Consider the following 55,910-nt stretch of genomic DNA (forward strand, 5'->3'; position numbering starts at 1 on the left):
TTCGGGCCCGAACGCATTGAGGGTCACCACGACGAGCACGCAATCTCCGGTGGCCGGGTCGAACTTGCTGTAGGCCATCAACGCGTCGTTGTCCACACCGTGGAAGTGGATAGTGCGCAACTGCTGCAGCGCGGGATGCAGCCGGCGAATCGCGTTGAGCTGCTTGATGAGCGGCTCGAGTGATTTGCCTTCGGCGAGCGCGCCCGCGTAGTCGCGGGGCCGCAGTTCGTATTTCTCCGAATTCAGATACTCCTCGCTGCCTTCCCGCACCGCGCGGTGCTCGAACAGCTCGTAACCGGAGTACATGCCCCACGCCGGGCTCATGGTCGCCGCCAGTACCGCGCGGATCGCGAACATGCCGGGGCCGTTGTGCTGCAGGATGGCGTGCAGGATGTCGGGGGTGTTGACGAACAGGTTCGGCCGGCGGAAGTCGGCGAGCGCGGCGATGTCGTTGCCGAATTCGGTGAGTTCCCATTTCGCGGTGCGCCAGGTGAAGTAGCTGTAGGACTGCGTGAAGCCCAGCTTGGCCAGCCCGTACTGGCGGGCCGGCGGGGTGAAAGCCTCCGAGAGGAACAGCACGTCAGGGTCGGCGTCCTTGACCTGACCGATCAGCCATGCCCAGAAGTCGGGCGGCTTGGTGTGCGGGTTGTCGACTCGAAAGAACTTGACGCCGTGGTCGATCCAGTGCCGGACGACGCGCAGCACTTCGTCGTAGAGGCCGACGGGATCGTTGTCGAAGTTGAGCGGATAGATGTCCTGGTACTTCTTCGGGGGGTTCTCCGCGTAGGCGATGGTGCCGTCCGGCAATTCGGTGAACCACTGCCGATGATCGCGGGCCCACGGGTGGTCCGGCGCGCATTGCAGCGCCAGATCCAACGCCACCTCCATGCCGAGATCGCGTGCGGCGGCGACGAAATCGTCGAAGTCGTCGATCGTGCCCAACTGGGGGTGAATGGCATCGTGGCCACCCTCGTCGCTGCCGATCGCCCATGGCGATCCCACGTCGCCGCGAGCGGCGGTCGGGGAGTTGTTGCGGCCCTTGCGATGTACCTTGCCGATCGGATGGATCGGCGGCAGGTAGACGACGTCGAAACCCATCTCGGCGATGCGGGGCAGCTCCGCGGCCGCCGTGGCGAAGGTGCCGTGCACCGGTTTGCCGGCGGCGTCCCACCCGCCGGTCGAGCGCGGAAACATCTCGTACCACGAGCCGAAGCGCGCCAGCGGCCGATCCACCCAGATCCCGAACTGCTCGCCCCGGGTGACGATGTCGCGCAACGGATAGTTGGTCAAAAGTTCATCGATCTCGGGCGACAGCGCGAGCGCCGTGCGCGTCACCGGGTCCCCGCGGGTCCGCAACGCCTTGGCGGCCGCCAGTAGGGGATCGCGCACCGCGCGCGGCACCCCGGTCGCGGCGCGCTCGAACAGCGCGGCACCGATCAATAGATCGTTGGACAGTTCGAGCTCGCCCTGGCCGGCATCCAGCTTGGCGACGAGTCCGTGCCGCCAGGTGTGGATCGGGTCTCCCCACCCGTCGACGCGGAACGTCCAGAGGCCCACTCGGTCGGGGGTGAATTGGCCGTGGAAAACGTACGGCTCCTGGCCCATCGTCATCCGAAGCTGCAGCGGCTTGACCCGTTCGGTCGCCTTGGCCCCTAAGTCTCGGCGCGCCGACACCGGCCGTTCCGGGGCCTGGACCGCCTTGATCCGGCGGGTCTCCGCTACCTGCGGATAGCGCGGCCCAAGGTATCGCACCACGAGGGTCGCCGCGACGGCCTCGTGGCCCTCACGCCACACCGTCGCACTGACCGGGACCATCTCACCGACCACGGCTTTGGCGGGGTAGGCGCCGCATGAAACGACGGGCTGGACGTTATCGATCTCGACACGACCGGGCACCACCACTCCGTTCCGATTGTGTGCGGCCAGACCGCGGAGTGCTGCGTCGCGGAATGCCTATCGTCGAAAAACTCTCTCCAGTGGGGATGGTTCTCTGCTCGGGAAGCATCTTTGCTGCCCAATAACTACCCGATACCCACCCTAGTGTCCGGCCACACACATGGGTCAAAAGCGGTGGCTGAGCTCGCCGTGCATGCGGGCGATTCCTCAGTAAGGTAGAGACGCGTGAAAGCCCTCCGCCGCTTTACCGTCCGTGCTCACCTACCCGAGCGCCTCGCCGCGCTGGACCAGCTGTCGAACAACCTGCGGTGGTCGTGGGACAAGCCGACGCAGGATCTCTTCGCCACCATCGAGCCGACGTTGTGGGAGCGTTGCGGCCGAGACCCGGTTGCGCTGCTGGGCGCCGTGAAGCCGGCCCGGCTTGACGAGTTGGCGCTCGACGAAGGGTTCCTGTCCCGGCTCGATGAACTCGCCGCCGAGCTGAACGACTACCTCAGCCGTCCACTGTGGTATCAGCAACACCAACAGTCCGGGGCCGCGATGCCGGCTGCCGTCGCCTACTTTTCGATGGAGTTCGGCATCGCCGAGGTGCTGCCCAATTACTCCGGCGGCCTGGGCATCCTCGCCGGTGACCACCTGAAGTCGGCCTCGGATCTCGGCGTGCCGCTGATCGCGGTGGGCCTCTACTACCGCTCCGGCTACTTCCGGCAGTCGCTGACGGCGGACGGCTGGCAGAACGAGACCTATCCGTCACTGGACCCGCAGGGCCTCCCGTTGCGGCTGCTGACCGACGCCACCGGTGATCCCGTGCTGGTAGAGCTGAGCCTGCCCGACTCGGCGCAGCTGCGGGCCCGGGTGTGGGTCGCGCAGGTGGGCCGCGTTCCGCTGCTGCTGCTGGATTCCGACGTGCCCGAGAACGAGCACGAACTGCGCAGCGTCACCGATCGCCTATACGGCGGCGATCAGGAGCATCGGATGCGGCAGGAGATCCTGGCGGGTATCGGCGGGGTACGGGCGATCCGCGCGTTCACCGCCATCGAAGGGCTGCCCGCGCCCGAGGTCTTTCACATGAACGAGGGCCACGCGGGATTCCTCGGAGCCGAGCGCATCCGCGAGCTGATCACCGATTCGGGATTGGATTTCGACACCGCGTTGGCCGTCGTGCGATCCAGCACCGTGTTCACCACGCACACGCCGGTGCCCGCCGGCATCGACCGCTTCCCCATCGAGATGGTGCGGCTCTACTTCGACGACCATCTCGACGACGAACCCGATAAGAAGCGCGGCCCGAGCGCGCCCATGTTGCTGCCCGGCGTGCCTACGGCGCGGATCATCGCGCTCGGTGCCGAAGACGACCCGGAGAAGTTCAACATGGCCCACATGGGTCTGCGACTTGCCCAGCGCGCCAACGGTGTCTCGTTGCTGCACGGTCGGGTGAGCCGCGCCATGTTCAACGAGCTTTGGCCCGGATTCGACCCCGGCGAGGTACCCATCGGGTCGATCACCAACGGCGTGCACGCGCGCACCTGGGCGGCGCCGCAGTGGTTGCAGCTGGGCCGCGAGCTGGCGGGGTCGAACTCGTTCAGTGATCCCGGTGTCTGGTTGCGCCTGCAGGAGGTCGACGCCGGTCATCTGTGGTGGATCCGGTCGCAACTACGGGCGCTGTTGGTCCAGGATGTGCGGGCGCGGCTGCGCCGCTCGTGGCTGGAACGTGGTGCCTCGGATGCTGAATTGAGCTGGATCGCAACCGCATTCGATCCCGATGTGCTCACCATCGGGTTCGCCCGGCGGGTGCCGACATACAAACGGCTGACCCTGATGCTGCGCGATCCGGACCGACTCGAACAGTTGTTGCTCGACGAACAACGACCGATTCAGCTGATCGTCGCCGGCAAGTCGCACCCGGCCGACGACGGGGGCAAGGCGTTGATCCAGCAGGTGGTGCGCTTCGCCGACCGGCCCGAGGTGCGCCACCGCATCGCGTTCTTGCCCGACTACGACATGTCGATGGCCCGGCTGTTGTACTGGGGCTGCGACGTCTGGTTGAACAATCCGCTGCGGCCCCTGGAAGCCTGCGGCACCTCGGGCATGAAGAGCGCGCTCAACGGCGGGTTGAACCTGTCCATCCGCGACGGTTGGTGGGACGAATGGTACGACGGCGAAAACGGTTGGGAGATACCGTCTGCCGACGGCCTGACCGACGAGGCCCGACGCGACGACCTGGAGTCCAGCGCGCTCTACAACCTGCTGGAGCAAGCGGTGGCACCGAAGTTCTACGAGCGCGACGAGCATGGGGTGCCGCCGCGGTGGATCGAAATGGTGCGCCACACCCTGCAGACGCTGGGCCCGAAAGTGCTGGCGTCGCGGATGGTGCGCGACTACGTCGAGAACTACTACACGCCGGCCGCGCAGTCATTGCGAAGGACGATCGCGCCGGTCGAGGGCGACGAGAGCGCCGGCGAGTTCGGCGCCGCCCGTGAGCTGGCCGCCTATCGCAGGCGCGCCGAAGAAGCCTGGCCGAAGATCGACATCACCGACGTCGACAGCACCGGCCTGCCGGATACTCCGGTGCTGGGCTCGAAACTGACCCTGACCGCGACCGTGCAACTGGCCGGGCTGGCACCCGACGAGGTCACCGTCCAGGCGTTGGTGGGCAGGGTGGACGCGGGCGACGCATTGCAGGACCCGCTGACAGTCGAGATGTCGTATACCGGCACGGCGGAAGGGGGCAACCAGGTCTTCTCGACCACGATGACGCTGCCGCTTGCCGGCGCGGTCGGATACACGGTGCGGGTGCTGCCCAACCATCCGATGCTGGCCGCCGGCAACGAGCTCGGCCTGGTCACCCTGGCCCGCTAGCCGGTTCGGCCGTGCGCAGCCGCTCGAGCGCCGCGCGGACCTGCGCGGCGTCGGTGGTCTGCCAAAACGGCGGCAGCGAGGCGCGCAGGTATCCGCCGTAGCGGGCGGTGGCCATCCGCGAATCGAGCACCGCGACGACGCCGCGGTCGGTGACACGGCGCAACAGCCGTCCCGACCCCTGCGCGAGCAGCAGCGCCGCGTGGCTGGCGGCGACGGCCATGAAGCCATTGCCGCCGCGCGCGGCGACCGCGCGCTGGCGAGCGCCCAGCAGTGGGTCGTCGGGGCGGGGGAACGGGATGCGGTCGATCATCACCAGCGACAGCGACGGGCCCGGCACGTCGACGCCCTGCCACAGCGACAGCGTGCCGAACAGCGAGGTCTCGGCGTCGGCGCTGAACTGCTCGACGAGCGCGGACGTGCTGTCGTCGCCCTGGCATAGGACCGGGGTCGGCAGCCGTTCGCGCATTGCCTCGGCGGCGGCCCGGGCGGCCCGCATCGATGAGAACAATCCCAGCGTGCGCCCGCCGGCGGCGGTGATGAGGTCGGCGATCTCGGTCAGCTGCTCGGCCGAGCCGGTGCCGTCGCGGCCCGGCGGTGGCAGGTGGGCCGCGACGTAGAGGATGCCCGACTTGGCGTGGTGGAATGGCGATCCGACGTCAAGGCCACGCCAGGGTGGGTACTCGCCGGAGTCCGGTCCGGCCAGCCCCCACGCGGTCGCCATCGCGTCGAAGGATCCGCCAACCGTCAGGGTGGCCGACGTCAACACGGTCGTCGCCCGCGCGAACACCCGATCGCGCAGCAACGCGGCGACCGACAGCGGCGCCACCCGCAGCACCGGCCGCGGGGAACCGCGATTGTCCTCATGATCCAGCCAGACCACGTCCGTGCGATCGGGGATCGCCGGCGCGAAGGAGGCCAGGACGCGCGACGCCGTATCGGATATTTCGCTCAGCGCCGCAACCGCTTCGGCGCGCGCCGCGGCGGCCTTGGCGTCGCTGGTGGTGTCGATCGCCGACCGTGCCGAACTGGCGCCGTCGCGCAGCGCGGCCAGATAGGTCGCCATCTCGTCGTCCAGACGGTCGATGCGGCCCGGTGTTGCATCGTGGATCGCGGCCCCGAAGTTGGCCGATGCCGCCTCCAGCCGCTGGGTTATCTCGGGCTCCACCAGCCGGGCAATCCGCCGGGATGCAACGCCGAGCGTGGCCGGCGTCAGCTCCGCGGTGGCCACCGACGTCACCCGGTCGACCAGCTCGTGCGCCTCGTCGACCACCAACAGCGCGTGCTCGGGCAGCACCGCCGATTCGGCAACGGCATCAATGGCCAGCAGGGCGTGGTTGGTGACGACGACGTCGGCGCGGCCGGCCGTCGCGCGCGCCCGTTCCGAAAAGCACTCGGTGCCGAACGGGCAGCGGGCCACGCCGAGGCATTCCCGCGCGGAAACGCTGACCTGCGACCAGGATCGTTCCGGCACACCGGGTTTGAGGTCGTCGCGGTCGCCGGTGTCGGTCGTCGAGGCCCACGCGGTGAGCCGCTGCACGTCGCGGCCCAGCGCGGTGACCGCCATCGCGTCGAAGAGCTCGTCCTGCGGCCGCTCGGCATCGGCATCGGCATCGGTGTCGGCCGCGCTGCCGTTATGAATCTTGTTGAGACACAGGTAGTTCCGTCGTCCCTTGAGCAACGCGAATCGCGGTCGGCGGGGCAGCGAGTCGGCGAGCGAGTCGGCCAGCCGCGGCAGGTCGCGATCGACGAGCTGACGCTGCAGGGCAATGGTCGCCGTCGAAACCACGACCGGCGCATCCTCGCTGATGGCGCGGACGATCGCGGGAACCAGATACGCCAGCGACTTGCCGGTGCCGGTGCCCGCCTGGACGACGAGGTGCTCGCCGGTTTCGAAGGCATGCGCCACGGCGCCGGCCATTTCCTGCTGGCCTCTGCGTTCGCTGCCGCCGAGGGCGGCCACCGCGGTGGCCAGTAACTCGGGCACGGACGCTTCGGGCATGGCTCAGAAGCCGACCCGCACGGTCGGGATCGCCGGTTCGCCGTGGGCCAGTTTCAGTCCCTCCCACGGCAGGCTGTGCAGTCCGGACGCCACCAGGTTTCGGGCGGCGGCCAGCGCCCCGGGCCCCGTTTCGGTCACGGCCTCCCCGCCGCGCACCAGCGGGACCGTCAGCACCCGGAACGGCTCGGTGGCTTCCGGCGGACTGCCGGCCGGATACAGCACCTCCTCTGTGATCGTGCCGGTGGGGCGGCAGCGCCGCAGCGCGTCTTTGTGGCCTCCGTCGGATTCCTTGTGGGCGCTGCGCTTGTGGACCGGCATGCCATCCACTTCGACCAACTTGTAGACCATGCTCGCGGTGGGCGCGCCCGAGCCGGTGACCAGTGACGTGCCGACGCCGTAGCTGTCCACCGGCTCGGCACGCAACGCGGCGATGGAGAACTCGTCGAGGTCGCCGGACACCACGATGCTGGTCCGGGTCGCGCCCAGCTGGTCGAGCTGCTCGCGCACTTGGCGCGCCAGCACGCCTAGCTCACCGGAGTCCAGGCGCACCCCGCCCAGCTCGGCGCCGGCGGCGGCCACGGCGTTGGCGACGCCGGTCGTCACGTCATAGGTGTCCACCAGCAGCGTGGTTTGCGCGCCCAGCGCGTCGACCTGGGCACGAAATGCGGCGACTTCGTCGGGCCCGTCGCGCCGGGTGTGCACCATGGTGAAGGCGTGCGCGGCGGTGCCCTCGGTGGGGATCCCGTATCGCCGTTCGGCTTCCAGGTTGGACGTCGCGGTGAACCCGGCGATGTAGGCGGCGCGCGCCGCTGCCACCGCGGCGCGTTCGTGGGTTCGCCGTGATCCCATCTCGATCAGCGGTCGGTCCTGCGCGGCGCTGACCATTCGCGCCGCCGCGGATGCGATCGCGGTGTCGTGGTTGAAGATCGACAGCGCCAGGGTTTCGAGCACCACGCATTCGGCGAAGCTGCCGCTCACGGATAACACCGGCGAACCGGGGAAGTACAGCTCGCCTTCGGCGTAGCCGTCGATATCGCCACCGAAGCGGAAATCGCGGAGGTAGCGCAGCGTGTCGGCGTCCAGGAATTGCGCCAGCAGCTGACACGCGTCGTCGTCAAACCTGAACTGCGGCAACACTTCCAGCAGCCGGCCGGTGCCGGCGACCACACCGTAGCGGCGACCCTCGGGCAGGCGGCGGGCGAACAGTTCGAACGTGGTCTGGCGATGCGCGGTGCCGTCGCGCAGCGCCGCGGCCAGCATGGTCAACTCGTATTTGTCGGTTAGCAGCCCAGCGAGGGCCGGGTCGTTCATTCCGTAAAGGTAACGGCTGGCTGCGGGGGAGCCGTCTCTCGGTATCCTGGAGGCCATGGTTGTTGCGTCAGCACCCACCAAGCCTGGCACTACCGGACAACGCGAGTCCGCTCCGGTCCACGTCACGGCCAGTCCCTGGGTCACCATCGTGTGGGACGACCCGGTCAACCTGATGACCTACGTGACGTATGTTTTCCAGAAGTTGTTCGGCTACAGCGAGCCGCACGCCACCAAACTGATGCTGCAGGTGCACAACGAAGGCAAGGCGGTGGTGTCCGCGGGTAGCCGGGAGTCCATGGAAGTCGACGTGTCCAAACTGCACGCCGCCGGGTTGTGGGCGACGATGCAGCAGGACCGCTGAGATTCGAGGGCACCCGGGATTCCGCGTGCGCAAATGGAAGCGCGTCGAGACCGCAAACGGTCCCCGTTTTCGGTCCGCCTTGGCTCCGCATGAGGCGGACCTGCTCAAGAACCTCGTCACCGCGATGATCGGTTTGCTCGACGAGCGCGAATCTTCCTCGCCAGCAGACGAACTCGAGGAGATCACCGGTATCAAGACCGGAAACTCCGAACCGCCGCGGGAGTCGACGCTGCGGCGGCTGCTGCCCGATTTCTACAAATCCGACGAGGACGACCCCGCGCCCGATACGTCCGAAGGTCTCAACGCCGCGCTGCGCAGCCTGCACGAGCCGGAGATAATCAACGCCAAACGTGTTGCCGCACAGGAGTTGTTGGACACGCTGCCGGCCGAAGGCGGCCGGTTCGAACTGACCGAGGACGGCGCCAACGCGTGGATCGCGGCAGTCAACGACATTCGGCTGACGCTGGGCGTCCTGCTCGAAATCGGGCCCCAGGGCCCGGACCGCCTGCCATCGGATCATCCGTTGGCCGCGCATTACGACGTGTATCAGTGGCTGACCGTCTTGCAGGAATACCTGGTCCTGGTGCTGATGGGGCGGCCGGCCGGATGAACTCCGTCACCGACGTCGGGGGAATCCGCGTCGGTCATTACCAGCGACTGGACCCCGACGCGTCCATGGGCGCCGGTTGGGCATGCGGGGTGAGCGTCCTGTTGACCCCACCCGGGACGGTCGGCGGCGTTGATTGCCGCGGTGGCGCGCCCGGCACCCGCGAGACCGATCTGCTGGATCCGGTCAACACCGTGCGGTTCGTCGACGCGGTGTTGCTCGCCGGTGGCAGCGCCTACGGCCTGGCCGCCGCCGACGGCGTCATGCGCTGGCTGGAGGAGCACGAGCGCGGTGTGGCGATGGAGGGCGGCGTGGTGCCTATCGTGCCGTCGGCGGTGATCTTCGACCTGCCGGTCGGGGGCTGGGATCGCCGGCCGGACGCGGACTTCGGCTATCAAGCGGCGCTTGCCGCGAGCGATGAAGGGGTGCTCGTCGGGACGGTCGGCGCCGGGGTCGGGGCCCGCGCCGGTGTGCTCAAGGGCGGCATCGGGACCGCCTCGACGACGCTGCCGTCCGGCGTGACGGTCGGCGCGCTGGTCGCGGTGAACTCCGCTGGCGACGTCGTCGACCGGGCCACGGGCCTGCCGTGGATGGCGGCCGTGACCGAGGAGTTCGCGCTGCGGCCGCCGCCGGCCGAGCAGATCGACGCGTTCGCCCGGCTGCCGTCGCCGTTGAGCCCGCTGAATACCACGATCGCGGTGGTGGCCACCGACGCTGCGCTGACCCCGGCGGCCTGCCGGCGTGTCGCGATCGCCGCCCACGACGGTCTGGCCCGCACCATCCGGCCGGCACACACACCGCTGGACGGCGACACCGTGTTCGCACTGGCCACCGGGGCCATCGAGGTGGCGCCGGCGGTCGGCTCGAAACCACCGCCCGCCGCATTTTCTCCGGAGACCGCGCTGACCACCGAGGTGGGCGCGGCCGCGGCCGACTGCCTGGCGCGGGCCGTGCTGGTCGGGGTCCTGGCCGCGGAGTCGGTGGCCGGAATACCCACCTACCGCGACATGTTGCCCGGAGCGTTCGGCCCGCAGGGGGAAGGGAAAGATTGACGTGCTGGTGATCCGTGCCGACCTGGTGGACGCCATGGTCGCCCACGCGCGTCGCGACCACCCCGACGAGGCGTGCGGGGTGCTGGCCGGCCCGGACGGCGCCGACCGTCCGGAGCGGCATATCGCGATGGTCAACGCCGAACGCTCGCCGACGTTTTATCGCTTCGACGCGCAAGAACAGCTGAAGGTGTGGCGGGCGATGGACGATGCCGACGAGGTCCCGGTCGTCATCTATCACTCGCACACCGCGACCGAGGCCTACCCGAGCCGCACCGATGTGAAGCTTGCCGCCGAGCCGGACGCGCACTACGTGCTGGTGTCCACCCGCGATCCCGACCGCCACGAGCTGCGCAGCTATCGCATCGTCGACGGCGTCGTCACCGAAGAACCTGTCGATATCGTCGAGCAGTACTGAACACAGTTCGAGAAAGGCCCGCATGAGCGTCACCGTGTCCATCCCGACCATCCTCCGGCCGCACACCGGCGGCGAGAAGCGCGTCTCGGCGAGCGGTGACACGCTGGGCGCGATCATCAGCGACCTGGAGGCCAACTACTCCGGCATCTCCGAGCGGCTGATCGATTCCGACAATCCAGGCAAGCTGCACCGCTTCGTGAACATCTACGTCAACGACGAGGACGTGCGCTTCTCCGGCGGCCTGGACACCACGGTCGCCGACGGCGACTCGGTGACCATCCTGCCCGCGGTGGCGGGCGGGTAAGCGGGGCGCATGACGCGTTACGACTCGCTGCTGGCCGCCCTGGGCAACACGCCGCTGGTCGGCCTGTCGCGGCTCTCACCGCGCTGGAACGACGGGCCGGACGGGCCGCATGTGCGGCTGTGGGCCAAGCTCGAGGACCGGAATCCGACCGGCTCGATCAAAGACCGCCCGGCGCTGCGGATGATCGAACAGGCCGAAGAGGACGGGCTACTTGCGCCCGGCGCGACGATCCTCGAGCCCACCAGCGGCAACACCGGTATCTCGCTGGCGATGGCGGCCCGGCTCAAGGGCTACCAGCTGATCTGCGTGATGCCGGAGAACACGTCCGTCGAACGGCGTCAGCTGCTCGAGCTCTACGGCGCGCGGATCATCTTCTCGCCGGCCGAGGGCGGGTCGAACACCGCGGTGGCGACCGCCAAGGAGCTGGCAGCGGCCAACCCGTCGTGGGTGATGCTCTATCAGTACGGCAACCCCGCCAACACCGATTCGCATTACCGCGGCACCGGGCCCGAGTTGCTGGCCGATCTACCTGAGATCACTCACTTCGTCGCCGGCCTGGGCACCACCGGCACGCTGATGGGCACCGGGCGGTTCCTGCGCGAGCGCGTGCCCGACGTCAAGATCGTGGCCGCCGAACCCCGCTACGGCGAGGGCGTGTATGCGCTGCGCAACATCGACGAGGGATTTGTGCCCGAACTCTATGACCCCGACGTACTGACCACCCGCTACTCGGTCGGCACGGCCGACGCGATCCGTCGCACCCGCGAGCTGGTGGACTTCGAAGGAATCTTTGCGGGCATCTCGACCGGAGCGGTGCTGCATGCGGCGCTGGGCATCGCGCGAAAGGCGCTCAACGAGGGAGCGCGCGCCGACATCGCCTTCGTGGTGGCCGACGCCGGCTGGAAGTATCTGTCCACCGGCGCCTATGCCGGTAGCCTGGACGATGCCGAAAACGCTCTGGAAGGGCAGCTATGGGCATGACCGGCCCCGCCGGGAACCGAACACCGGCGAGGGGTTCCAAGAAGCGGCCCGACTGGATGGTGGGCGGTGCCACGATCGTCACGTTCGTGGCTTTGCTGTACGTCATCGAGCTGATCGATCAGCTGATGCACCACTCGCTGGACCGCAACGGCATCAGGCCCCTGGAAGCCGACGGGCTGTGGGGCATCATCTGGGCGCCGTTCCTGCACGCGAGCTGGACGCACCTGTTGGCCAACACCGTGCCGGCGTTGGTGCTCGGCTTCCTGATGACGCTCGCCGGCCTGTCCCGGTTCGTGTGGGCCACCGCGATTGTGTGGATCGTCGGCGGCTTCGGCACCTGGCTGATCGGCAACTGGGGCGGCTGTCGTTTCGAGTCCGACCACATCGGGGCCTCCGGCCTGATCTTCGGCTGGCTAACGTTCTTGCTGGTCTTCGGCATATTCGTGCGCAGATTCTGGGACATCGTCACCGGTTTGGTGGTGCTCTTCGCGTACGGCGGCATCTTGGTCAGCGCCGTGCCGGTGCTCGACAAATGCGGCGGTGTGTCGTGGCAGGGTCATCTGTGTGGTGCGCTGGCCGGAATCCTGGCGGCCTACGTCCTGTCGGGTCCGGAGCGTAAGGCCCGCGCCTCGAGGAAAGCCGGTTCGCGGCGCCCCAAGACATGAGTTCGCCATTAGCGCCCGTCGGGGTCTTCGACTCCGGCGTCGGGGGTCTGACCGTCGCGCGGGCCATCATCGACCAGCTGCCCGACGAGGACATGATCTACGTCGGCGACACCGGCAACGGTCCCTACGGCCCGCTCACCATCCCTGAGGTAAGAGCGCACGCGCTGGCCATCGGCGACGATCTCGTCGACCGCGGCGTCAAGGCCCTGGTGATCGCGTGCAACACGGCGTCCGCGGCGTGCCTGCGGGACGCCCGCGAGCGCTACGACGTGCCGGTCGTCGAGGTGATCCTGCCCGCGGTGCGCCGCGCGGTGACCGCCACCCGCAACGGCCGCATCGGCGTCATCGGCACTCAGGCGACCATCGCCTCGCACGCCTACCAGGATGCGTTCGCCGCCGCCCGCGATACCGAGATCACCGCGGTGGCCTGCCCGCGGTTCGTCGACTTCGTCGAGCGCGGCGTCACCAGCGGGCGCCAGGTGCTCGGGCTGGCCGAGGGCTACCTGGAGCCCTTGCAGCGCGCGCAGGTCGACACCCTGGTGCTGGGATGCACGCACTATCCGCTGCTGTCCGGGCTGATCCAGCTGGCGATGGGCGAGAACGTCACGCTGGTTTCGAGTGCCGAGGAAACCGCCAAGGAAGTGCTGCGGGTGCTCACCGAGCGCGACCTGCTGCGGCCGCATGACGCGGCGCCGGCCACCCGGGTGTTCGAGTCGACCGGCGACCCCGATGCTTTCACCAAACTGGCCGCGCGGTTCCTGGGTCCCGCTGTGACCGGTGTCCAACCCGTACGCCGCTCCCGTATCGACTAGCGCGGCTTAGCTGCGCAAGCGCGCGGGGAGATTCTGATCACACTAATGCGGCAATGTTTTCTCCACGCTGCGATCGGGCATGGCACAGTAGTGTCCGTGCGAATAACCGTGCTCGGCTGCTCGGGCAGCGTGGTCGGTCCGGATTCGCCTGCATCGGGTTATCTGCTTCGGGCTCCGGATACCCCGCCGTTGGTCCTCGACTTCGGCGGGGGTGTCCTCGGCGCGCTACAGCGATATATGGATCCCGGCTCGGTGCATGTGCTCTTATCCCATCTGCACGCCGACCACTGTCTGGACATGCCGGGGTTGTTCGTGTGGCGCCGCTACCACCCGTCGCGCCCGCTCGGCAAGGCTTTGCTGTACGGCCCCAGCGACACATGGTCACGGTTGGGGGCCGCGTCGTCACCCTATGGCGGGGAGATCGACGATTGCTCCGACATCTTCGACGTCCACCACTGGGTCGACGGCGAGCCGGTGACGTTCGGCGCGCTCACCGTGACGCCGCGGGTGGTGGCTCATCCGACCGAGTCCTACGGCTTGCGGGTGACCGATCCCAGCGGCGCCTCGTTCGTCTACAGCGGTGACACGGGTACGTGCGATCAGCTCATCGAGCTGGCCCGCGACGCCGACGTCTTCCTTTGCGAGGCCTCGTGGACGCACGCGCACGATCGTCCACCCGCCCTGCACCTCTCGGGCACCGAGGCCGGCAGGGCCGCGGCACAAGCCGGTGTTCGCGAGCTGCTGCTGACTCACATCCCGCCGTGGACTTCGCGTGAGGACGTGATCAGCGAGGCCAAGGCCGAGTTCGACGGCCCCGTGCATGCGGTGGTATGCGGTGAGACGTTCGATGTCCGCCGCTCTGAGAGGGTCTGAGTCAACCGGTTAGGGTTGGCGTCGTGTCCAAACGAGAAGACGGTCGCCTCGACGACGAGCTTCGCCCCGTGGTCATCACCCGCGGGTTCACCGAAAACCCGGCGGGCTCGGTCCTGATCGAATTCGGTCACACCAAAGTCATGTGCACCGCCAGCGTCACCGAGGGCGTGCCGCGCTGGCGCAAGGGGTCGGGCCTCGGGTGGCTGACCGCGGAGTACGCGATGCTGCCGTCGGCCACGCACACTCGTTCCGATCGTGAATCGGTGCGCGGCCGCCTGTCCGGGCGCACCCAGGAGATCAGCCGGCTGGTCGGCCGGTCGCTGCGGGCCTGCATCGACCTGGCGGCGTTGGGGGAGAACACGATTGCCGTCGACTGCGACGTGTTGCAGGCCGACGGCGGCACCCGCACCGCGGCCATCACGGGTGCCTACGTGGCGCTGGCCGACGCGGTGACTTATCTTTCGGCGGCCGGGAAGCTCTCCGATCCCCGGCCACTGTCGTGCGCCATCGCGGCGGTCTCCGTTGGCGTGGTCGACGGCAGGATTCGGGTGGATCTGCCCTACGAGGAGGACGCGCGCGCCGAAGTCGATATGAATGTCGTGGCGACCGACACCGGCACTCTGGTCGAGGTTCAGGGGACCGGTGAGGGCGCGACGTTTCCGCGTTCGACGCTGGACAAGCTGCTCGACATGGCGCTGGGCGCTTGCGACACCTTGTTCGCGGCGCAGCGGGAGGCATTGGAGCGGCCGTATCCGGGTGTGTTGCCCGAGGGGCCGCCGCCGCCGAAGGCGTTCGGAAGCTGACCCACCTACTGGTCGTCAGCCTGAACTCGGCCTAACTGCCCCGCGGTTTATCACTGCCGACACCGCGGCCAAGACGAGGCCCCTTCCGGTCGGTCATGACTCGTCCTTCCGCAGCTCGAATATTGGGATCGTGCGTGTGGTTTTTGACTGGTAGTTCGCGAAGGCGAACGCGGGTACGGTCTCGTTGATTTTGGGAATGATCGCCTGGCGTTCGGACGAGTCGAGCTCGTGCGCGACGACGGCGAACGAGTCGGTGGCGACTTCAACGCGCGCCCGCGGGTCGGCGCGCAGGTTATGCACCCAGCCCGGGTTGACGTCGGCGCCACCATAACCCGCGACGATCAGCATCTTGCCGTCGATACGGAAGACCACCAGCGGCGCGACGCGCGGCTCGCCGGACTTCGCGCCCTTCGTAGTGAGCAGCAGCAGCTCGTTGCCCTCGAATCGCCCGCCAACCTTGCCGGCGTTGGTGCGAAACTCGTTGGTGATGTTGTTATTGAGCGCTTTGAGCGTCTCGGTATCGGGTTTTTGGCTCACTCTTGGCGAAGCGACTTCGTCGCGCTGTCTATTCCTTGCCGAGCGTGCTGTCCGCCGTGCCGGCACTGCTGAGCGATTCAGGTCGCCCGACCCACCGGTTCGCAGTCCGTAAGGTGGCGTGGGTATCGGCAACTGTTCAGACGCATGTTTAGGAAAAGATGATGACCCGCCTGCTGGTCGCCAGCCGCAACCCCAAGAAGCTGGCCGAGCTGCGCCGGGTGCTGGACGGCGCCGGACTGTCGGGATTGACGCTGCTGTCGCTGAACGACGTGGAGCCGTTCGACGAAGCGCCCGAAACCGGTGCGACCTTCGAGGACAATGCGTTGGCCAAGGCGCGGGATGCGTTCGCCGCGACCGGTTTTGCGAGTGTGGCCGACGATTCCGGTTTGGAGGTGGCCGCGATGCGCGGGATGCCGGGCGTGCTGTCGGCGCGTTGGTCCGGTAAACATGGCGACGACGCCGCCAACACCGCGTTGCTCCTGGCGCAGCTGCGGGACGTCCCCGACTCGCGGCGAGGCGCGGCGTTCGTGTCGGCCTGCGCGCTGGTGTCGTCATCCGACGAAGTCGTCGTCCGCGGCGAGTGGCCCGGCAGCATCGCCCGCGAGCCGCGCGGCGACGGCGGATTCGGCTACGACCCCGTCTTCATTCCCGAGGGAAGCGACCGCACCGCAGCGCAACTCAGTCCCGCCGAGAAGGATGCGGTCTCGCATCGCGGTCGCGCGCTGGCGTTGTTGGTGCCCGCGCTGCGGGCGCTAGCCGAGCGAACGTGACTGCAGCGTCACGTTCGGCGTCGAGCGTGACAGTAGCGTCACGCTCGAGCCTTAAATCCCGAAGCGTGCCTTGACGTCCTTGGTCTGGAAGTGCTCGACGATGATCCCGAGCAGGGGGATGGTGCCGGACAGCAGCACGCCGATGGTCTTGGCGATCGGCCAGCGGACCTTGACCGCCAGATTGAACGCCGCCAGCACGTAGACGAAATACACCCAGCCGTGCACCACTTCGATCCACCGGATCTCATGGTGGAACACGAGATGCGAGACGATTTCGTAGCACAGCGCGATCAGCCAGACACCCGTCGTCCACGCCATGATCCGGTAACCGAAGAGCGCGGTGCGGATCTTCTCGACGGGGAAGGCCGGCGCACCGGGTGTCTCGGGTGTGGTCATGCGGTTGTCCTGTTCTGCTTTTCGGCGTCGTTCTTGGCGAGGTCTGCCAGATAGGCGTTGTACTCCCGCAGCGCGGGATCGTCGGGTGCTTGCTGTGTGGGCTTGGGCCGCTCGGGTAGTAGGCCGGCGGGTATCTCGGTCATCTCGCCGCCCTTCCGCGGTTCCGGTGGCTCCTCCTCGTAGCGCACGAACTTGCGGTAGGCGTAGACGCAGAACCATGCGAACAGCGGCCACTGCAGCGCATACCCGAGGTTTTGGAAGGTACCTGAGGCGGACTGAAACCTGGTCCACTGCCACCAGCCCAGGGCCAGGCAGCCGCAGGCCGCGACGATCACCAGAATGATCAGCGCGGGCCTGCGACGACGTGTAGTGGACACCCCTTGACGGTACCGCGCGACGGTTCGGGCCCAGGCCAAGGCGATACGATCGCTGGGTCCGCGGGCGTGATGAAATTGGCAAACATGCCGGCTTTAGGTGCCGGTGCTCGTGAGAGCTTGAGGGTTCGAGTCCCTCCGCCCGCACACTTTCTGGTTTCGTCGCGCCTTCCGCGGGTAACCGCGATGAATCGCACCAAAGGAAGACGCCATGGCGACCGGACGCGAGCCCTCCGAAGAAGCCGTCTCCGCGCAAGACGTGGCGGCCGCGGAACGCAGAGTCGCGGAGGCTCGCGGACGCGCCGCCCACGCGGGGCTCTCCGCCGCCCGGAGCATCGAGGAATCGGCGCGCCAGCACGAACGGCTCGCCAGCGTGCAAGACATGTCGGTCGACCGAGGCGTCTCGCACACAGACCTGCACCGCAGGTCCGCGGACCGGCATCGCGAAGCCGCCGCCGAGGACCGCAAGATGGCCGAGACGAAGCGCAGAGAGTCCGAAGCAGACCTGGCAATCGACCCAAACCCGCGCGCGCCGCGCAGTCGCTAGCCCCCTCTCACCAACCCTTGAGTTGACCTTTGGTTAGGCAACCCTTAGTTTGTGAGGGCAACTACTAGCCGAATCGGCGGCGCACGCGCCGCCACAGGAGAGGGCCGCTGATGGGGCGCGGATTGCAGGGTGTGATCTTGCGGGGTTTGGGTGCCCGCGACCACGCCGCAACGGTAATCGAAACCGTCCGCATCGCACCGCATTTCGTGCGGGTGCGGATGGAGTCGCCGACGCTGTTCGAGGACGCGAAGGCTGAACCCGCGGCGTGGTTGCGGTTCTGGTTTCCCGACCCGGACGGGTCAAACACCGAGTTCCAGCGCGCCTACACGATCTCCGAGGCCGACGTCGCGACGGGCCGATTCGCGGTCGACGTCGTGCTGCACGAACCGGCCGGCCCGGCGTCGTTGTGGGCGAGATCCGTCAAACCCGGCACGACGATCGCAGTCATGTGCCTGATGGGCTCGTCGCGTTTCGGCGTTCCCGACGAGGCGCCCACCGGCTACCTACTGATCGGGGATTCGGCATCGATCCCGGGGATGAATGGGATCGTCGAAACCGTCCCAGACGATGTCCCGATCGAGATGTACCTCGAGCGGCACGACGACAACGACGGGCTGATCCCGCTGGCGAAGCACCCTCGGCTGCAAGTGCATTGGGTCGCGCGCCGCGACGAGAGGTCGTTGGCCGAGGCGATCGAGGGCCGCGACTGGTCGGGCTGGTATGTGTGGGCGACGCCCGAGGCCGCCACCCTCAAACACGTCCGGAGGCGGCTGCGTGACGAATTCGGTCTGCGCAAGTCCGCGATACACGCCCAGGCCTACTGGAACGCCGGGCGAGCGATGGGCACCCGCCGTGGAGACAAGACGGACGCCGGCGTCGCCGGAGGCCCCCCAACCGCGGATCCGCGCTGACTGGAGCGGCTCCCGACCGCTGCCCTTGCCGTATGCCTTACAGTTGAGCCGTCCATCGACGGTCTCGGTACGGAGGCGTGCTGCCCATGAGTGCTGTGGTGTCCATTCCGCGGTATCCCGGCGACGTCACGCCCGAGTGGCTGTCGGCCGTGCTTCGCGAACGCCACCCGACTGTCGAAGTGTCGCACGTCGACGTTGTTGCGATCGGCACCGGCCAGACCGGCGCGACCTACCGGGTGACGGCCCGCTACGCGACGGATCCGGGTGATCTGCCGCAGACCTATGTGATCAAGCTGCCGGCCCAGGACGACACCGTGCGCGACCGGGTCGTCATCGGTTATCGCAGCGAGTGCGCGTTCTACTCGTCCGTGGCCGATCGGGTGCAGGTGCCGACGCCGCGGTGCTTCTACTGCGAGATCACGGATGATGCAATGGATTTCGCCTTGCTGCTGGCCGATCAAGCGCCGGCGGTTCAGGGTGACCAGCTCGCCGGCTGCGGTGAACAAGAAGCGCGACTCGCGGCAAACGCGCTGGCCGGCCTGCACGCACCCAGCTGGTGCGACCCGGCCTGGCTGGATTTTCCGGGCATCGCATTTGGGCGCCCGGACGAGGCCGGCGCCGGCGGCATGGGCGAGGTGGCGCGGATGAGCGCCGACATCACTATCGAGAAGCTGGGCGATCGAATGAGTGCGGAAGACCGCGAAACATTCCGCACCGCAATGGGTTTGGTGGAACCGTGGCTGCTGGCCGAGTACGACCGGTTTGCCCTGTTGCACGGGGACTATCGCCTGGACAACATGCTGTTCGATCCGGACCGTACGCGCGTCAGCGTGGTCGACTGGCAGACGCTCGGCGTGGGCCTGCCGGCCAGGGATCTTGCCTACTTCACCGCGACAAGCCTGAATTCGCGACTGCGCGCCAGCATCGAGGGAGAGCTCGTCGCCGACTACCACCGGGCGTTAACGGGTTGCGGGGTCGCCGACTACGACCGCGAAACATGTTGGCGGGACTACCGGCTCGGCGTGCTGCAGGCGCCGCTGATCTCGGGCCTGGGGTTCGCGTTCGCGGCCGCCACCGAGCGCGGCGACGACATGGTGCTGGCGATGCTCAGCCGCGGCTGCCAAGCAATCCGCGACCTCGGGACGCTGGAATTGCTGCGCTGATCTGAGCGCGGCCGGCAATCAGTACTGCGTGGAGCCCTGGTCTACCCGAATCTGCGCCGCGGTGACTTTCCGCGACTCGTCGCTGGCCAGCCAGCACACGGCGTCGGCGATCTCTTCCGGCTCGGCGACCCAGTCAGGCAGAAACGGGGTGAGGACGTGGTTCAGCTGCGGATTGGTTTCCATGGCCTTGCCTATCGCCTCCACCATTTCGATGGATCCCATCGGGGTGTTCACCGGACCCGGATGAACGCTGTTGACCCGGATCGAATGCTTGCCCAATTCGGCGGCGAAGGCGCGGGCCAGCCCGGTGACGGCGTGCTTGCTGGCGGTGTAGTGCACCATGAACGGCTGCATTTTGGCCCCGGCCGCCGAACTGATCAGGATGATCGAGCCACCGCGACCACCCTCGATGATCTTGTCCGCGCCGGCCATCACGGTGTTCCAGGTGCCCAGCACGTTGACGTCCATCACGTCGCGAAAGGATTCGGGCGTGATGTCGTTCCAGGCCTGCGGGGCCGCGATCCCGGCGTTGGCCACGATGATGTCCAGGCGCCCCAGTGCGGCGACCCCGTCGTCGACCGCCTTGCGGAGCCCGTCAAAATCGCGAGTGTCAACGACCGACGTCACAATCCGGCGGCCCGTTTCTTCAACCAGCCGAACCGTTTCTGCGAGGTCCTCCTCGGTCGCCGGCGGGTAGGGAACGCAGGACGGGAGCTTGCCAGCGATGTCGACGGCGATGATGTCGGCACCCTCCTGAGCCATCCGAACGGCGTGCGCCCGCCCTTGCCCGCGCGCGGCCCCGGTGATGAACGCAACCTTGCCTTCGAGTCTGCTTCTCATCGCTGCGCCGCCTTGACAAGGTTCGACCCGATGATCAGCCGCTGAATCTCGCTGGTGCCCTCATAGAGCCGCAGCAGTCGCACGTCGCGGTAGATCCTTTCGACGGGCACGCCATGCATGTAGCCGCTGCCACCGTGAATCTGCACCGCGAGATCCGCTACCTTGCCGGCCATTTCGGTGCAGAACAACTTCGCCGCCGACGGCGCGACCCGGCGGTCGCCGTTGGTGATCCACAGCCGGGCCGCGTCGCGGACCAGCGCCCGACCGGCCAGCACCCCGGTCTGCTGGTCGGCGATCATCGCCTGCACCAACTGGAAGTCTCCGATCGACGTCCCGCCCTGCGTCGCGGTGGCGGCATAGGAAACCGATTCGTCGAGAGCGCGTTGCGCGGCTCCCACCGCGATCGCGGCGATGTGCACGCGGCCGCGCGCCAAAGAGGTCATCGCCGCCCGATAGCCGATGTCTTCGCTGCCGCCGATCAGCGCGTCGGCGCCCAGTCGGACGTCGTCGAAGCTGACATCGGCGGTCCACGCGCCTTCTTGGCCCATCTTGGCGTCCTTGGCGCCGACCTCGACGCCCGCGGCATCCGCGGGAACCAGGAAGACGGCGATCCCCGGGCCTTGGTCGTCGGCCGGGCGGGTGCGCGCGAACACGACGAACAGATTGGCCACGGGCGCGTTGGTGATGAAGCGCTTCTGTCCGGTGATCACCCAACCACCGCCGTCACAAACGGCCTTGGTTCGCAGGCCGGCGGGGTTCGATCCGGCGCCGGGCTCGGTCAGCGCGAAGGAGGCGACGACGTCGCCCGACGCCATTGGCTCGAGCCAGCGCTTCTTCTGCTCGTCGGTGCCGAAGCCGACGAGAACCTGCCCGGCGATGCCGTTGTTGGTGCCGAACATCGACCGCACCGCCAGCGAGGTGTAGCCCAATTCCATTGCCAGCTCGACGTCTTGGACAAGGTTGAGGCCAAGGCCGCCCCACCGCTGAGGAATGGCGTACCCGAACAAACCCATCGTCTTGGCCTGCTCGCGCAGATCGTCGGGCACCCGATCGTCGGTCAGGATCTCCTGCTCGCGCGGGATCACCGCGGTGCGGACGAAGTGACGGGTCGCCTCAAGGATCGCCTGGAAGTCCTCGTCAGAGACTTCGGGCTCTTCGTGGACTCCCGCGACGGTCATGCGCAGACGCTCCTTTCCTCGAATTAGGTACCCCAGCTCCCAGCACAGGATCCTATATGAAATATGATATTCGGAACTCAGGGGTCCCCCTGGGAGCAAGAACGCGATTAAGGATGAGTGGTCTTCAGTGTCGTTGCTCAGCGGTCAGGCCGCGGTGGTCACGGGTGGTGCACAGGGTCTCGGTTTCGCTATCGCGGAGCGATTCGTCGCCGAAGGCGCGCGCGTCGTGCTTGGAGACGTGAATCTCGAGGCGACCGAAACCGCCGCCAAGCAGCTGGGCGGTGACGACGTTGCCCTGGCGGTCCGGTGCGATGTCACTCGAGCGGCCGATGTCGAGGGCCTCATCCAGACCGCGGTCGAGCGCTTCGGCGGCCTCGACATCATGGTCAACAACGCCGGGATCACCCGCGACGCGACGATGCGCAAGATGACCGAAGAACAATTCGATCAGGTCATCGACGTGCACCTCAAAGGGACCTGGAACGGCATCCGCCTGGCGGCAGCGATCATGCGGGAAAACAAGCGCGGCGCGATCATCAACATGTCGTCGGTGTCCGGCAAGGTCGGCATGATCGGCCAGACCAACTACTCCGCGGCCAAGGCCGGGATCGTAGGGATGACCAAGGCCGCCGCGAAGGAACTCGCCTATCTGGGAGTCCGGGTGAACGTCATCGCGCCCGGGTTGATTCGCTCGGCCATGACAGAGGCTATGCCGCAACGCATTTGGGACCAGAAGGAGGCCGAGGTGCCAATGGGCCGGGCGGGGGAGCCCAGCGAGGTCGCCAGCGTCGCCTTGTTCCTGGCCTCCGATCTCTCCTCGTACATGACCGGCACCGTCATGGAAGTCACCGGCGGTCGGCACATCTGAACTCTGCCGCGAAAGGATAGCCATGCGTGAAGCGGTTATTTGTGAGCCGGTACGGACGCCGATCGGCCGTTACGGCGGAATGTTCAAGTCGCAGACCGCGGTCGATCTCGGTGTCGCCGCGCTCAAAGGGCTACTCGAGCGAACCGGTCTTGCACCGGAGGCCGTACACGACGTCATCCTCGGACATTGTTATCCGAGCAGCGAGGCGCCCGCGATCGGGCGAGTGGTGGCATTGGATTCCGGTCTGCCCGTGACGGTTCCCGGCATGCAGGTCGACCGCCGCTGCGGGTCCGGCCTGCAGGCGGTGATCCAAGCGTGTCTGCAGGTGGCCAACGGTGACCACGATCTCGTCATCGCCGGCGGATGCGAAAGCATGAGCAATGTCGCGTTCTATTCCACCGACATGCGGTGGGGTGGGGCGCGCGGGGGTGTCCGGGTGCACGACGGCCTGGCTCGGGGACGCACCACGGCCGGTGGCCGGTACCACCCCGTTCCGGGCGGAATGCTGGAAACCGCCGAGAACCTGCGTCGCCAGTACGGCATTTCGCGCCGGGAGCAAGACGAGCTCGCGGTGCGCTCACACCAGCGTGCGGTGGCGGCGCAGAAGGACGGCGTCTTCGCGGAGGAGATCATTCCTGTCGCGGTCCGCAGTCGGCACGGTGAGGAACTCATCGACACCGATGAGCATCCACGCGCCGACACATCGGTCGAGTCGCTGAGCAAGCTCAAACCCGTTCTGTTGGCCGAAGATCCGGATGCGACGGTCACCGCCGGCAATTCCAGCGGACAGAACGATGCGGCATCGATGTGCGTGGTGACCACGCGCGAGAAGGCCGCAGAATATGGGCTGAGGCCGTTGGTCCGCATGGTGTCGTGGGGACTGGCGGGCGTGGCGCCGAACGTCATGGGCATCGGCCCGGTGCCCGCGACCGACGTTGCGCTCGGCAAGGCGGGCCTGCAACTGTCCGACATCGACGTCATCGAACTCAACGAAGCCTTTGCCGCACAAGCGCTTGCGGTGATGCGCGAATGGAATTTCGGCTCGGCCGACCACGACCGAACCAATGTGCACGGGTCGGGCATCTCACTGGGTCACCCGGTCGGCGCCACCGGCGGCAGGATGCTGGCATCGCTGGCGCGCGAACTGCATCGCCGGGAGGCGCGCTACGGGTTAGAGACCATGTGCATCGGCGGCGGCCAGGGGCTTGCCGCGGTCTTCGAACGGGTCGCTTCGACGTGAGCGAGTTGCCGCTGAGCGGCCTGACCGTGGTCGAGGTGTCCAGCTTCGTCGCCGCACCGCTGTGCGGCATGACGCTGGGCCAGCTTGGCGCGCAGGTGATCCGCATCGATCCGATCGGCGGCGCCTCCGACGTCCAGCGATGGCCGCTGGCGGCGGATGGCACGTCGATCTACTGGACCGGATTGAACAAGGGAAAACGTTCGGCCACCATCGATCTGCGCTCGGCCGAAGGCCAAGAGCTGGTCCAGCGGCTGATCGTCGAGGGCGACGGCATCGTCGTCACCAATGCCGCGGGCTTGTCCTGGCTGAGCCATGATCAGCTGTCCGCCAAGCGTTCCGACGTGATCCACGTGCAGCTCGTCGGGCGTGGCGACGGCTCCACCGGAGTGGACTACACCGTGAACGCCGGTCTCGGATTCCCGCTGGTGACCGGACCCGCCAATCATGCCGGTCCGATCAATCATGTGCTGCCCGCCTGGGATGTGTGCTGCGGCCTGTACGCCGCACTGGCCGTCGTCACCGCCGTCCGGCGCCGCGAGCAGTCCGGGACGGGTGCGCGCGTCAGCCTGGCGCTCGAGGACGTCGCGCTGGCCACCGCGGGAAATCTGGGGCTGCTGACCGAGCCGCAGGTCAACGGGACCCAGCGCCAGCGATTGGGCAATGCCATCTACGGCCAATACGGCCAGGACTTCACCAGCCGTGACGATGTGGCATTCATGGTTGTCACGTTGACCGGCAGGCACTTTCGCGATCTGGTCGATGCGACGGGCACCGGCGCCGCGGTGTCGGCGCTCGCCGGGGCGCTCGGTGTGGACTTCGCCGCCGAAGGGGACCGCTATCGGTACCGTGACGCGCTCTCCGGCCTGTTCGCCACCTGGTTCGCCGAGCACACGGCCGAGGAGATCACCGCGGCATTGTCGAACACCACCGTCCTGTTCGAGCGATACCGCACGTTCGCGGAGGCCGCGGAACACCCCAAAGTGACCGCAAATCCGCTTTTTTCGCGGCTGCATCAACCCGGTGTCGGGGACTATTTCGCCCCCGGCTTGCCGGTGTCGTTCGACGGCACCCATCCCGCCAGCGCGCCCGCGCCCACCCTGGGGCAAGACACCCCCGACCTGCTCGCGCAGCGCCTGGGACTGACCCCGGCCGAAATCGAGCGCTTGACAAGCACCAACACGATAGGGAACGACAGCCCATGACCAGACTCGCGCAAACGCTCGGCCTGACGGAATTTCAGACCGAAATCATCGCTACCGTACGGCAATTCGTCGACAAGGAAGTCATTCCCAACGCGCCGGAACTCGAGCGCGCCGACACCTACCCACAGGAAATCGTCGACCAGATGCGCGAGATGGGTCTGTTCGGACTGATGATTCCGCAGGAGTACGGCGGCCTGGGGGAGTCGCTGCTCACATACGCGCTCTGCGTCGAGGAGCTGGCACGCGGTTGGATGAGCGTGTCCGGGGTGCTCAACACCCACTTCATCGTGGCGTACATGCTGCGTCAGCACGGCACCGACGAGCAGAAGCAACGGTTCCTGCCGCGCATGGCGATCGGCGAATCCCGCGGCGCGTTCTCGATGTCGGAGCCCGAGCTGGGCTCCGACGTGGCCGCGATCCGCACCCGGGCCAAGCGGAATTCCGACGGCACCTACAGCATCGACGGCCAGAAGATGTGGCTGACCAACGGCGCGACGTCGACACTCGTGGCGGTGCTGGTGCGCACCGACGAAGGTTCGGACAAGCCACACCGTAACCTGACCGCGTTTCTTGTCGAGAAACCCGTCGGTTTTGGTGAAGTCGTGCCGGGCCTGACGATTCCCGGCAAGATCGACAAACTCGGCTACAAGGGCATCGAAACCACCGAGCTCATCTTCGACGGCTACCGGGCGAGCGCCGACGACATTCTCGGTGGCACACCGGGGCAGGGATTTTTCCAGATGATGGACGGCATCGAGGTCGGCCGGGTCAACGTGTCGGCACGAGCCTGCGGCATCGGAATCCGCGCCTTCGAACTCGCCGTGCGTTACGCGCAGCAACGCCACACCTTCGGCAAGCCGATCGCCGAGCACCAGGCCATCGCGTTCCAGCTGGCCGAGATGGCGACCAAAGTCGAAGCCGCACACCTGATGATGGTCAACGCGGCGCGGCTGAAGGACTCGGGAGAACGCAACGACGTCGCCGCCGGCATGGCCAAATACCTTGCCAGCGAATACTGTTCGGAGGTCACGCAGCAGAGCTTCCGGATTCACGGCGGCTACGGCTATTCCAAGGAATACGAGATCGAGCGGCTGATGCGCGATGCGCCGTTCCTGCTCATCGGCGAAGGAACCAGCGAGATCCAGAAGTCCATCATCAGCAAGCGATTGCTCGCCGAGTATCAGGTGTGAGGCGATGAGCATTCCGGATTTCGCCGCGCGGCCTCAGCTTTCCGAGGACGTCGCGCGATTCGTCCGTACCCGGATATTCGACGGCACCTACGCCGCGGGATCCTACGTTCGGCTAGACCAGCTTGCCGCGGAACTGGGGATCAGTGTCACCCCGGTGCGTGAGGCGCTGTTCGCTCTGCGCGCCGAGGGCCTCATCGCCCAGCAGCCGCGCCGGGGATTCGTGGTGTTGCCCGTGACCGGGCGCGATGTCGCCGACGTCGCCAACGTGCAGGCTCACGTCGGCGGCGAGCTGGCCGCACGCGCCGCTCTCAACATCACCGACGACCAGTTGCGTGAACTCAAGGAGATCCAAGCGCAGCTCGAAGACGCCTATGCCGGCGACGACCATGAGCGAACCGTTCGTCTCAACCACGAATTCCATCGGGCCATCAACGTTGCCGCGGATTCACCCAAGCTCGCCCAGTTGATGTTGCAGATCACCCGCTACGCCCCGGAATCGGTGTTCCCCAACATCAAAGGGTGGCCGGAACAGTCGATGAAGGACCATCGCCGGATCCTGTCGGCGCTGAAAAAGCGCGACGACAAACTCGCGCGGGCCGCGATGTCAGAACACCTTGCCGCCGGCGCCGTTCCGCTGATCGACCACCTCACCGCCCATGGGGTTGTCGTGGAGGTAAACGGTTCACGGGACTAGCTGTTGTTGTGCGAGCACGGCGGGGCTTACCCTGCCATTGGGGTGGGCAACGGTATGGAGATGAGAAATGCCCCCACTGCTTCGCACGTCGTCCGTGTTCGCCGCATGCATGGTCGCGTTCGCGCCCCCGGCGATCGCCGACCCGCTCGATCCGATCCCAGGCAACGGTGTCTTTGTCGTAGGACCCGACATTGCACCTGGCCTGTACCACACGGGCGGGTCGGGGTCAGCCTTTGGCGTCTGGATCAACAATGTGCCGACGCAGGACTCGATGTGCTCGTGGTTCACGTACAGCACGCCCGATGCGAACAAGGACCATGTACTGCAGACGAACACCTCTATCGGTCCGATGTTCGCCAATATCAACACCTCGGTTAAGGCCTTCGAGTCGCAGAACTGTCAACCCTGGACGCGCGTCCCCTGACTCGTCACCGGCCGGCCTTGTCTCGGAATGTATTGCGATAACTCTGCGGTGCCACCCCGACCAGTCGGCGAAACTGTTCACGGAAATTCGTCGCCGATGCGAAACCGACTCGGCGTGAGACGTTTTCGATGCTGTCGGACGTTCTCTCCAGCAGCTCCTGCGCATGCTTGATCCGAATACCGTTGACCCACTGCATGGGTGTCTGCCCCGTCTCTTGCTTGAAACGCCGATTGATGGTCCTCTCGCTGGTGGACGCCTGCCGCGCGATACCGCGGAGGGTCAGCGGCAGGTGCGCGTTGTTCTCGATCCATGCCAGCAGGCCGTCGAGTTCGGTGTTGGACATGCGGCGGTTGCGGATGATGAATTGCGCTTGCCCGCCGGTGCGATGGAGCGGGGTGACGGCCAAGCGAGCGGCGTCGGCGGCCGCCGCAGAACCGTAGTCGCTTGCAACCATATGCAGGCAGAGGTCTAGGCCTGCTGATGCTCCGGCCGAAGTGAGAATCTGCCCCTCGTCGACGTAGAGGGCATCGGCGTCGAGCCGGACGTTGGGATAAGCGGCAGAGAACAATTCGGCCGCCAGCCAGTGAGTGGTCGCGCGCCTGCCGTCCAAGATGCCCGCGGCCGCCATGGTAAAGGCCCCGCTGCAAATGGAGGCGATTCGAGCTCCGCGGCTGTGGGCCGACTTGAGCGCGATGGCGACGTCGTCGCGAACCGGCGCCGTGACATCGTTGCGGCCAGGCACGACGATGGTGTCGGCGTTGCGGAGTTCTTCCAAGCCGAAGTCGGTGGAGATGCGGATCAGTCCGGCCGCTAAGAGGGGCTCGCAACCGCACACTCGGACCCGGTAGCCGGGAGCGCCGTCCTCGAGCCGGACACGGCCGAATACCTCGATCGCGATGGCGAGGTCGAACGCGATGACGTCCGGCTCCGCCAGGACTGCCACGCGGTGCATGGCTTGGCAATATACCGGTGCATTGTGTCATTCCAGCCACTGGTTCACTGCCGCCGGACCCGTGACGATGGCGGAGTGCATGTGCAAATCGTGCTGTACGACGGGTTCGACCCGCTCGACGTCGTCGGGCCGTTAGAAGTGCTGGCCGCGGGCAGCGACAGCGTCGGGGGCGAGCTGACCGTGACGCTGGTGTCGGCGCAAGGGGCGCGCAGCGTGACCGGGGGAACCCGTGGACTCGCGTTGGCTGCCACCGCCACGCTTGATCCGGACAGCCGCGGGTGTGTCATCGTGCCCGGCGCCAGCGGGCACGTGGCCGGGGACCCGGATGACGGCGTCGAGACCATTCCGGTGGTTTTGGCCCGGGCAAGCCAGACCGAGCTAACGCCGTTGTTGCGGAAGGCTTTCGCCAACCCGGAGGTGACGATGGCGGCGGTGTGCGGGGGATCGGTGGTGATGGCGATGGCGGGCCTGATCGAGGGACGCCACGCTACGACGCATCATTTGGGGTTGGACCTGCTCGAGGCTTGCGCCGTGCACCCGGTGGCGGCTCGGGTCGTCGACGACGGGGATCTGGTCACCGCGGGTGGGGTGACATCGGGGCTGGATTTGGGCCTCTACCTGCTGGACCGGTGGTACGGCCCACGAATTGCGCACGCCGTCGAGGAACTCTTCGAGTACGAGCGCCGGGGCACCGTGTGGCGCCCAAGCGGGCGAGAACCAGTGGAGGCATGAGTTGGGTATCGAAGGCGAATGGGACGTCACGATCAAAACGCCGATCGGCACACTCGCCGTGGAGTATGTGTTCAGGGAGTCTCCTGACGGGCTCGGTGGGACCGCGACCTATAAGTCCGAAACGGTTCCGTTGCACGACATTACGAGCGAGATCGTCGAGGACGGCACCCGGCTGACATGGCGTCAATCGGTGACCAAGCCCATCCGGCTGAATCTAGCCTTCGACGTGGTGGTCGACGGTGAAGTCATGACGGGGCATTCTCGTGCGGGCCGGCTGCCGCGGTCGGCGGTGTCCGGCAGTCGTCGTTAATCGCGCGCCGCGCCGAGCAATGCCCCCCGCAGACGAGGGATGTCGACCTTGCCGGTGCCGCCGCGCGGAACGTCGTCGTCGGATTGCAGAATCAGCCACAGCGTCGGCACTTTGAAGGAGCTCAACAACTTTCGGGCCGACACGCTCAGCTGTTCGGCGGTCAATGCCCCCGCGCACACCACCGCCGCGCCGACCCGCTCACCCGACGGACCGGAGACGTTGGTGACGTACGCGTTCTGGACGCCGTCGATCGTGCGCAGCGCGCGTTCCACCTCGCTCGGATACACGGTCGCGCCGCTGACCTTGAACATGTCGTCGGATCTGCCGTGGTAGAACAGGAACCCGTCTCGATCGAGGTGGCCGAGGTCGCCGGTGGGGTAGAAGCCGTCGGCGGTGAACAGTTCTTCGCGGCTGCGTCGGCAAATGCCGCGCAGTGTGTGCGGTCCCCGAATCTGGATCATGCCAACGGTTCCCGCGGGAACCGGCTCACCGTTGTCACTGTCGACGATGCGAACCTCCATGCCGGCAAAGGGCTTTCCGCAGCTGCCCCACGCCGTCGGCGGCATGTCGGTGTCGGCGGGATAGCCGCAGTAGGGTCCGAACGCCTCCGTCATGCCGAACAGCGTGGCTCGTGCCCCGGGAGCGGCGCGCTGCTCGGGCGACAGCAGTGCTTCCAGGCTGCCGGGCCGCAACGCCGACAGATCGGCGCCATTCGTTTCGGCGTGCCGGGCCAGCGCGTCGGCCTGATCGGGCCAGCCGCGAAACAATGTGACGCGCTCGGTTTCGAGGAGCCGCAGGGTGGTTTCGGGACGCGGGATTTCCTCGGTCACCAGGGTGGCGCCGGCCAGCAGCGCCGACAGGATCCCGCTGCCGAAGCCGCCAACCCAGAAGAACGGCATCGGGAGATACAGGCGCGTGTCGGTGGTGATGCAGCGCGCCGCCAGGCCCGACTCGACCGCGCCCAATGCGTTGCCATGCGAGTGGATGACGCCCTTGGGCGCTCCGCTGCTGCCAGAGGTGAACATGATGACCAGCGGATCGGAAGGGGTGACCGTTTCGGTCATCGCGTCGACGATCCGGCGAGCACCCTCACCGGCCCCGGCGTCGTCAAACCGGTCGGCAGGCCAAACTTCGCGTAGGGCGGGAAGTTCGACCCGCGGCATGGAGCAGACGTCGTCCAGGTAGCGATGGCCGCGGAATTCCTCGACGCTCACCAGGAACTGCACCGAGGCGGCCCGTAGCTGGGCGACCAGTTCGCCGGCTTGCAGCAGCGTGCTCAGCGGAACCAGCACGGCGCCAATGCGGGTCAGGGCGACGGCCACCTGCACCCAGCGCACGGAGTTGGGCATGATGAGCCCGACTCGCGTGCCCTTTCCGACGCCGGCGTCGACGAAGGTCGCGGCCAAATCGCGCGTGGTTGTGTCGAGTTCGAGGTAGCTGATCCTGGTCGCCGGGTCGATCACCATCGGCTTGGCGCCGTGCTGTGTGGCACGCAACCTGACCAGCCGGTCGATGGTGTCAGGCATCGAACAGTTTCCTGAGCCGCTGCGTGTCGACCTTGCCGCTGGACAGCAGCGGTATTTCGGCACGGGTCAGGGCGGCGAATCGCCTCGGAATTTTGTACGCCGACAATTCGGCCTTGAGCCGCTCTCGCAACGCGCCTTCGTCGATATTGGGTTGGACAACGACAGCCGCAACCAACTCCCCCCGCTCGGCGTCCGGTATGCCAACGACGTGCGCCTCGGCGCCGGTGACCTTGGCGATGGCCTTCTCCACCTCGGCCGCCGAGACGTTGGCGCCCGCCGTTTTGATCATTGCGCTGAGCCGGCCGGCGAAATAAAAGAAGCCGTCCGCATCGACGCGCACCAAATCGCCGGTGTGGAACCAGCCGTCGGCGTCGAAGCATTCCTCGCGGCTGCGCTTGTAATACCGCTGCATCACGTACGGCCCGCGGATGCACAGCTCCCCGACTCCCGCGGAATCCGGGTCGACGACCATGGTCTCGAATCCGGGCGCCGGCTTGCCGAACGACCCGCGCCGCGATTCGGGTTGATCGGATTCGTCGCCGCTGATCAATACGACGCTGCCGGCCTCGGTCATGCCCAGCATGTTGTGACGCAGCTCCGGGTCGGCCGGGCGAATATCGGGCGGCATGATCGGGTACAGGTTGCCCCGGCGCATCGAGGACAGATCGCGTTCGGCGAAGCTCGGATGGTTGGTCAGGTGAGCGACCGCCGCGGCAAAACCGTTGGTCATGGTTGGCTTTTCGGCCTCCAGCAGGTCGAGCGTCTCGCCGGCTCCGCTGGCGTCAGAGCCGGCGTTGGAGCACACCAGCGTCGACCCGGCAACCAACGTGGCCAGCAGGCCGAACGCGAACCCGCCGATCCAGAAGAACGGCGAATTGCATAACAGCTTGTCGGCCGCGGTCAAGCCGCGGATCTCGTTGAGGTTTTGCTGATGTTCGAGCAGGGCGGCGTGGGTGTGCACCACTCCTTTGGGAGCGCTAGCCGATCCCGACGTGTAGACGACGGCCAGCGGATCGCAGCCGTCGACATCGTGTTCCATCGCGGCCAGCAGCGCGGGCTCGACGGACGCGGCCAGCCCGCACACGCGCTCGTGCGTGAGCGCAACGTGGCGCAGTTGTGGTGCGGCGGTGACGAACAGGCGTTCGCCCGAATCGAAGCGGGGGTCGGCCAGCGCCCCGGCGATTCGTTCCGCGTAGTGGTGAGAGCGGAACGATTCGGCGCTCAAGAGAATTTCGACGTCGCTGTGGACCAGTTGCTCGCGCAGCTCGCGAGCGGTGACGAAAGTCGAAAACGGGATCACGACGGCGCCGATTCGCGCGGCCGCGAGCATCCCGACGATGAACTCGGGGCCGTTTGGGTAGAGCAGGCCGACATGGGTTCCCTTGCCTGCGCCGAGGGCGATCAGCCCGCGGGCGAGCTCGGCCGACCGCCGATCGGCCTCGGCGTAGGTGATGCGGTCGGAGTCGCAGACCAGAAGCGGGTGGTCACCGCGCGGCTGCGCCTGGGTCCGCAGGATACCGGCGACCGTCAACTCACTGGGCATGGTCTCGCTGCGCGGCGGATTCGTCGAAGAAACGTTGGACCGCACCCAGATCGGCTTTACCCGACGGTGTTCGCGGGATCGTGTCGACGATCGCAATTTCGGTCGGAATCTCGTAGCGGGCCAGTCGCGTTCGCAGATACTCCACCAGCGCGTCGGCGTCGGTGTATTCGGCTTCGCGCAGTTCCACCATGGCGACGGGAGTCTCCCCGAGCCGTTCATCGGGTCGCCCGACCACCGCGGCGCCCGCCACCGCGGGGTGGCCCTCGAGCGCGACGCGCACGTCGTCGGGCATGACCTTGAACCCGCCGCGGATGATCGCTTGATCGGCCCGCCCGACGATCCACACGAAGCCGTCGGCGTCGATTCGCGCCATATCCGTGGTCCGCATCCACGTTGCCGACGGCCCGAGTTGCCCGGGTTTCACCTCGAGCAGGCCCACCCGGTCCGGCTCGAGCGTCTTGCCGTCATCGCCGACCACCCGCAGCTGCGCACCCGGGTTGGCCCGGCCCACGCTGCCACGTTTTGCGCGCCAGAACTTCTGGTAGTCGGTGAGCGTCCAGCCGGCCACTCCTCCGCCGAATTCGGTTGCGGCATAGGAGGTCAACACGGGGATGCCGTATTTGTCGGTGAAGGCGTCGGCGTCGTCGGCTGAGAGCGGAGCCGTGCCGCAGGTGACCGCCCGAATGCTGTCCAGGTCGGCCCGCGGCAGATCGGAGTGCAACACCGTCCGCAATGCCGCCGGTACCAGCGAAACCGCGCGGGGCCGGTGCTTGCGCACCGCTTCGGCCCAGGCGTTGAGTTCGAATCTTTCTAGCAGCACAAACGATCTCGCTTCGGCGATGCATTGCAGAACGCGGAACACACCGCCGATGTGCACCAGCGGCGAATTGACGATCGCGACTCCGCGCCTGAGCTGGGTGGGCGCCGAAGCGTTCTCCGGAGCGGGACCCATCACGCTGCGCGCCAGCATGTCGTAGCTGAGGTCGACTCGCTTGGGAGTGCCGGTGGTTCCGCTGGTCAGCATCCGTACCGCCACGCCGGGTGGGTCGGCGGTGTGCGGCGTCGGTCGCGGCGACCCGCCGGCATCGTCCAACGCGCCCGAGATCGCGACGGTCCGGGTCTCCGGGCTGACCAGCGTCGCCAGGTCGTCGGGTTCGCCGAGGACCAATGGCAGTTGTAGCGCGGCGATATCGGCTCGGGTGCGCTCATCGCCCCGAGATGGGTTGATGGTGACCACAGTTCCGCCGCCCAGCAGCACACCGAGGAATGCCGCGACGTGGGCCGGCCGGTTGCGCAGCAGCATCCCGATCCCGGCCTTGTGGTTGGCGGTGAGGGACGCGACATGCGATGCCGCATCGCCAACTTGACGCCACGACAACCACTGGCCTTCATACTCGATGGCGTGCGAGTCCGGCTGCAGGTCAAGTACTTCCGCGATGCGCTGGCTGAGTGGGTGAGGAGGCATCAGCGGATCTTCGGCTGGCGGGGGCCCTCGCTCTGCTGGGTGGCTAACTCGGCGGTGCCGAGCGGGTTTCCCAGCCGGGTGTAGATCAGCCCCTGCTCCAATGCGGCTCGATACGGCTTGTCCAGCGACTCCCAGATCGCCTTCACGGTGCCCTGGGTCGCCGACGGCGGCTTGGCGGCGATCGCCGCGGCGATGTCACGGGCACGGTCCCACAGCTGGTCGGGAGAGACCACCTCCGATACCAAGCCGATTCGCAGCGCGGTGTCGGCACCGACCCGTTCGTCGTTGCCCATGAGCGCGATCCGCAGCGTCTGACCCAGACCGATGCGCCGCATCAGGCCGATCGGCTCCAACGCGCAGACCAGGCCGGCCGACACGTGTGAATCGAAAAACGTTGCATCCGTTGAGCAGATGACCACGTCGGATTCGTTGAGGAAGTAGAACGCGCCCGCGGTGCACATGCCCTGGACGGCGCATACCACGGGTTTGAACATCTTCTGCCACTTGGGGCTCAGCGCCTCGCCGGGATCTTCGTGGTTCCAGACGTTTTCGGGTTGGCCGTAGGGCGTCTTGATGTCCAGGCCGGCACTGAACGCCCGGTCGCCGGCCGCCCGCAGCACGACCGCGTGCACCGAGTCATCGAGTTTGACCACGCGCCAGGCTTCGGCCATCTCCTCGCACATGGTTCGGTTGAACGCGTTGAGTTGGTCGGGCCGATTCAGTGTGATGGTCGCGACGTGGTCGGAGGGGTCGACGTCGAGCAGGATGGTTTCGAAATTCATCGACACTGCCAATCCGGCTTCCGCTTTTCCACGAAGGCCTTAGGCCCCTCGAGAGAATCCTCGGTGTGCAGGTTGCGTTCGCGGAATGACTCGGCCAGCATTTCGGCTTCGTGCAGCGGCAGGTCCAGGCCTTTGATAATGGCGAGCCGGGTGCCCCGGACCGCCAGTGGCGCATTGGAGTTGACGATGTCCGCGATCTCGTGGGCGCGTTCCAGCAGACGGTCGTGTTCGACGACCTCGCTGATCAGCCCAAGCTCGTATGCCCGCTGTGCGTTCATCCGCTCGTGCTTGCCCATGAGAGCCATGCGCAGGGCAATCGAGCGCGGCAACACCCGCGCCACCCGGACCACCTCACGCCCGGCCACGAGCCCGATGCTGACATGGGGATCGAAGAACGTCGCTTTGTCCGACGCGATGACAATGTCTCCAGTGGTGACCCAATCCAGCCCGGCGCCACAACACAATCCGTTGATCGCCGCGAGCACCGGCTTGGCCATCGTGCGAAACGGCGGTGTGCCCTCCTGCGGTGCCTCCCACTGTTCGTAGGTCGACAAATACGGCCGTTCGTTGATCACCTTGCCGTCGCCCGGAATGGCTTTCACGTCGGCCCCGGTGCAGAAGGCGCGTCCGGTGCCGGTCACGACGAGCAGCCACACCCTCTCGTCGTTCTCGGCCTCGTCGTAGGCGGCCCGCAGCTCGGTGATCATGTGCGGGCTTAGCGCGTTGAGGGCCTCCGGCCGGTTCAGCGTGATGGTGGCCGTGTGCCCGTCGACGTCGTAGTTGATGGTGTCGAACGAGTCAGTAGGCATACCTGCTCCTCATCGGCCGTTGAACTTCGGGGCGCGGCGTTGCCGAAAGGCGTCCAGGCCTTCTTTGAAATCGCTTGTCCGACACGATAGTTCCAGATTGAACAGCTCCTGGGTCAGGGACTGGCTCAGCGTCGCATCCTGGCCGAAGCCCAGCGCTTGCTTGGCCAGCCCGAGTGCGACCGTCGGCCCGCCTGCCAGCCGCCCCACCAATTCCTCGGCGGTGCCGTCGAGTTCGCCTGGCCTTACCGCCTGATGAATCAATCCCCAGTCGGCGGCATCCGTCGCGCTGACTTTCTCGCCGAGCAGCAGCATTCGCCTGGCCCGGGCCAGGCCGACCAGCCGGGGGAGCAGCCAGGTCGAGCCGGAATCAGGGCTGAAGCCACGGTCGACGAACGGCTCCCAGAACACCGCGTCGGTCGCGGCCACGGTGAAGTCGGCGGCCAGCGCCACGTTGCAGCCAAACCCCACCGCCCGTCCCTGCACGCTGCACACCACCGGCAGTTGAATGCTTCCGACGAGCTCGATCACCCGGTGGGCTTCGTGGGGAACGCGCCGCACCAGATCGCCCGTACGCGGGCGTTGCCGATCGTTGGTGGCCACCCAATCGACACCCGCACAGAAGTCGTCTCCGGCGCCCCGAAGGTGAATCGCCCGCAGCGAGTCGTCGGCGGCGGCATCGGTCAACGCCTCGACCAAAGTCCCGATCATCAATTGGGTCAACGAATTACGCCGGGATGGCCGGTCGAGCGTGAGCCGCAAGACCGCGCCGTCTCGGCGCACACTCACCGAACCCTCGGCACCGGCCTTGTCGGCCTCGTGACTCACCGTCGAATCCGGCCTTTCTCCGCCGATACGGTTACCCATACAGTAGGCAATACGATTGATACGCTGTATAAGTTAGCAAGGAAACGCCGCCGACGGAAATATCCCGGGTCTGACCCGGCGAAAAGAGGGAAGCATGGCCTTCGAGCGAGGGCAGGCCGCGCCCGCCTCGGCGGGCACTCACGCTGCCAGGCCGGACGCCAAATTTGGCGAGGCCCCGCTGGCCCAGACCATGGCCGCTGCTGGCGCCATGCGGCGCCTCAGCTCGCTGCTGCTCAGCCTCGAGCACGATCACCCGACGGTCGATGTCATGCTGGCCAAGTTCGCCGAATGGGAAAGCGAGCTGGACGCCGCCGCACCGACGGACTACGCGCCCCGAATCGGTGAGATGGACGACGATCCCCGGCGGGTCTATCTCAATCACGCCACCGACATCGGCGCCTACAACCCGTGCTTTCCGGAGTATGGGTTCGACCGTCTCGACGCCGAGACGGCCGGCGGCCGGGTCGCCTTTCCCGTCGTTTACGAAGGGCCGCCCGGACTGGTGCACGGCGGCTTTCTGGGCGTCTTTTTCGACTGCGTCATACAGCATCACAATTGCGTCACCGGGCTTTCCGGCAAAACGCGATCGCTGCTCGTGACGTTCCGCCGCCCCACGCCGGTCCTGACCGAGCTGCGGTTCGACATCGTTCGCTCGCCGGCCGAACGGGGGATCACGTCGACGGCCCGGCTCCTGCTCGACGACGAAGTGCTGTGCATCGGTGAGGTCAACACGTTGGCCTCGCCGCCGGAGAAACTGACCGGATTCAAATTCGGCAGGCGGCGAAAGGAATCCGACGGATGACTGCCTCGGGCGACCCGGACGATCGTGTACTTTTCGACGTCGATCCGGAGCGGCGAATCGCGACGATCACGCTGAACAATCCCACGCAACGCAACTCCTACGATGCCGCCATGCGCGACGCCGTCGCCCGTTACCTGGATCGCGTGGCCGACGATGACGACCTCACGGTGGTCCTGCTGCGCGGGGCCCACGGCGTCTTCAGCACCGGCGCCGACATGAACAACGCGTACGGCTGGTATGGCAAGGAGGGCGGCCAGGACGATGCGGCGGCCAAGCGCCGTCCCAGCCAGCGCAGGCGACTCACCGTGGACCGCAAGTCATTTGGCTTCTACCACAACTTGCTGGGCTTCCCCAAGGTAACGGTCGGTGAGATCGCCGGCTACGCCCTGGGCGGCGGCTTCGAGATGGCGCTGATGACCGACATCTCCGTCATCGCGCGCGACACCAAGATCGGCATGCCGGCGACGCGCTTCCTCGGGCCCGCGCTCGGCAGCCTGCACATGTTCTTCCACCGGCTGGGACCCGTGCTGGCCCGGCGTCTGCTGCTGACCGGCGACGTAATCGAAGCCGGCGACATCGAGCAGCTCGGAATCTTCACTGACACATGCGATCCCGGCTCCGTCACGGTGCGCGCCCAGTACTGGGCGGAGAAGGCGGCCAAGATGCCGGCGGATGGAGTCGTCATCGCCAAGGAGGCGTTCCGCCTCGTCGAGCAGACCCAGGCGTACCAGGGCGAGGAGGTGGCGAGCTATCTGTTCCACGCCTTCGGCACCAACTTGCAGTTCGGGCCGGACGAATTCAACTTCGTCAAGACCCGCGCACAGCACGGCACCAAGGAAGCATTTCGGCTACGTGATGAGCACTTCCACGTGCCGGAACCCGAAGCGTGATAACCCGATTCGATTGGGCTAGCCGGGGGCTAACGTGCCGCAGCCGCCTTGCTTCGCGCCCGCTGAGCGGGTGACTTGGCCGCCTTGCGTTGCCGCGACGGCGCCGACTTGGCGCCCTTCGCCCCCTTGCCCTCTTCGATCAACCGGTCGGCGTGGTCGAGGATGCAGTTGAGGCCGTATTCGAAATTGGTCTCGTCGGGAGCCCCGATGCGGTGGCCGATTCCGGTGACTTGGGCCAGCAGGGGAGTGGTCCCGGGATCGATGGCGACGGCGTCCTCGATTGCACGCTGTCCGAGGTCCGTCGATTGGTTCTTTTCGTAGAGCCGCTGCAGCACCACCGACCCGCGGACGTGCATCGAAATCGCGGAGTAGGTGTCAAAGGCATCCTCGGGCGTCAGCCCGGCCTCGACCAGGTTGGCGATCGCTTTTTCCATCTCCTGGGCCCCCAGGCGGGCGGCTTTGGGGCTGAGCGCCGCGCGAATCAGAATCAGGTCGCACAGAATTGGGTTGCCCATGAACGTCTTACGCATCAAACGTGCGTGGTTGCGCAATGTCTCGCGCCAGTCGTTCGCTTCGACGTACGGGGTGGCAAACACGTACTTGCTCAAGGCGCGATCGGTCATCGCGTTGAGCAGATCGTCCTTCTTGCGGAAGTACCAGTAGATGCTGGTGACGCCGACGCCGAGGTGTTTGCCGAGCAGCGGCATGCTCAGGTTGTCGATCGATACCTGCTCTGCGAGTTCGAATGCGCCGCTGATGATGTCATCGGGATTGATGGATCCGCGTTCGCGTCGCTGCCGCTTATCGGCGGTTGCCTGCTTTGCCACTACGGGCACCTCCATCAAAATGTATCCTGCGTCTGCGGTCTGGAAGAACCGCGCCACCCGTGCAGGTGAATCTACCGGCAGATCCTTTCCCACCTGCGCATACGCGGGCGTGTCGCTGTTCGCCTTTGACCAGTCAACTCGGCTCTCGTGCGGATTTCCATCTGCTACTGTAATACCTATCGTAGGCTTTTTGGTAAATAAGGCTGGACGGGCGAAGATGGCCGGGCGCAACCCTGTGGGTGAATCTCCCGATGAGCCGCGGATCGCGCCATGGATTTAGGGCTGGCGAACGCCTCGGCGGTGGTCGTCGGCGGTAGCCGCGGCATGGGCCTGGCGACGGCGCGCTGCCTCGCTGAGGAAGGCGCCCGGGTAGCGGTCGTCGGCCGGACCCGAGCGAGCCTCGACAGCGCGGTGGCGGATTTGGCGGGGCGCGGCAGTCCCGATGCCCTCGGGTTCGCCGCCGACATCGGTGACGCCGGCGAGGTCGACAAGGTCTTCGCCGAGCTTGGGCAGCGGTGGAACGGCGAACTCAACGTGCTCATCAATACCGTCGGGCCGGGCGCGCCAGGCACCTTCGAAGTCCTGACCGACGACCAGTGGCGCCAGGCCGTCGAAGACGGCGTAATGGGGATGGTTCGTTGCGTTCGCGCCGCACTTCCGTTGCTGCGCAACGCGCAATGGGCTCGGATCGTCAACTTTTCGGCGCACTCGACGCAGCGACAAAGTGTGATGCTGCCCGCCTATACGGCGGCCAAGTCAATGCTGACCAGCGTCTCGAAAAACCTGTCCCTGTTGCTGGCGAAGGACGAGATTCTGGTCAACGTCGTGTCGCCGGGCAGCATCGCGTCCGAGTCGCTCGTCGGCTGGGCGAATTCGGTCGGCGTCGACGGGAGCGATCCCTATCGCCTGATGGAGGCAATCGGCAAGCACTTCGGGCATCCGGCGCAAATGCCTCGGGCCGGGCTACCCGAAGAAATCGGGCCCGTCGCCGCGTTCCTCGCGTCGCGGCGGAACTCCTACATGACCGGGGCCAACATCAACGTCGACGGTGGTTCCGACTTCACCTGACTTCCAAATCGTTTGGCTCGCATAAGGAGTGGACTATGGCGACGGCTGCCGAGGCTCGTGTTTGGGCGCGAGGGGCGTTGCGGGGAATCGGCGACTCCCTCTATACCCCGTTCTGCGGGACCGACGGTGATGAAATCGACTGGGACGCCTATCGGACGCTGGTGCGCTACTGCGTCGGCGACCTCGGCCACCCGATGTTGTGGTGCACCAGCGGCATCGCCGAGTTCTGGTCGCTGACGCTCGATGAGCGCAGACGTCTGTTAGAGGTGGCGATCGAGGAGGCGCGCAGGCTGAATCCGGATGTCGTCGTGCAGGCCTGCACGGCCGCGATGTCGGCGAAGGACTGTTTGGCGTTGACGCTCCACGCGCAAGAGGTGGGCGCCGACATCGCCTACATCCAAACGCCGATGATGGAGGCCCACGGCGGCGAGGGCGTGTTGAGGTTCTTCAAGTACATCGCCGCGCGCACGGATATCGCGTTGGGAATGTTCAACTCCCCGTCGTCCGGCTACGTGTTGACCCCGGCCGAAAGTGCGCGGATCTACGACGAGGTACCCGCCGTGTGCGCCACCAAGGAGGGCGCCTTCCGGCCGGAGGCGAGCCGGCGGCTGCACGAGTTGGCGCCCGACTTGGCGGTCTGGGAATGCGACCGGACCGTGTACCGCGCGGGGTGGTTGCGTGCCGGCATCGTGTGCCCGGCGCAATTGGGTACGGCCGGCTATCTGTTCGAGACTCCCAAGCGGCGACTGTTTTCCGAGTACTGGGATCTGGTGTGCAACGACAAACTCCTCGAGGCGATGGACTACGGGCGCGAGTCCGGGATGGATCAGTTCGACCTGGACATCGGGTCTTGGTGGACCTGCTACCCGGGGCGATCGGATTACTTCACGCACTGGGGTGGCGCGTTCAAGTACGCCGCCTCTCTGCTGGGTCTGCCGATAGGTGACTATCCGCATTCCCGGCCGCCCCAAGCGGTGTTGCCGCCCGAGGCCAAGGCGCAGATCGAAAAGGCCTATCGCCGGTTGGGGCTCATCGACCAGTAGCTTTCGCGCGAAAACGATTGGCAGCACGTTATTTTCAAAGGCGAAAGGCCCGACCCCCAATGGGCCGGGCCTTCGCCGTACGGTTCGTGCTTAATGTTGTTCGGCCTGCTGGCGCCTCTCCGCAAGCTTGGCCGCGCTGCGGGCGGATTCGGCTTCGGCCTCCTTCTTCGCCGCATTGCGCTGGGCCTGGGCCTTGTCCTGCTGGGCCTTACCCTCGTTGAACAAGTCGTCACGACCGATCACCGCGCCGACGACGACCTTCGCCTTGCCCTTCACGTCTTCCACGACGCCCTTGACGGCTTCCGCCACACCGCTCTTGATGTCAACCATTGCATTCCCTCCCCTCGCTAATGGATGTCTCGTCTTCGTCTTCCCGGTCACGGGGCGGGACAAAACGTGTTCGCGGCGTGTCGCTCGCCACACCCGAGGCGCGAGTGATCCGATCGCCTCCTGAGCGGGGGATTCGCGGCCCCGGTCGACAACCTCCGCGACCCGGAATTCGCTGTTTGGCCTGGGTTTCGTGTGGCCTCGGTGGCAGTTGTGGAATGCGGTACCGATAGGTATACAGTATGGGTACAAAAAGCCCACCGAATCCGGCAGTCAAGTACGAGGGGGTGCCGCGCACGATGTCCGGCAGCGACGGCGCCTCAGACGCCGAAGACGCGGTGTTGTACGAGGCCACCGACAGTGGAATCGCGATCCTCACGTTCAATCGCCCGGAGCGCCTCAACGCCTGGGGCCCCGACCTTGCCGCCGGGTTCTACGCCGCCGTCGACCGCGCCGAACAGGACCCGGACGTCCGGGTGGTCGTGCTGACCGGCCGGGGCAGGGGATTCTGCGCCGGCGCCTATCTGGGCGCGCCCGGTTCGGCGGAAAAAATGGGCGAGACCATGGAGAAGGCGGGTCAGACCGACCTGGCCGACCTGGTCGGCGAACGCCCGCCGCATTTCGTGACCACGCTGCGCAAACCCGTCATCGCCGCGATCAACGGTTCCTGCGTCGGCATCGGTCTCACCCAGGCGCTGATGTGCGACGTCCGATTTGCCGCCGCCGGAGCGAAGTTCGCCGCCGTGTTCGCCCGCCGCGGGCTGATCGCGGAGTTCGGCATCTCCTGGATACTTCCGCGCCTGACCAACTGGGGCGTCGCTCTCGACCTGCTACTGAGCGGGCGCACCTTTCTCGCCGAAGAGGCCGCCCAGCTGGGTCTCGTCAAAGAGGTCGTCGCGCCGGACGACCTGATGAAGCGCGCGCTCGACTACGCCGAGGACATCGCGCGCAATTGCTCGCCGGCGTCGATGGCGGTGATCAAGACGCAGGTATACGGCGACGCGACCCGCGACGTCGTGGAAGCCACTGCTCTTGCCGAGGTGTTGCTGCACGAGGCGATGCCGCGGCCTGACGTCATCGAAGGGATTACCAGCTTCCTCGAGAAGCGCCCGCCGCAGTTTCCCTCGCTCGCGGGTACTGGAAAGGAATCATGATGAGTAGCCTGCGGTACAAGGCGATTGACGTCGACAACCACTACTACGAGCCGCTCGATGCGTTCACCCGCCACCTGGACAAGGCGTTCAAGAGCCGCGGCGTGCAGATGGTCACCCACGGCAAGCGCACTCTGGCCGTGATCGGGGGCCGGGTCAACCATTTCGTTCCCAATCCCACCTTCGACCCAATCATCGTGCCGGGCTGCCTGGACTTGTTGTTCCGCGGCGAGATTCCCGAAGGCGTCGACCCGGCGTCACTGATGAAGGTCGAGCGACTGGCCGAACATCCCGAGTACCAGAACCGTGATGCGCGCATTGAGGTGATGGACACCCAGGACATCGAGACCGTGTTCATGCTGCCGACATTCGGGTGCGGGGTCGAGGAGGCGCTCAAGCACGACATCGAGGCGACGATGGCGTCGGTGCACGCCTTCAACCTGTGGCTGGACGAGGACTGGGGCTTCGACCGGCCCGACCACCGGATCATCGCCGCGCCGATCATCTCGTTGGCCGATCCGGTCCAGGCCCTCGCCGAGTTGGAGTTCGTGTTGGAGCGCGGCGCCAAGCTTGTGTTGGTGCGACCGGCGCCGGTGCCCGGCCTGGTCAAGCCGCGGTCACTGGGTGATCGCAGCCACGATCCGGTATGGGCGCGGCTCGCCGAGGCGGGGGTTCCGGTGGGATTCCACCTGAGCGACAGCGGTTATCTGCACATCGCGGCGGCGTGGGGCGGCAAGTCGACGTTCGAGGGGTTCGGCGCCAAGGACCCGCTGGATAACGTTCTTCTCGACGACCGCGCAATCCACGACACGATGGCCTCGATGATCGTGCACGGCGTGTTCACCCGGCATCCGAAACTCAAGGCGGTCAGCATCGAAAACGGTTCGTACTTCGTCCACCGGCTGGTCAAGCGCCTGAAGAAGGCGGCCAACACGCAGCCCCGTGATTTCCCCGAGGACCCGGTGGAGCAATTGCGCAACAACGTCTGGATCGCCCCCTACTACGAGGACGATTTGCCGGAGTTGGCGCAAGTCATCGGCGTCGACAAGATCCTGTTCGGCTCCGACTGGCCGCATGGCGAAGGCCTCGAATCACCGGTGTCGTTTGTCGAAGAGCTCAAGGATTTCAGCGAAGCGGACATTCGGAAGATCATGCGCGACAACGCCTTAGATCTGCTGGGCGTCAAAGCCCCAGTGGCGGCGTAGGCGGCCAGCCCGGTGAGCGAATGGACCGTCGGGGCGGTGCTCGACGCTATCGCCGAGGTCGTACCCGACCGCCTGATGACCGCCTGCGGTGACCGCCGCAGCACCTTCGCCGACTCGGCAGTTCGAACCAATAGGCTGGCAAATTTCCTCGCCGACAAGGGATTCGGGGTTTACGCGTCGCGCGACACGCTCGAACGATGGGAATGTGGTCAGGACCGGATCGCGCTCATCATGTACAACGACCTGTATCCGGACATGCTGATCGGATGCCTGAAAGCGCGCGTGGTTCCGGTCAACGTCAACCATCACTACTCGGTGCGTGAGATCGGCGACCTGCTCGACTACATCCGTCCCCGGGGCATTATCTATCACCGCTCGCTCGGCGCCCGGTTCGCGGAGGTATTGCCGCCGAACGGCACTGAGTTGTTGATATCCGTGGACGACGGCAGCGGCGCTTCCGAACTGCCGGGGGCCATCTCGCTCGATGACGCGTTGGCCGCCGGGGCCGCCGACCTCGACCTGGCTGGATCGCCAGACGATTTGATCATGATGTGCACCGGCGGAACGACAGGTCGGCCCAAGGGAGTGCTCTGGCGCCAAAGCGACATGTACGTGTCGTCGATGGTGGGTGCCGACCACGACAGCGTCACCGAGATCCACGACAAGGTCCGCTCCGGCGGCCCGCCCTGGTTTGCGGTCTCGCCACTGATGCATGCGGCGGGGATGTGGACGGCGTTCGCGGCGCTCTGTGCGGGCCTGCCCGTGGTGCTCTACGACGATCGCCACAAGCTCGACGTCCGGTCGGTGTGGAAAACCGCCGAGCGGGAAAAGGTGGGCATGATGACCATGGTCGGCGACGCGTACGCCGGCCCGCTGGTCGCCGAACTACGCGCGCACACCTACGATCTGTCGGCGCTGAACGCCATCGGCACCGGCGGCGCGGCCACCAATGCGAAATACAAACGGGCACTGATGGAATGCCTGCCACACATCACCATCATCGAAGGCTACGGATCGTCGGAATCCGGAAACATGGCATTCGGGCACAGCCGCGACGGGCACGCCAGCGAAACCTTCGAACCCAGGGTTGGCGCCACGGTCGTCTCCGCCGACCGCAGCCGGTTCCTGGAGCCCGGTGAGCGGGAAGTCGGGTGGGCCGCGAGGACCGGCCGGATTCCGCTCGGATACTTCAGCGATCCCGATGGCACCCAACGAACCTTCCCGGAAATCGACGGCCAGCGGGTGGTGATCCCGGGCGACCGGGCGTCCCTTGAAAAGGACGGCACCATCCGCCTTTTCGGCCGCGATTCCCTCGTGGTCAACACCGGGGGCGAAAAGGTCTTCGTCGAAGAGGTCGAAGAGGTGCTGCGCGCACATCCGGGCATCGCCGACGCCCTCGTGGTCGGGCGCCCGAGCGAACGGTGGGGCCAGGAAGTCGTCGCGCTCGTCGCCGCACACCCGGGCGCCGACCTCGCCGGAGACGGGCAGGACCTCTACACCTTCTGCACCGCGCAGCTCGCGCATTTCAAGGCGCCCAAGGCATTCATCTTCGTCGAGCAGATTCAGCGGCTCGGCAACGGTAAGCCCAACTATCGCTGGGCCCGAGAGCAAGCCGAACAGAAGGTGTCATGAACACAGGAGCGATCGACTGCCTGATCAATGTGCACTTCGGTGAGACGGATTCCCAGCCCTCCTGGATGCTCAAGGTCCGCGACGACTACTTCAAGGGGCCGGAGTCGATGTTCGCTCCGGTCGACCTGTCCGAGCTGCTCGACGAGATGGACGAGCAGGGCGTGCAGAAGGCGATCCTGATGGACTCGCTCGCCAATCCGTCGACCACCGCGCGCAAGTTCGTCGAAGCCAAGCCGGATCGGTTCGCGCTGGCCATGGGCGGGGTCAACCTGCTGCGTCCGGTCCGGTCACTGCGCGAACTGAGCGCGGTCGTCGGCGACCTGCCGGTCGCGTATGCGGTTGTGGGGCCGAGCTTTTGGGGTGATGGGCAGTACCCGCCCAGCGACGCCGTCTACTATCCGCTCTACGCCAAATGCGCGGAGCTGGACCTGCCGCTGTGCGTCAACACCGGCATCCCGGGCCCGCCGATTCCGGGAGAGGTGCAGCACCCCATGCACCTGGACCGGGTGTGCGTGCGTTTTCCGGAGCTGAAGCTGTGCATGATCCACGGCGCCGACCCGTGGTGGGACGTCGCGATCCGGTTGCTGCTCAAGTACGCCAACCTGCGGTTGATGACGTCGGCATGGTCACCGAAACGGCTACCGGAAAGCCTGCTGCACTACATGCGCACGCGCGGACCCGACAAGGTGATCTATGCGTCCGACTGGCCGGTTCTGCGCATGCGCCGCGTGATACCCGAAGCCCGTGCGCTGGACCTGCCGGCCGAGGTCCTGGACAACTACCTCTACAACAACGCGCAGGAATTCTTCTTCGGACAGGAGCACTGACCATGGACCGCTTCGAACTACGCAGACTGGACTACAGCCTGTCCGACGATCACGTGGATCTGCAGAATGCGTACAGGCAGTTCTTCAAAACGCACTGCCCGATCGAAACGGTGCGCGCCGCAGAGCCTTCCGGCTTCGACAAGAACCTCTGGGAGCGGTTGTGTGCGATGGGCGCGACCACGATGGCGCTGCCCGAATCGTGTGGCGGTGACGGGGCGACGCTGGTCGACCTGACCCTGGTGGCCGAAGAGATAGGCCGGTCGCTGGCGCCGGTTCCGTGGATCGACCATGTCTGCGCGGCCCGGTTGCTGGGACGCCTGGGCGCACTGGGCGCCGATACCGTCGGCGTAACCAATGGAGAACAGCTCGCCGCCCTCGATGCGCGCCTCGACGGCGCGCCGGGGCCGCGCCTGATACCGACCGGATCGATCGCCGACCACACCATCATTCGTGACGGCGATCAGGTGGTACGGCTGACTTTCGACACCCGGCCGGCCACGGTCGACAACATCGGCCGGTTGCCGATGGCGTGGGTGGATCCGGCCGCCGCCGACACCCGCGCGGTCATCGCCGAAGGACCCGACGCGGTCGCGAATTATCAACGGGCCCTGGATGAATGGCGGTTGCTGACCGCGGCGGCCCTGGTCGGCCTGGTCGAGGAAACGATGACCATCGCCGCGGAGTTCGCCAAATCCCGCTACACGCTGGGCGTGCCCATCTCGACGCTGCAGGCGATTTCGCATCCCCTGGCGAACATGGCCATCACCGTCCAGGGCGGACGGAACCTCGCCCGCCGTGCCGCGTGGTTCCTGGACAACGAACCCGACGAACGACCCGAGCTGGCGCCGTCGGCATTCGTGTTCATGGCCGAGGAGGCCGCCAAGGCGGCAACCATGGCAGTGCACATCCAAGGCGGCCTCGGGGTTTCGTCGGAGGCTGCCGCGACGGCGTATCTGGTCCGAGCGAGGGGATGGCCGCTGGCGGGCGGCGACCCGGGTGCCACCGCCCAGCGGGTTGCCGAGATCGTGACCGCCCGAGAATACGCCCCCCAACGGTAGGACAGGAGCAGAAAAGCGATGGATTTCTCCCGGGTTGAGCTGTCCGACGCGGACCAGGCCTTCCTCGACGAGGCGCGGAACTTTCTCGGCACCCACATGACCGAAGAGGTCAGGCGGCGAGACCGCGAGACCGGCGACAACTTCGATGAAGGTCTGCATCTCAAATTCGGTGCCGCGGGCTATTTGGCCAAGGAGTGGAAGCCCGAATCGGAAGGCGGGTTCAGCCGGGTGCATCGGCGCATCTGGGAGCTCGAGAAGCGCCGGGCGCACGTGCCGTGGGTGACGTGGGGGACCACCGCCATGGTGGCGCGCTCGGTGCAGAAGTTCGGATCACCGGAAGTTCGCGACGAGGTGCTGCCCAAGGTCTTCAGCGGCGAGGTTCGGCTGTGCCTGGGCTACACCGAACCCGAAGGCGGCTCCGACGTCGCCACCTGCAAAACCCGGGCGGTGCGGGAGGCCGATGGATCTAGCTGGGTGATCAATGGCTCCAAGATGTTCACCACCGGCGCGCACAACTGCCAGTACGTCTTTCTGATCACCAACACCGACCCCGGCGCGCCGAAACACAAGAGCCTGACCATGTTTCTGGTGCCACTGGATAGCCCGGGCATCGAAATCCAGGGCATCCGCACGGTCGACGGCGACCGGACCAACATCGTCTACTACAGCGACGTCCGCGTTGACGACAAGTATCGGCTCGGCGACGTGAACGCGGGCTGGACGGTGCTGCGGGAGCCACTCAACACCGAGCACGGCGCGGTCGCCGCCGCGCCCGACGGGCTGCAGGACACGTCGATCATGATGCACCAAGCCGGTTCGCTGGCCGAGGCGGTGGACAAGGCCGTGGTGCGCGTGGCGCAGCCCGGCCCCGACGGCCGCCGGCTCGTCGATGACAAGTCGGTCGCGTACCGACTGGGCCGCAGCTTCTCTCGGCTGGAGGCGGCGCTGTCGTCCCCGAACATCTACGGCAGAGTCGCCATCGCGCAAACGATGCGGGAGATCTCCCCGGAGCTGATGGACATCCTCGGAGCGGCGTCGGCCCTGCCATATGGGACCGACGGGGCCGCCGACGACGGCAGCGCGGAATACGCCTACCGGTTCGCTCCCTTGGTCGGAATCTACGGCGGCACGCTAGAGGTGTTCCGAAACATGATCGGCCAGTACGCGCTTGGGCTGGGCAAGCCCGCCTACGCGCCGCCGAAAGTTTCCTGAGGCTGCGCGGCGCCGGTCGTCAATATCGTTGCGGTCCTAAGGCGACGCCGCGGCATTCGTCGCCTGCGCGTCGCTCTTGAAGGCCTCGCGTCGGATCATTTCCCACACCGTGGGCGTGTGCTCGGTTGTAGAGACAACGACCGCCTTCCGCCTTGCCGTCCCGTCTTGGGCAAGTTTGACGAGGTAGTCCGCCAGGTCGATGCGCGCCGTGAATGCGCCTACCGGATCCACTTCTCCAGCAACATAATTGGTAACCTCAGGCAAATCGAACAATCCCGACGGACGCACGATCGTCCAGTCGAGGCCGCTCTCGCGCACCAACGCGTCCATCCGCCGGATGTCGTCGTAGACAGTCTTACCAATTGTGCGGGTGATGATCGGCTCAAAAAGCCGCAGCATCAGGGGCGCTTGGCGGCGGCCTGGCGCAGGGTAGGCGCCGGTGGAGCTCACGACGACGAGCCGATCGACGCCGGTTTCGCGCATCGCATTCACGACGTTGCGGGCGCCCACCGAATACGTGTCGACGGGCTGGCGGGTGAACGGCACACCGAGCGTCGATAGCACGGCGTCGGCGCCGCCGACTATCCCGGCGAGGCCCTCGCGTCGCGCGTCCGCGCCGGCTACCGTCAGCCGCGGATCGGTGATGGGAAAGTCGTCGGGGCGCCGGGTTACGGCAGTCGCTGAGTGACCGGCGTCGAGCACGCGCCGCGTCAGCAGCCTCCCGGTCAATCCATTGGCACCGAAAATCACGATATGCATGAGAACTCCTTCGATAGTTACCGGCGGCCGGTTGCCGCCTTGTGCCGCTGAGGCAGAGCGGGGATCAGGACCGCTGCGGCCACACAGTGCAGCGCGGTCAACATGAGTTGGGTGCCTAGGTTCGCGGTCGTCCGGAAGACCGGCACGATGGATACCACCAGAACGACCAGGCTCAGCGCGATCCACATGCTTCGGGGAGATGAGGCGTAGCGCTCTAGCAGCGCGATCGCGATCCAGCCGGCTATGCCCGCGGCCACGGTGGCGACGATGGTCAGCGCGAGGGTGATTTCCCGGCTGCCGATCGGCGTATCCACTATGTAGTCAACGTGGGCTTTCCGGCCCAACACCCACGCCAGACCGGTTGCCGCGGCGGCGATCGCGACGACGCCGACACGACCGGCGCGCCACCGCACCGCGAGTTGTCCAGTCAAATGCGACATCGCAATTCCTTCCGCCGAGCTGCTTTGCGGGAAGCGATTTTTCCCGCTCGCTACTACGACGAAATGGCCCGCGCGAAAGTTACAGACGATCTGTGGGATGGTGGGCTGGGCGCTGCGTCAGGTCGTCAAAATCGTGGCGGCGGCGGTGCCCGGCGCCCCGTATAGCTGAGCGAACCCGACCTTCGGATTGCCCGGGACCTGCCGGTCACCGGCCTCGTCGCGGAGTTGGCGAACGATTTCATGAATCTGGCGCAATCCGGAGGCGCCGATCGGCTCACCGTTGGCGATCAGCCCACCATCGGTATTGACGGGCATCGCACCGCCGATCTCGGTGGCGCCGTCGGCGAGTAGCTTCTGCTGATCACCGTGCGCGCAGAATCCGCATTCGGCCATGTGGATGATCTCGGCGCCGGCGTCGGTGTCCTGCAGCTGAATCACGTCGACATCGTCGGGCGCCACGCCGGCCCTTTCGAATGCGGCCTGCGCCGCGTAAACGGTCGGCGACACATCCTCGTCGACCGGGGCGAAGGTTGTATTGACCTCGTAAGCGCCGTAGCGGCGGGTGCGCACCTCCGCTGCCCGCAGGTATACCGGTTTGGAGGTGTAGCGGTGTGCGATATCGGCCCTGCACATCACCGCGGCCGCGGCGCCCTCGTCGGGTGCGCAAAACATGTACTGGGTCAATGGGTAGTTGAGGACCGGCGAACTCAGGATCTGGTCCTCGGGAATTGGCTTGCGGCGAAAGGCGTTGGGGTTCAACGCTCCATTGCGGAAGTTCTTGGCGGCGACCTTGGCGAGCGTCTCCTGAGAGATGTTGTGTTCGTGCAAATAGCGGTTCGCCTTCATTCCGAAGAACTTGGTGGTCAGGTACTGCCCGTTCTCGGCATACCATCTCGGCATACCCACCAGCGCAGGGTCTTCGGTGAACGCTCCGCGCGGGTGCTTGTCCAAGCCAACGGCGATGCCGATGTCGTAGTCGCCCAACCGGATCCCATCGGCACACGCCTTGACGGCGCTGGCCGCGGTCGCGCAGGCGTTGAACACATTGGTGAACGGGATGCCGGTCAGACCGACCATGGCGACGATTGCGTCGGGGTTGGCCACCGTCCAGCTGCCACCGGTGGCGAACTGGATGTCCTGCCATGCGACGCCGGCGTCGGCGACGGCGGCAAAAATCGCATCGGCTCCCATTTGCATCGCGGATTTGCCCTCGAACCGACCGAACGGGTGCAGCCCAACACCAATAACGGCAACGTCGTTCATGCGATGGCTCCGGCCTCCTTCAATTCGGCGATGCGATCCCAGTCCATGCCGAGCTCCATCAGAACGATCTCGGTGTGCTCGGAGGCCTGGGGAGCCCGGGTAGTCACCAGCGGCTCGTGGTTGAACTGCACCGGGCCGCGCACGACCTTGAACGGTTCGCCGCCGCTGGCGAGCTCGACCTCGCTGATCATGTCGTTGGCGATGGCCTGCTCGTCGCTGGCCAGATCGATCAGGCTCTGGAACGGTGCCCACTGACCTTTCATCGTTTTCAGGTGCTGGCGCCAGTATTCAAATGGCTTGCCGGCGAAGGCCTTCGCGATCAGTTCGGCGGCGGCGTCGGCGTTCTGTATCAACGGGAGCACGTCCGCGAAGCGGGGATCGTCGGCGGCCTCGGGGATGCCGAGATGCTCGAAGGTGTTGCGGATCAATCCGGTTGGGCTGATGATGCACAGGTTGATGGTGCCGCCGTCGGAGGTTTCGTAGTTGCCCATGAACGGATTGACCGACGGCGCGCCGGAACCCGGCATGAACGTGCGCATGACCTCGCCGGTTTCCATGCCCTGCGTCACGCTCGCCCCCGCCGCCCACCAAGCGGTGCTCAGCAACGACACGTCGAGCTCGAGGGCCTCGCCGGTGCGCTCACGATGCAGCAACGCGGCCGAGATGCCGCCGGCGATGAACATGCCGCCGATGGAATCGCCGAACGCGGGAATGCCCTGTCCCAGTGCGCCGCCCAGCTCCTCGGGCGTCAGCGCGTATCCGATGCCACTGCGCGTCCAGAACGCCGTCCCGTCGTACCCGCCGACGTCACGCTCGGCGCCCTTGTCGCCGTAGGCGGAACCGCGGGCATACACGATGTTGGGGTTCGCCGCGCGGATGTGTTCCACGTCGAATTTGTGCTTCTGCCGCTGCGCGGGCATGTAGTTGGTCAGGAACACGTCGGACGTCTTGGCCAGTTCGTAGATCACTTCCTGGCCGCCCGGGGTGGAAACATCGATCCCGATGCTGCGCTTGCCCCGGTTAGGGTGCTCCATCAACGGGTGCCGGTCCGGATCGACCTGGATGCCGCCCATGTTGAGGAAGCCGCGCTGGGTGTCGCCGCGCACCGGGTGCTCGACTTTGAGGACGTCCGCGCCCCAGTCGGCGAGGATGGCCCCCGCCGCGGGGACGAACGTGAACTGCGCAAGCTCCAGGACCCGAAAGCCCTCCATTACCTTGACCATTCCCGGACCCTACTTCGCGTCGAACGTGACCGGAAGCGCCGTCGGCGAACGGAAGGGTTGACCGCGGATGTGTGGGTCGTCGTCCGCCAGCAGGTTGATGTTGGCCAACCGATTCAGCAGGCATTCGAGGGCGACGCGGGTTTCCAGCCGCGCCAGGTGCAGACCCAGACACGTGTGCTCGCCGGCGGCGAAGGAGATGTGCGGCACATGCTTGCGGAAGATGTCGAACTCCTCCGAACGCTCCCAGCGTTGCTCGTCGCGATTCGCGGAGCCGATGCACACGCCGATCACCGAGCGTGCCGGAATCGCAACGCCTTCCACTTCGGTGTCCTCGGTGGTGAACCGCTGCACGGTGGTCAGCGGCGTCTCGAATCGCAGTCCCTCCTCGATGGCCTGGGGGATCAGTTCGTGGTCGGCTTGCAGCGCGGCGAATTGGTCCGGATGTGTCAGGAGCAGATACAGCAGGTTTCCCGACGACCGGTACGTGGTCTCCAATCCGGCGGGCAGCAGCAGTCGCAGGAAGGAGTAGATGGCTTCGTCGCTGAGCTTTTCGCCGTCGATCTCGGCGGTGACCAGGTCGCCGATGATGTCCTCGGTGGGTTTGGATTTGCGCCGCTCGATCTGCTCGACGAAGTAGTCCTTGAGCGCCGCCGACGCCTCGAAGGCCCGCTCATAGTTGACGTGGTAGCTGATCAACTCCACGGCCCGCTGGTGGAACATTCCCAGGTCTTCGTCGGGCAGGCCGAGCAGCCGGGCGATGACGCGGGTGGGGAACTCGAAGGTGAAATTCCGGACCAGATCCGCCGTTCCGGCGTCGATGAACTCGTCGATCAACGCGTTGCAGACCGGCCGCACGATGGCGGGCTCCCATTGCGCCAGCGCCTTCGACTTGAAAGCGGCGGAGACCAGGTTGCGATGATCGCGATGCTTCTTTCCCTCCATCGCCAGGATGGTGGGCCCAATGAACAGGCCGATCGTTTTGTCGTAGGGCTCGGAGCTGAAGATCCGGCCGTCGCGGAACACCGTGTTGACCGCGTTGAAGGAAACCGCGGAATACTCCCGCTTGGGCATCAGGGATTCCGGTGTCTTCGAGTAGTCCATGACGGTGCCGCGGAAAACGCCGGCCTGCCTGCGCTTATGGGCGAAGAAGGGGTAGGGGTCGCGCAGGCTGACGGTTTCGTCGCCGGTGCCGGCGGCGGCGTGAACGTTGGTCGTCACCTGATCTCCAACATCATGGGCTTGAATGGACGGTCTTCGCGTACGATCGTACTGTAATTATTACAGTAGACAATATGGGCGATGCACTGGACGGCGTGATTCGCGGCTGATCGGAATTAGTGGCGGCACCGTCTACGTCTTCCGTAACATCATTTCTCAGCACTGGTTGGGTCTGGGCCACGCGACCCATTCATCGCTGAAGAAGGTGACCTGATGACGATCGAAATGATCGCTGATGGTTTGGGATTCACCGAAGGGCCCGCCTACCTGCCCGACGGTAGGTTTGCGTTGGTCTCGGTTAGCCACGGCTGCGTTTACATCCTCGACCCAGGCGGGGGTTCAGCGGAAAGGATCGACACTGGCGGCGGGCCCAACGGTCTGTGCGTCGGATCCGAGGGAGTCATCTACGTCGCCCAGAACGGCGGCGATTTTGGCGCCGACGCGAAAGCCGAGCCTGGCGTGCAGGTCATCCGCGACGGCCGCGTCGACACCCTCGCTGATGGCATGGACGCGCCGAACGATCTCGTATTCGGGCCTGATGGCCAACTTTGGGTCACCGACACCCGCGCCGAAATGGAATTCTTTCATCCCGACGAAAGCAAGCCCGGATGGGTGTGGACCGTTGATACCGCCACCGGCGCAAAAGAGTTGGTCCTCGAATCGGGGCCGGTTTGGATCAATGGCCTTGGTTTCAGCCCGGATTCGACCGGACTGTTGGTGACCGCGACGTCCGGCGCGCAACTCCTGCGTTATCCAATGGGAGCGACGGGCTCGCCCGATGGCCACGCAGGTGAGGTGGTATGCACATTTGAGCAGGCATGGCCGGCGGGAATGGCGGTTCGGGCCGACGGAGCATCTTGGGTGGCGTTGACAGCCGGAGACCGGCTCGACCTCGTCGGCGAGACGGGCGAAATCCTGGATGTGGTGGTAATGCCCCATGGGGCGCTTCCGACGAACGTGTGCCTGAGCCCGGTGTCCGCGGACGAATTGCTCGTCACCGCCGCGCATCTCCAGGCGCTATTGAGAATCCGGCTGCCACATCGTGGGTAAGCCAGGCAGGCGGCTGGCTGCTGGCTGAGCTGTCAACCGTTCACCGCCTGCTCTCGCGCCCACCGGTAATCGGCCTTGCCCGACGGGCTGCGCTCGATGACCGGACGGAACACCACCGCCTTGGGAAGTTTGTAGCGAGCCAGGGATTGGGCGGCGTGTGCGACCAGCTCGTCGGCGCTGGCGTCGGCGCCTTCGGCCAGCGCGACCACGGCAACGACCTCCTGCCCCCACCGCTCGCTCGGCCGCCCGGCCACCACCACATCGGCGACCGCGGGATGCGACGCGATCGCGGTCTCGACCTCCTCGACGAAGATCTTCTCGCCCCCGGAATTGATCGTCACCGAATCGCGGCCCAGCAACTCGATGCTGCCGTCGGCGCGGTGGCGGGCCCGGTCGCCGGGGATCGCATAGCGCACGCCGTCGATCACCGGAAATGTCTTCGCGGTCTTCGCCGCGTCGCCCTTGTAACCCAACGGAACATAGCCCCGCTGCGCCAGCCAGCCCATGCCGTCGTGTCCCGGCGGCAGGATCGCGCTCAAGTCCTCGGCCGCCACGAAGGTGTCTGGTCCGGCGTTGAAGGTTCCGGTCGACACCGCCCCCGACGACGACAGGTGGTGCATCTGCGCACCGGTCTCCGACGATCCGACGCCATCGACGACGACGGCGTTGGGCAGCGCTTCGATCAAGCGCTGCTTGACGTACGGGGTGAGCAACGCGCCGCCGTTGGCGACCACGCCTAACGACGACACGTCGGCTGTGCCCTTCTCGATGGCGGCAAGCAGCGGCCGCGCCATCGCGTCGCCCACAACGGTCACCACGGGCAGTCGTTCCCGCTCGATCGTGCGCACCACTTCGTCGGCGTCCAAATGGTCGACGACGGAAGGGAAGACGACGGATTGCCCGGTCGTGATCGCCATCATCACGCTCCACTGGGCCGCACCGTGGATCAGCGGGGGCAGGATCATCAACTTTGTGCCGGGGCCCGCGGCCACCCCCGCCGTGATCTCGTCGATGGAGCCGAAGGGCTCCCCGGTCATCAGACTGCGCCCGCCGAACGACGTCATGAAGATGTCATGCTGGCGCCACAGCACACCCTTCGGCATCCCCGTGGTGCCACCGGTGTACAGGACGTACAAGTCGTCGGGCGAATGCCGCACCGGTGGCGGCGCGGGCGAACTCGAGGCGACGACGGTCTCGTAATCCACTGCGCCGTAGACCAAGTCGTTGCCTGAGTCGTCGGCGATCTGAATCAGCACGCGTAGCTGCGGAAGATCCGGCAGCACCTCGGCCACGCGCGGCGCAAACGCGGAATGGTAGATCAGCGCGGTCGCCCCAGAGTCCGCTAGCAGGTACTGCAGCTCGCTCTTGACGTACCGGAAGTTGACGTTGAAGGGCGCAACTCGCGCGGCGAACGTGCCGAGCAACGCCTCGACGAACTCATTCCCGTTGTAGGCGTAGATGCCCAGCAGATCCTGGCCCACCTGGTGGCCGGCGAGCGCTGAGCGTTCTGTGTGACATCCCAGTCCCCGCGAGTGCAGGTAGGAGGCGAGCCGGTTCGATCGCTCGAGGATTTGCGCGTAGGTGTAGCGCCGCTCGCCTTGAATCAGCAACTCCCGATCGGGAATCGCGGCGGCGACGGCTGTCGCGACGGCTGGCACCG

Annotated in this window: 56 protein-coding genes, 1 tRNA gene and 1 pseudogene (1 of these 58 running past the window's edge); 35 read left to right on the plus strand and 23 right to left on the minus strand. The window is 66.3% G+C overall.

What is annotated here, in order from left to right; translation table 11 throughout:
* A partial coding sequence (locus tag A5736_RS18255; RefSeq protein WP_217695764.1) for an alpha-1,4-glucan--maltose-1-phosphate maltosyltransferase occupies positions 1-1,896 on the minus strand: 1,896 nt, incomplete at its 3' end.
* Positions 1,897-2,121: 225 nt separating this feature from the next.
* On the opposite strand from A5736_RS18255, the gene glgP reads away from it, so the two are divergent.
* Positions 2,122-4,755, plus strand: a complete 2,634-nt coding sequence (glgP, locus tag A5736_RS18260; RefSeq protein ID WP_076247799.1) for an alpha-glucan family phosphorylase — start codon at positions 2,122-2,124, stop codon at positions 4,753-4,755.
* On the opposite strand, the gene A5736_RS18265 is transcribed toward glgP, so the two are convergent.
* On the minus strand, positions 4,739-6,754 hold the full coding sequence (locus tag A5736_RS18265; RefSeq protein ID WP_076247801.1) for an ATP-dependent DNA helicase: 2,016 nt from the start codon (positions 6,752-6,754) through the stop codon (positions 4,739-4,741). The two genes, glgP and A5736_RS18265, sit on opposite strands and share 17 nt — an antisense overlap.
* A 3-nt stretch (positions 6,755-6,757) precedes the next feature.
* Positions 6,758-8,122, minus strand: a complete 1,365-nt coding sequence (locus A5736_RS18270) for a nicotinate phosphoribosyltransferase (RefSeq protein ID WP_369805141.1) — start codon at positions 8,120-8,122, stop codon at positions 6,758-6,760.
* Here A5736_RS18270 and clpS point away from each other — a divergent pair.
* From clpS to rph, 10 genes are all read left to right on the plus strand, one after another.
* A complete protein-coding gene (clpS, locus tag A5736_RS18275; protein ID WP_076127052.1) occupies positions 8,121-8,426 on the plus strand; it encodes an ATP-dependent Clp protease adapter ClpS in 306 nt (101 codons plus the stop codon). The two genes, A5736_RS18270 and clpS, sit on opposite strands and share 2 nt — an antisense overlap.
* Before the next feature lie 25 nt (positions 8,427-8,451).
* Positions 8,452-9,036, plus strand: coding sequence for a DUF2017 domain-containing protein (locus A5736_RS18280; protein WP_076247803.1), 585 nt, complete (start codon positions 8,452-8,454; stop codon positions 9,034-9,036).
* A complete protein-coding gene (locus A5736_RS18285) occupies positions 9,033-10,085 on the plus strand; it encodes a P1 family peptidase (protein ID WP_076247804.1) in 1,053 nt (350 codons plus the stop codon). The genes A5736_RS18280 and A5736_RS18285 overlap by 4 nt, the downstream gene beginning before the upstream one ends.
* A gap of 1 nt (position 10,086) precedes the next feature.
* A complete protein-coding gene (locus A5736_RS18290; protein ID WP_076127057.1) occupies positions 10,087-10,500 on the plus strand; it encodes a Mov34/MPN/PAD-1 family protein in 414 nt (137 codons plus the stop codon).
* Positions 10,501-10,522: 22 nt separating this feature from the next.
* Entirely contained in the window at positions 10,523-10,804 is a 282-nt protein-coding gene (locus tag A5736_RS18295) for a MoaD/ThiS family protein (protein WP_076060329.1), read from the plus strand.
* 9 nt (positions 10,805-10,813) lie between these two features.
* Complete coding sequence (locus A5736_RS18300; RefSeq protein ID WP_076127059.1) at positions 10,814-11,785, plus strand: cysteine synthase; 972 nt, start codon at positions 10,814-10,816, stop codon at positions 11,783-11,785.
* Positions 11,776-12,450: a rhomboid family intramembrane serine protease gene (locus A5736_RS18305; RefSeq protein WP_076127060.1), complete on the plus strand. Its 675-nt coding sequence runs from the start codon at positions 11,776-11,778 to the stop codon at positions 12,448-12,450. Before A5736_RS18300 ends, A5736_RS18305 begins: the two co-directional genes overlap by 10 nt.
* Complete coding sequence (gene murI, locus A5736_RS18310) at positions 12,447-13,262, plus strand: glutamate racemase (protein ID WP_076247806.1); 816 nt, start codon at positions 12,447-12,449, stop codon at positions 13,260-13,262. The genes A5736_RS18305 and murI overlap by 4 nt, the downstream gene beginning before the upstream one ends.
* A gap of 90 nt (positions 13,263-13,352) precedes the next feature.
* Positions 13,353-14,135 carry a cyclic nucleotide-degrading phosphodiesterase gene (locus A5736_RS18315; protein WP_076127064.1) on the plus strand — a complete coding sequence of 261 codons (783 nt, stop codon included), beginning with the start codon at positions 13,353-13,355 and terminating at the stop codon, positions 14,133-14,135.
* A gap of 23 nt (positions 14,136-14,158) precedes the next feature.
* Positions 14,159-14,938: a ribonuclease PH gene (gene rph, locus A5736_RS18320; RefSeq protein WP_076060335.1), complete on the plus strand. Its 780-nt coding sequence runs from the start codon at positions 14,159-14,161 to the stop codon at positions 14,936-14,938.
* A 93-nt stretch (positions 14,939-15,031) separates the two neighbouring features.
* Here rph and A5736_RS18325 read toward each other — a convergent pair whose 3' ends face one another.
* A complete protein-coding gene (locus A5736_RS18325; RefSeq protein ID WP_076127066.1) occupies positions 15,032-15,475 on the minus strand; it encodes a nitroreductase family deazaflavin-dependent oxidoreductase in 444 nt (147 codons plus the stop codon).
* 158 nt (positions 15,476-15,633) lie between these two features.
* Here A5736_RS18325 and rdgB point away from each other — a divergent pair, with 158 nt between their 5' ends.
* Complete coding sequence (gene rdgB, locus A5736_RS18330; RefSeq protein WP_139333412.1) at positions 15,634-16,245, plus strand: RdgB/HAM1 family non-canonical purine NTP pyrophosphatase; 612 nt, start codon at positions 15,634-15,636, stop codon at positions 16,243-16,245.
* A gap of 51 nt (positions 16,246-16,296) precedes the next feature.
* On the opposite strand, the gene A5736_RS18335 is transcribed toward rdgB, so the two are convergent.
* Together A5736_RS18335 and A5736_RS18340 are read right to left on the minus strand one after the other, a co-directional pair.
* On the minus strand, positions 16,297-16,641 hold the full coding sequence (locus A5736_RS18335) for a DUF3817 domain-containing protein (RefSeq protein ID WP_076127068.1): 345 nt from the start codon (positions 16,639-16,641) through the stop codon (positions 16,297-16,299).
* Positions 16,638-17,018, minus strand: coding sequence for a hypothetical protein (locus tag A5736_RS18340; protein ID WP_076247807.1), 381 nt, complete (start codon positions 17,016-17,018; stop codon positions 16,638-16,640). Before A5736_RS18340 ends, A5736_RS18335 begins: the two co-directional genes overlap by 4 nt.
* Before the next feature lie 60 nt (positions 17,019-17,078).
* Between A5736_RS18340 and A5736_RS18345 the strand changes: the two genes are divergently transcribed.
* From A5736_RS18345 to A5736_RS18360, 4 genes and pseudogenes are all read left to right on the plus strand, one after another.
* Positions 17,079-17,162 (plus strand) — tRNA-Leu (locus tag A5736_RS18345).
* Between the two features lie 64 nt (positions 17,163-17,226).
* Positions 17,227-17,562, plus strand: a complete 336-nt coding sequence (locus A5736_RS18350) for a hypothetical protein (protein ID WP_076247809.1) — start codon at positions 17,227-17,229, stop codon at positions 17,560-17,562.
* A gap of 110 nt (positions 17,563-17,672) precedes the next feature.
* Positions 17,673-18,416 (plus strand): annotated as a pseudogene (locus tag A5736_RS18355) (siderophore-interacting protein); the annotation flags it as partial.
* A 143-nt stretch (positions 18,417-18,559) separates the two neighbouring features.
* Positions 18,560-19,636 (plus strand): phosphotransferase family protein, encoded by a 1,077-nt coding sequence (locus A5736_RS18360; RefSeq protein ID WP_076247811.1) that lies wholly within the window; start codon positions 18,560-18,562, stop codon positions 19,634-19,636.
* A gap of 18 nt (positions 19,637-19,654) precedes the next feature.
* Here the strand turns inward: A5736_RS18360 and A5736_RS18365 are convergent, their stop codons facing one another.
* Positions 19,655-20,476 carry a mycofactocin-coupled SDR family oxidoreductase gene (locus tag A5736_RS18365; RefSeq protein WP_076127075.1) on the minus strand — a complete coding sequence of 274 codons (822 nt, stop codon included), beginning with the start codon at positions 20,474-20,476 and terminating at the stop codon, positions 19,655-19,657.
* Positions 20,473-21,654: an acyl-CoA dehydrogenase family protein gene (locus A5736_RS18370; protein WP_076247812.1), complete on the minus strand. Its 1,182-nt coding sequence runs from the start codon at positions 21,652-21,654 to the stop codon at positions 20,473-20,475. The genes A5736_RS18365 and A5736_RS18370 overlap by 4 nt, the downstream gene beginning before the upstream one ends.
* A 106-nt stretch (positions 21,655-21,760) precedes the next feature.
* Here A5736_RS18370 and fabG point away from each other — a divergent pair, with 106 nt between their 5' ends.
* From fabG to A5736_RS18400, 6 genes are all read left to right on the plus strand, one after another.
* Entirely contained in the window at positions 21,761-22,522 is a 762-nt protein-coding gene (gene fabG / locus A5736_RS18375) for a 3-oxoacyl-ACP reductase FabG (RefSeq protein ID WP_076127079.1), read from the plus strand.
* 22 nt (positions 22,523-22,544) lie between these two features.
* On the plus strand, positions 22,545-23,762 hold the full coding sequence (locus tag A5736_RS18380; RefSeq protein ID WP_076247814.1) for an acetyl-CoA C-acetyltransferase: 1,218 nt from the start codon (positions 22,545-22,547) through the stop codon (positions 23,760-23,762).
* Between the two features lie 68 nt (positions 23,763-23,830).
* On the plus strand, positions 23,831-24,964 hold the full coding sequence (locus A5736_RS18385; protein WP_254848405.1) for a CoA transferase: 1,134 nt from the start codon (positions 23,831-23,833) through the stop codon (positions 24,962-24,964).
* Positions 24,961-26,154 carry an acyl-CoA dehydrogenase family protein gene (locus tag A5736_RS18390; RefSeq protein ID WP_076247818.1) on the plus strand — a complete coding sequence of 398 codons (1,194 nt, stop codon included), beginning with the start codon at positions 24,961-24,963 and terminating at the stop codon, positions 26,152-26,154. Before A5736_RS18385 ends, A5736_RS18390 begins: the two co-directional genes overlap by 4 nt.
* Before the next feature lie 4 nt (positions 26,155-26,158).
* Complete coding sequence (locus A5736_RS18395) at positions 26,159-26,848, plus strand: GntR family transcriptional regulator (protein WP_076127085.1); 690 nt, start codon at positions 26,159-26,161, stop codon at positions 26,846-26,848.
* A 67-nt stretch (positions 26,849-26,915) separates the two neighbouring features.
* Entirely contained in the window at positions 26,916-27,272 is a 357-nt protein-coding gene (locus A5736_RS18400; protein WP_076247820.1) for a hypothetical protein, read from the plus strand.
* Positions 27,273-27,276: 4 nt separating this feature from the next.
* On the opposite strand, the gene A5736_RS18405 is transcribed toward A5736_RS18400, so the two are convergent.
* Positions 27,277-28,224, minus strand: coding sequence for a GlxA family transcriptional regulator (locus tag A5736_RS18405; protein ID WP_076247822.1), 948 nt, complete (start codon positions 28,222-28,224; stop codon positions 27,277-27,279).
* A 75-nt stretch (positions 28,225-28,299) separates the two neighbouring features.
* Here A5736_RS18405 and A5736_RS18410 point away from each other — a divergent pair, with 75 nt between their 5' ends.
* Positions 28,300-28,956: a DJ-1/PfpI family protein gene (locus A5736_RS18410; RefSeq protein ID WP_076247824.1), complete on the plus strand. Its 657-nt coding sequence runs from the start codon at positions 28,300-28,302 to the stop codon at positions 28,954-28,956.
* Between the two features lies 1 nt (position 28,957).
* Positions 28,958-29,266, plus strand: coding sequence for a hypothetical protein (locus A5736_RS18415; protein ID WP_076127094.1), 309 nt, complete (start codon positions 28,958-28,960; stop codon positions 29,264-29,266).
* Here the strand turns inward: A5736_RS18415 and A5736_RS18420 are convergent.
* Genes A5736_RS18420 through A5736_RS18445 form a run of 6 tightly spaced genes read right to left on the minus strand, consistent with a single transcriptional unit; the run spans position 29,263 to position 36,216 of the window.
* Complete coding sequence (locus A5736_RS18420; protein ID WP_076247826.1) at positions 29,263-30,792, minus strand: class I adenylate-forming enzyme family protein; 1,530 nt, start codon at positions 30,790-30,792, stop codon at positions 29,263-29,265. The two genes, A5736_RS18415 and A5736_RS18420, sit on opposite strands and share 4 nt — an antisense overlap.
* On the minus strand, positions 30,785-32,335 hold the full coding sequence (locus tag A5736_RS18425) for a class I adenylate-forming enzyme family protein (protein WP_076247828.1): 1,551 nt from the start codon (positions 32,333-32,335) through the stop codon (positions 30,785-30,787). Before A5736_RS18425 ends, A5736_RS18420 begins: the two co-directional genes overlap by 8 nt.
* The gene (locus tag A5736_RS18430; RefSeq protein WP_076247830.1) at positions 32,325-33,800 is read right to left on the minus strand and encodes a class I adenylate-forming enzyme family protein; all 1,476 of its coding nucleotides are present in this window, start codon (positions 33,798-33,800) and stop codon (positions 32,325-32,327) included. Before A5736_RS18430 ends, A5736_RS18425 begins: the two co-directional genes overlap by 11 nt.
* Positions 33,800-34,582 (minus strand): enoyl-CoA hydratase/isomerase family protein, encoded by a 783-nt coding sequence (locus A5736_RS18435; RefSeq protein ID WP_076127102.1) that lies wholly within the window; start codon positions 34,580-34,582, stop codon positions 33,800-33,802. The genes A5736_RS18430 and A5736_RS18435 overlap by 1 nt, the downstream gene beginning before the upstream one ends.
* Complete coding sequence (locus A5736_RS18440; protein WP_076247832.1) at positions 34,579-35,391, minus strand: enoyl-CoA hydratase/isomerase family protein; 813 nt, start codon at positions 35,389-35,391, stop codon at positions 34,579-34,581. Before A5736_RS18440 ends, A5736_RS18435 begins: the two co-directional genes overlap by 4 nt.
* 9 nt (positions 35,392-35,400) lie before the next feature.
* The gene (locus A5736_RS18445; protein WP_076247833.1) at positions 35,401-36,216 is read right to left on the minus strand and encodes an enoyl-CoA hydratase/isomerase family protein; all 816 of its coding nucleotides are present in this window, start codon (positions 36,214-36,216) and stop codon (positions 35,401-35,403) included.
* 133 nt (positions 36,217-36,349) lie between these two features.
* Here A5736_RS18445 and A5736_RS18450 point away from each other — a divergent pair, with 133 nt between their 5' ends.
* Both A5736_RS18450 and A5736_RS18455 read left to right on the plus strand, forming a co-directional pair.
* Positions 36,350-37,057, plus strand: a complete 708-nt coding sequence (locus A5736_RS18450; protein WP_076247835.1) for a hypothetical protein — start codon at positions 36,350-36,352, stop codon at positions 37,055-37,057.
* A complete protein-coding gene (locus A5736_RS18455; RefSeq protein ID WP_076247837.1) occupies positions 37,054-37,947 on the plus strand; it encodes an enoyl-CoA hydratase/isomerase family protein in 894 nt (297 codons plus the stop codon). The genes A5736_RS18450 and A5736_RS18455 overlap by 4 nt, the downstream gene beginning before the upstream one ends.
* A gap of 29 nt (positions 37,948-37,976) precedes the next feature.
* Here the strand turns inward: A5736_RS18455 and A5736_RS18460 are convergent, their stop codons facing one another.
* Positions 37,977-38,789 carry a TetR/AcrR family transcriptional regulator gene (locus tag A5736_RS18460; RefSeq protein ID WP_076127318.1) on the minus strand — a complete coding sequence of 271 codons (813 nt, stop codon included), beginning with the start codon at positions 38,787-38,789 and terminating at the stop codon, positions 37,977-37,979.
* 255 nt (positions 38,790-39,044) lie between these two features.
* On the opposite strand from A5736_RS18460, the gene A5736_RS18465 reads away from it, so the two are divergent.
* Together A5736_RS18465 and A5736_RS18470 are read left to right on the plus strand one after the other, a co-directional pair.
* Positions 39,045-39,842 carry an SDR family NAD(P)-dependent oxidoreductase gene (locus A5736_RS18465; protein WP_076127111.1) on the plus strand — a complete coding sequence of 266 codons (798 nt, stop codon included), beginning with the start codon at positions 39,045-39,047 and terminating at the stop codon, positions 39,840-39,842.
* A 35-nt stretch (positions 39,843-39,877) separates the two neighbouring features.
* Positions 39,878-40,885, plus strand: a complete 1,008-nt coding sequence (locus A5736_RS18470) for a dihydrodipicolinate synthase family protein (protein WP_076127113.1) — start codon at positions 39,878-39,880, stop codon at positions 40,883-40,885.
* A 90-nt stretch (positions 40,886-40,975) separates the two neighbouring features.
* Here A5736_RS18470 and A5736_RS18475 read toward each other — a convergent pair whose 3' ends face one another.
* The gene (locus tag A5736_RS18475; protein ID WP_076247839.1) at positions 40,976-41,215 is read right to left on the minus strand and encodes a CsbD family protein; all 240 of its coding nucleotides are present in this window, start codon (positions 41,213-41,215) and stop codon (positions 40,976-40,978) included.
* Positions 41,216-41,511: 296 nt separating this feature from the next.
* Here A5736_RS18475 and A5736_RS18480 point away from each other — a divergent pair, with 296 nt between their 5' ends.
* The 6 genes from A5736_RS18480 to A5736_RS18505 are packed head-to-tail and all read left to right on the plus strand — an operon-like array spanning position 41,512 to position 48,297.
* Positions 41,512-42,366, plus strand: a complete 855-nt coding sequence (locus A5736_RS18480; RefSeq protein ID WP_076247937.1) for an enoyl-CoA hydratase — start codon at positions 41,512-41,514, stop codon at positions 42,364-42,366.
* Positions 42,366-43,568 (plus strand): amidohydrolase family protein, encoded by a 1,203-nt coding sequence (locus tag A5736_RS18485; protein ID WP_076127117.1) that lies wholly within the window; start codon positions 42,366-42,368, stop codon positions 43,566-43,568. Before A5736_RS18480 ends, A5736_RS18485 begins: the two co-directional genes overlap by 1 nt.
* Before the next feature lie 12 nt (positions 43,569-43,580).
* Positions 43,581-45,200 (plus strand): acyl-CoA synthetase, encoded by a 1,620-nt coding sequence (locus A5736_RS18490; protein ID WP_076247841.1) that lies wholly within the window; start codon positions 43,581-43,583, stop codon positions 45,198-45,200.
* The gene (locus A5736_RS18495; protein ID WP_076247843.1) at positions 45,197-46,027 is read left to right on the plus strand and encodes an amidohydrolase family protein; all 831 of its coding nucleotides are present in this window, start codon (positions 45,197-45,199) and stop codon (positions 46,025-46,027) included. The genes A5736_RS18490 and A5736_RS18495 overlap by 4 nt, the downstream gene beginning before the upstream one ends.
* Positions 46,028-46,029: 2 nt before the next feature.
* Positions 46,030-47,085, plus strand: a complete 1,056-nt coding sequence (locus tag A5736_RS18500; RefSeq protein WP_076247845.1) for an acyl-CoA dehydrogenase family protein — start codon at positions 46,030-46,032, stop codon at positions 47,083-47,085.
* Positions 47,086-47,103: 18 nt separating this feature from the next.
* Positions 47,104-48,297 carry an acyl-CoA dehydrogenase family protein gene (locus tag A5736_RS18505; protein WP_076127125.1) on the plus strand — a complete coding sequence of 398 codons (1,194 nt, stop codon included), beginning with the start codon at positions 47,104-47,106 and terminating at the stop codon, positions 48,295-48,297.
* Between the two features lie 36 nt (positions 48,298-48,333).
* On the opposite strand, the gene A5736_RS18510 is transcribed toward A5736_RS18505, so the two are convergent.
* The 5 genes from A5736_RS18510 to A5736_RS18530 form a co-directional block, all read right to left on the minus strand.
* A complete protein-coding gene (locus A5736_RS18510; protein WP_076247847.1) occupies positions 48,334-49,056 on the minus strand; it encodes an NAD(P)-dependent oxidoreductase in 723 nt (240 codons plus the stop codon).
* A 17-nt stretch (positions 49,057-49,073) separates the two neighbouring features.
* The gene (locus A5736_RS18515; protein ID WP_076247849.1) at positions 49,074-49,496 is read right to left on the minus strand and encodes a DUF6069 family protein; all 423 of its coding nucleotides are present in this window, start codon (positions 49,494-49,496) and stop codon (positions 49,074-49,076) included.
* A gap of 117 nt (positions 49,497-49,613) precedes the next feature.
* A complete protein-coding gene (locus tag A5736_RS18520) occupies positions 49,614-50,759 on the minus strand; it encodes a thiolase family protein (protein WP_076127131.1) in 1,146 nt (381 codons plus the stop codon).
* The gene (locus A5736_RS18525) at positions 50,756-51,970 is read right to left on the minus strand and encodes a CaiB/BaiF CoA-transferase family protein (RefSeq protein WP_076247939.1); all 1,215 of its coding nucleotides are present in this window, start codon (positions 51,968-51,970) and stop codon (positions 50,756-50,758) included. The genes A5736_RS18520 and A5736_RS18525 overlap by 4 nt, the downstream gene beginning before the upstream one ends.
* 21 nt (positions 51,971-51,991) lie before the next feature.
* Positions 51,992-53,200 carry a cytochrome P450 gene (locus A5736_RS18530; RefSeq protein WP_076247851.1) on the minus strand — a complete coding sequence of 403 codons (1,209 nt, stop codon included), beginning with the start codon at positions 53,198-53,200 and terminating at the stop codon, positions 51,992-51,994.
* Between the two features lie 213 nt (positions 53,201-53,413).
* Here A5736_RS18530 and A5736_RS18535 point away from each other — a divergent pair, with 213 nt between their 5' ends.
* Positions 53,414-54,250 (plus strand): SMP-30/gluconolactonase/LRE family protein, encoded by an 837-nt coding sequence (locus A5736_RS18535; RefSeq protein WP_076247853.1) that lies wholly within the window; start codon positions 53,414-53,416, stop codon positions 54,248-54,250.
* A 32-nt stretch (positions 54,251-54,282) separates the two neighbouring features.
* Here the strand turns inward: A5736_RS18535 and A5736_RS18540 are convergent, their stop codons facing one another.
* Positions 54,283-55,910, minus strand: the 3' portion of a protein-coding gene (locus A5736_RS18540; protein WP_076247941.1) for an acyl-CoA synthetase. The gene runs 25 nt beyond the window's last position; the window shows 1,628 of its 1,653 coding nt (coding positions 26-1,653); its start codon lies off the right edge, out of view; its stop codon occupies positions 54,283-54,285.

Source organism: Mycobacterium sp. SP-6446 (genome assembly GCF_001954045.1).
In the GTDB taxonomy this organism is placed as follows: Bacteria; Actinomycetota; Actinomycetes; order Mycobacteriales; family Mycobacteriaceae; genus Mycobacterium.

Excerpts from the sequence above, each read along its gene's own strand:
- A5736_RS18265 (WP_076247801.1), bottom strand. The coding sequence starts at position 6,754 with ATGCCCGAAGCGTCCGTGCCCGAGTTACTGGCCACCGCGGTGGCCGCC.
- clpS (WP_076127052.1), top strand. The coding sequence starts at position 8,121 with ATGGTTGTTGCGTCAGCACCCACCAAGCCTGGCACTACCGGACAACGC.
- A5736_RS18270 (WP_369805141.1), bottom strand. The coding sequence starts at position 8,122 with ATGGCCTCCAGGATACCGAGAGACGGCTCCCCCGCAGCCAGCCGTTAC.
- A5736_RS18285 (WP_076247804.1), top strand. The coding sequence starts at position 9,033 with ATGAACTCCGTCACCGACGTCGGGGGAATCCGCGTCGGTCATTACCAG.
- A5736_RS18295 (WP_076060329.1), top strand. The coding sequence starts at position 10,523 with ATGAGCGTCACCGTGTCCATCCCGACCATCCTCCGGCCGCACACCGGC.
- A5736_RS18300 (WP_076127059.1), top strand. The coding sequence starts at position 10,814 with ATGACGCGTTACGACTCGCTGCTGGCCGCCCTGGGCAACACGCCGCTG.
- A5736_RS18305 (WP_076127060.1), top strand. The coding sequence starts at position 11,776 with ATGGGCATGACCGGCCCCGCCGGGAACCGAACACCGGCGAGGGGTTCC.
- murI (WP_076247806.1), top strand. The coding sequence starts at position 12,447 with ATGAGTTCGCCATTAGCGCCCGTCGGGGTCTTCGACTCCGGCGTCGGG.
- rdgB (WP_139333412.1), top strand. The coding sequence starts at position 15,634 with ATGATGACCCGCCTGCTGGTCGCCAGCCGCAACCCCAAGAAGCTGGCC.
- A5736_RS18335 (WP_076127068.1), bottom strand. The coding sequence starts at position 16,641 with ATGACCACACCCGAGACACCCGGTGCGCCGGCCTTCCCCGTCGAGAAG.
- A5736_RS18350 (WP_076247809.1), top strand. The coding sequence starts at position 17,227 with ATGGCGACCGGACGCGAGCCCTCCGAAGAAGCCGTCTCCGCGCAAGAC.
- A5736_RS18360 (WP_076247811.1), top strand. The coding sequence starts at position 18,560 with ATGAGTGCTGTGGTGTCCATTCCGCGGTATCCCGGCGACGTCACGCCC.
- A5736_RS18365 (WP_076127075.1), bottom strand. The coding sequence starts at position 20,476 with ATGAGAAGCAGACTCGAAGGCAAGGTTGCGTTCATCACCGGGGCCGCG.
- A5736_RS18370 (WP_076247812.1), bottom strand. The coding sequence starts at position 21,654 with ATGACCGTCGCGGGAGTCCACGAAGAGCCCGAAGTCTCTGACGAGGAC.
- A5736_RS18380 (WP_076247814.1), top strand. The coding sequence starts at position 22,545 with ATGCGTGAAGCGGTTATTTGTGAGCCGGTACGGACGCCGATCGGCCGT.
- A5736_RS18385 (WP_254848405.1), top strand. The coding sequence starts at position 23,831 with ATGACGCTGGGCCAGCTTGGCGCGCAGGTGATCCGCATCGATCCGATC.
- A5736_RS18390 (WP_076247818.1), top strand. The coding sequence starts at position 24,961 with ATGACCAGACTCGCGCAAACGCTCGGCCTGACGGAATTTCAGACCGAA.
- A5736_RS18395 (WP_076127085.1), top strand. The coding sequence starts at position 26,159 with ATGAGCATTCCGGATTTCGCCGCGCGGCCTCAGCTTTCCGAGGACGTC.
- A5736_RS18400 (WP_076247820.1), top strand. The coding sequence starts at position 26,916 with ATGCCCCCACTGCTTCGCACGTCGTCCGTGTTCGCCGCATGCATGGTC.
- A5736_RS18405 (WP_076247822.1), bottom strand. The coding sequence starts at position 28,224 with ATGCACCGCGTGGCAGTCCTGGCGGAGCCGGACGTCATCGCGTTCGAC.
- A5736_RS18420 (WP_076247826.1), bottom strand. The coding sequence starts at position 30,792 with ATGCCTGACACCATCGACCGGCTGGTCAGGTTGCGTGCCACACAGCAC.
- A5736_RS18425 (WP_076247828.1), bottom strand. The coding sequence starts at position 32,335 with ATGCCCAGTGAGTTGACGGTCGCCGGTATCCTGCGGACCCAGGCGCAG.
- A5736_RS18430 (WP_076247830.1), bottom strand. The coding sequence starts at position 33,800 with ATGCCTCCTCACCCACTCAGCCAGCGCATCGCGGAAGTACTTGACCTG.
- A5736_RS18435 (WP_076127102.1), bottom strand. The coding sequence starts at position 34,582 with ATGAATTTCGAAACCATCCTGCTCGACGTCGACCCCTCCGACCACGTC.
- A5736_RS18440 (WP_076247832.1), bottom strand. The coding sequence starts at position 35,391 with ATGCCTACTGACTCGTTCGACACCATCAACTACGACGTCGACGGGCAC.
- A5736_RS18450 (WP_076247835.1), top strand. The coding sequence starts at position 36,350 with ATGGCCTTCGAGCGAGGGCAGGCCGCGCCCGCCTCGGCGGGCACTCAC.
- A5736_RS18455 (WP_076247837.1), top strand. The coding sequence starts at position 37,054 with ATGACTGCCTCGGGCGACCCGGACGATCGTGTACTTTTCGACGTCGAT.
- A5736_RS18460 (WP_076127318.1), bottom strand. The coding sequence starts at position 38,789 with ATGGAGGTGCCCGTAGTGGCAAAGCAGGCAACCGCCGATAAGCGGCAG.
- A5736_RS18465 (WP_076127111.1), top strand. The coding sequence starts at position 39,045 with ATGGATTTAGGGCTGGCGAACGCCTCGGCGGTGGTCGTCGGCGGTAGC.
- A5736_RS18470 (WP_076127113.1), top strand. The coding sequence starts at position 39,878 with ATGGCGACGGCTGCCGAGGCTCGTGTTTGGGCGCGAGGGGCGTTGCGG.
- A5736_RS18475 (WP_076247839.1), bottom strand. The coding sequence starts at position 41,215 with ATGGTTGACATCAAGAGCGGTGTGGCGGAAGCCGTCAAGGGCGTCGTG.
- A5736_RS18480 (WP_076247937.1), top strand. The coding sequence starts at position 41,512 with ATGTCCGGCAGCGACGGCGCCTCAGACGCCGAAGACGCGGTGTTGTAC.
- A5736_RS18485 (WP_076127117.1), top strand. The coding sequence starts at position 42,366 with ATGAGTAGCCTGCGGTACAAGGCGATTGACGTCGACAACCACTACTAC.
- A5736_RS18495 (WP_076247843.1), top strand. The coding sequence starts at position 45,197 with ATGAACACAGGAGCGATCGACTGCCTGATCAATGTGCACTTCGGTGAG.
- A5736_RS18500 (WP_076247845.1), top strand. The coding sequence starts at position 46,030 with ATGGACCGCTTCGAACTACGCAGACTGGACTACAGCCTGTCCGACGAT.
- A5736_RS18505 (WP_076127125.1), top strand. The coding sequence starts at position 47,104 with ATGGATTTCTCCCGGGTTGAGCTGTCCGACGCGGACCAGGCCTTCCTC.
- A5736_RS18510 (WP_076247847.1), bottom strand. The coding sequence starts at position 49,056 with ATGCATATCGTGATTTTCGGTGCCAATGGATTGACCGGGAGGCTGCTG.
- A5736_RS18515 (WP_076247849.1), bottom strand. The coding sequence starts at position 49,496 with ATGTCGCATTTGACTGGACAACTCGCGGTGCGGTGGCGCGCCGGTCGT.
- A5736_RS18520 (WP_076127131.1), bottom strand. The coding sequence starts at position 50,759 with ATGAACGACGTTGCCGTTATTGGTGTTGGGCTGCACCCGTTCGGTCGG.
- A5736_RS18525 (WP_076247939.1), bottom strand. The coding sequence starts at position 51,970 with ATGGAGGGCTTTCGGGTCCTGGAGCTTGCGCAGTTCACGTTCGTCCCC.
- A5736_RS18535 (WP_076247853.1), top strand. The coding sequence starts at position 53,414 with ATGACGATCGAAATGATCGCTGATGGTTTGGGATTCACCGAAGGGCCC.